Genomic DNA, 55509 nt, shown 5'->3' with positions numbered 1-55509 from the left:
AGCCCGGGCAACAGCCCTATTGGCAGCAACCGGCGCCGAGTTACCCGGGCCCGCAGCCGTATCCCGGTCAGCAGGGCCATGCGGGCCACCAGCAGGGCTATCCGGGCGGGCCGGGTCGTTCCGGTCAGCAGGGTCAGGCGCAGCCGCCGTATCCGCCATATCCCCCGCCGGCCCAGCCCGCCCCGCAGGGTGGCTCGCCCGACCGGCAGGATGACGACGTAAGCCGGTCCAATCCGCCGGCCCACGGCTGAACAGACGGAGGATTCGATGGCACTGCCGGACACCGCGATGTCCCAGATGCGGATCTTCGACCAGGACCGTGCCGAGGCCGCGGTCCGCGAGTTGCTGTACGCGATCGGCGAAGACCCGGACCGGCACGGCCTGCGGGAAACGCCGGCCCGCGTCGCGCGCGCCTACCAGGAGATGTTCGCCGGGCTCTACACCGATCCGGACAGCGTGTTGAACACCATGTTCGACGAGGAGCACGACGAGCTGGTGCTGGTCAAGGAAATCCCGCTGTACTCCACGTGCGAACACCACCTGGTGTCGTTCCACGGGGTGGCCCACGTCGGCTATATCCCGGGCAACGACGGCCGGGTCACCGGACTGTCGAAGATCGCGCGACTGGTCGATCTCTACGCCAAACGACCCCAGGTGCAGGAGCGGCTCACCAGCCAAATCGCCGACGCCCTGGTGAAAAAGCTCAATCCGCGCGGGGTGATCGTCGTGGTCGAGGCGGAGCACCTGTGTATGGCGATGCGCGGTGTCCGCAAGCCCGGAGCTACCACGACGACCTCGGCGGTGCGAGGGTTGTTCAAAACCAACGCCGCTTCTCGAGCCGAAGCGCTCGATCTCATCCTGCGGAAGTGAGCCTGGCGCCTGTGCAGGTAATGGGAGTTCTGAACGTCACTGACGATTCGTTCTCCGACGGCGGCCGATATCTCGACCCCGACGAAGCCGTGGCACAGGGATTGGCGCTGGTGGCCGACGGCGCCGGCATCGTCGATGTCGGGGGAGAATCGACGCGTCCCGGCGCCACGCGCGTCGATCCCCGTGTCGAGACCTCCAGAGTCATACCCGTCGTCAAAGAGCTTGCTTCGCAAGGCATTACGGTGAGCATCGACACCATGCACGCCGATGTCGCGCGGGCGGCGCTGTGCAGCGGCGCGCGGATCGTCAACGACGTGTCCGGCGGCCGGGCCGATCCCGCCATGGCGCCGCTGCTGGCCGAGGCGAAAGTGCCTTGGGTGCTGATGCATTGGCGCTCCGTTTCGGCCGAGCGTCCGCACGCGGCGCCGAACTACCGCGACGTGGTCGCCGAGGTGCGCGCCGAGCTGCTTGCCAGCGTCGACGCCGCGGTGTCCGCCGGCGTCGATCCCGCTCAGCTGATGATCGATCCCGGGCTGGGATTCGCCAAGACGGGACAACACAATTGGGCGCTACTGCATGCGCTGCCACAATTGGTCGCCACGGGCATCCCGGTGCTCCTGGGTGCGTCGCGCAAACGCTTCCTCGGCACGTTGCTGGCCGGGCCCGACGGCTCCCCGCGGCCGCCCGACGGGCGGGAGACGGCGACCGCGGTGATCTCCGCGCTGGCCGCGCTGCACGGGGCCTGGGGGGTGCGGGTGCACGACGTGCGGGCCACGGTCGATGCGCTCAAGGTGGTCGGGGCGTGGTCGAATGGCTGATCGAATCGAGTTGCGCGGGTTGAAGGTTCGCGGACGACATGGTGTTTTCGACCACGAGCGCGCGAACGGGCAGGACTTCGTCGTCGATGTCACGGTGTGGATCGACCTGGCCTCCGCCGCCGCCACTGATGACCTGGCCGACACCTACGACTACGGGGCGCTGGCGCAGCTGGCGGCCGACGTCGTGGCGGGACCCGCGCGCAACCTGATCGAAACCGTCGGCGCCCAGATCGCCGACCGGGTGATGGACGACGAACGCGTGCACGCCGTCGAGGTGGCGGTGCACAAGCCGCAGGCGCCGATCCCGCAGGAGTTCGCCGACGTCTCGGTGGTGGTGCGGCGCTCGCGGCGCGGGGGCCGAGGTTCGGTGGTGCCGTTATGACGCGCGGTGACGACGATGATGCCGGCGTGGCCGGGATCGAGGAGTGGCGCCTATGACGCGCGGTGACGACGATGATCCCGGCGCGGCCGGGATCGAGGAGTGGCGCCTATGACCAGAGTGGTGCTTTCCATCGGCTCCAACCTGGGTGACCGGCTGGCGCGATTGCAGTCGGTCGTCGACGGGCTGGGGGACACGGTGCTCGCCGTGTCGCCGGTGTACGAGACCGACCCGTGGGGCCGGATGGATCAGGCGCCGTTCCTCAACGCGGTGCTGATCGCCGACGACCCGGCCTGCGACGGGCAGGGCTGGCTGGCCCGGGCGCAGGAGTTCGAGCGTGTGGCGGGCCGGGTCCGCGGCGAGCGATGGGGGCCGCGCACCCTCGACGTCGACCTCATCGCCTGCTACGGGCAAACCGAGGTGACCTCCCGGGAGAACAACCTGACGCTGCCGCACCCGCTGGCGCATCTGCGGGCCTTCGTGTTGATCCCGTGGCTGGCCGTCGACCCGGACGCACGACTGACGCTGGCCGGCGGACCGCAACCGGTCGCCGGCCTGCTCGCACAGCTGGAAGAGGCCGACCGCGAGGGTGTGCGGCTGACCGGCCTGACGCTGAGACCGGACGGCAAATCCCCCGTCGATCGGGGGCCCGACGCCTGATGGGACCCACCCGCAAGCGTGACCTCACGGCCGCGATGGTCGGCGCTGCCGTCGTGGGTTACCTACTGGTCAATGGCCTGTATCGGTGGTTTCCCCCGATCACGGTGTGGACCGGCCTGTCGCTGCTGGCGGTGGCCGTCGCCGAGGCGCTGTGGGCGCGTTATGTGCGCGCCAAGATCACCGAAGGCGAAATCGGCTCCGGTGCGGGCCGGTTGCATCCGCTCGCGGTGGCACGCAGCCTGGTAGTCGCCAAGGCGTCGGCATGGGTGGGCGCGTTGATGCTGGGCTGGTGGGTCGGGGTGCTGGTGTACTTCCTGCCGCGACGGTCCTGGCTGCGGGCCGCCGCCGAGGACACCTCCGGAGCGGTGGTGGCGGCCGTCAGCGCGCTGGCATTGGTGGTCGCCGCCCTGTGGCTGCAACATTGCTGCAAGTCCCCTTACGATCCGACCGAGCACGGCGAGGGCGCCGAAACCTAGCCGCCGGCGGATTCGCGGATCAACCCAGGTGAGAATCGCCGGAGTCGGGCGACACGCGGATTGACCTCGCGCAGGTACAGTCAGGCCATGACCGTTCTGTCCCGCGGCGCCCGGGTCCGGCGCGGCGGCCGCAGGCCGGGGTGGGTGCTCTTGACCGCGTTGCTGGTCCTCGCGATAGGTGCCAGTTCCGCATTGGTTTTCACCAATCGGGTGGAACTCCTCAAGCTCGCTGTAATCCTGGCGCTGTGGGCCGCAGTCGCCGGCGCCTTTGTTTCCGTGCTCTATCGCCGGCAAAGCGACGCCGACCAGGCCCGCGTGCGCGACCTCAAGCTGGTCTACGACCTCCAGCTCGACCGGGAGATCTCAGCCCGGCGCGAATACGAACTGACGGTGGAGTCGCAGCTGCGTCGCGAGCTGGCCTCCGAGCTGCGCGCACAGGCCGACGACGATCTGGCCGAGCTGCGCGCGGAACTGAGCGCATTGCGCACCAGCCTGGAAATCCTTTTCGACACCGACCTCGCGCATCGCCCGGCGCTCGGGACGGTCGAGTCCGAGCCGCAAGCGGAGCGCGCGTACAGCGAGTGGGATCGCAACGGGGAAGGCGCCCGCGACAACCCCGTCGATTGGGTGTCCAGCGACCGGGTCACGTCGGTGCCCCAGGACAACGCGCACGGCCGCACCGACGAGACGGCCATCATCGACGTGCCCGAAGAACCCCTGTTGCCGCCGCGTCAGCCGCCGTCACCCCGCCGGGAACGGGCCCGCTACCAGTACGAACCGGCCCAGGAACCCGCGTATCCGGCGCCGGAGCCCGCCTACCCCCCGCCGCCGCAGGCGCGGTTCGAACCGCGTCACCAGCCGCCGCCGCAACCGGAACCCGAGCCGCAGGCCCCGCCCGAGGCCGAGCCGCGACCCCAAACGCAGCCCCAGCCCGATCGGCAACGCCAGGAATGGCAGCCGGCAGCGGCGGAAGGGCAGTGGTTGCCGCCCGGGTCACCGGGCAGCAACTGGGCCGGTGCCGACGCCCCCGGGGAATCGACGGGAGGGCGGCGGCGCGCACGGCATTCGGGCGCCGACGAATCCCGCGACGAATCCCGCGAAGATTCCCCGGACGAAGCCTGGGACGGCCTGCCCGTCGAGCCGCTTCCCCCACCGCCCTACGCCGAGTCCGGCCGTCGGGCACGGTCGCGCCACTCGGCGGAATACCGCGACTACGGGGTCCGCAATTTTGCTCCCGGCGGCGAGCCGCCCGCGGCGCCGCCCACACCGCCCGCGCCCCCGGTGCACCAGGGTGCGCCCGCCGGCGCGCCCCCGCCGCCGCGGCTGGCGCCGCCGCCGGCACCGGAGCACGCGCCCCGGCACGGCGGTGAACCGCAACCGGAGGTCGCCGATTCCGGCGTCGAGACGGCCTCGACGGGCGGCCAGTCGGTGGCCGACCTGCTGGCCCGCCTGCAGGTGCAGCCCTCCGAAGGCGGTCGGCGCCGCAGACGTGAAGGCTGAGCTGGGAGCTTCCTCACATTGGGAAACGCCTGGTAATCGACTACAGTTTTAGTGACCGAACGGTACCCACCAGGTGGGACCGGAACGAACCAAGAAATCTGTGAGGTCGTCTGCGATGGTGCAGTTCGACGGTCTGCGCCCGGCCAGGCTCAAGGTGGGAATCATCTCTGCCGGCCGGGTGGGCACCGCGCTCGGTGTCGCGCTGGAGCGCGCGGACCACGTCGTGGTGGCGTGCAGCGCCATCTCCCATGCTTCGCGGCAGCGGGCCGGGCGCCGGCTGCCCGATACCCCGGTGGCGACCCCGCCGGACGTTGCCGCCGGCGCCGAACTGTTGCTGCTCGCGGTCCCCGACGGCGAACTCGCCGGCCTGGTATCCGGGCTTGCCGCGACGTCGGCCGTCCGGCCCGGAACCATCGTCGTCCACACGTCCGGCGCCAACGGGGTCGGCGTGTTGGCGCCGCTGGCCCACCAGGGCTGCATCCCGTTGGCGATCCATCCGGCCATGACGTTCACCGGCTCCGACGAAGACATCAGCAGGCTGCCGGACACCTGCTTCGGCATCACGGCGGCCGACGAGGTCGGATACGCGATCGGCCAGTCGCTCGTCTTGGAGATGGGCGGAGAACCGTTCTGCGTGGCTGAGGACGCCCGCGTCCTCTACCACGCGGCGCTGGCCCACGCGGGCAACCACATCGTGACCGTGCTCGCCGACGCGCTGGAGGCGCTGCGCGCCGCCCTGCACGGCAGCGAACTGCTCGGCCAACAGTCCGTCGACGACCAGCCCGGCGGCATCGCCGAACGCATCGTCGGTCCGCTGGCCCGGGCGGCGCTGGAGAACACGCTGCAACGCGGGCAAGCCGCGCTTACCGGTCCGGTCGCCCGCGGCGACGCCGCCGCGGTTGCCGGGCATCTGGCGGCGCTGGCACAGGTCGGACCCGAACTGGCGCAGGCGTATCGGACGAACGCGCTGCGGACGGCCCAGCGCGCGCACGCCCCCCAAGACGTCGTCGAGGTGCTGGCGCGATGACCCGCGGCAAGCCCCCGGCCTTCAAGGCGGGCGAACTCAACCTGTACCCGAACCCGCGCGACGTCACCGACGTCAGCCGCGCGCTGCGCCACACCGGACGCCGGGTGATGCTGGTGCCCACCATGGGCGCGCTGCACGACGGCCATCTGGCCTTGGTGCGTGCGGCCAAGCGGGTGCCCGGATCGGTGATCGTGGTCTCGATCTTCGTCAACCCGCTGCAGTTCGGCGCCAACGAGGATCTCGACGCCTATCCCCGGACCATGGACGACGACCTTGCGTTACTGCGCGAAGAGGGCGTCGAAATCGTCTTCGCCCCAACGGCCACGGCGATGTATCCCGATGGCTTGCGCACCACGGTGCAGCCCGGACCGCTGGCCGCCGAACTCGAGGGCAACCACCGGCCCACCCATTTCGCCGGGGTCCTCACCGTCGTGTGCAAGCTGCTGCAGATCGTGCGTCCGGACCGAATTTTCTTCGGCGAGAAGGACTATCAGCAGCTGGTAATGATCCGCCAGATGGTCACCGACCTCAACATCGACGCCCAGGTCGTCGGGGTGCCGACCGTCCGCGAGGCCGACGGCCTGGCGATGTCGTCGCGCAACCGCTACCTGGACCCCACGCAACGCGAACTGGCCGTGACGCTTTCGGCCGCGCTGACCGCCGCCGCCCATGCCGCGCACCACGGCGGTGCGGCCGCGCTGGGCGCGGCGCGCGCGGTGCTCGACGCCGTTCCCGCGCTCACGGTGGACTACCTCGAGTTGCGTGACGGCGGGCTCGGGCCGCCGCCCGCGCACGGCTCGGCGCGGCTGCTGGTTGCGGCCCGGCTGGGCGCCACCAGGCTGCTGGACAACATCGAAATGCAGATCGAAACACCCGCCGGCACCTCTGGGCCGGACGGTAATCACGAATACGCCCAATCACCTTGGAGGAATTGATGCTACGGACGATGCTCAGGTCCAAGATCCACCGGGCCACCGTCACGCAGGCCGACCTGCACTACGTCGGCTCGGTGACCATCGATGCCGATCTGATGGACGCCGCGGACCTGCTCGAGGGCGAACAGGTGACCATCGTCGACATCGACAACGGCGCCCGGCTCGTCACCTACGCCATCACTGGCGAGCGCGGCAGCGGCGTGATCGGGATCAACGGCGCGGCAGCACATCTCGTCCACCCGGGTGATCTGGTGATCCTGATCTCGTACGGGACCATGGAGGAGGCGGAGGCGCGGACCTATCAGCCGCGGATCGTCTTCGTCGACGCCGACAACAAGCCGGTCGACCTCGGCCACGACCCGGCGTTCGTGCCCGAAGACGCGGCCGAGCTGCTGGATCCCCGGATCGTTGCGCGGTAGCCGTGCTGCTGGCGATCGACGTCCGTAACACCCACACCGTCGTCGGGTTGATCTCGGGCGCCAAGGAGCACGCAAACGTCGTGCAGCAGTGGCGGATTCGCACCGAATCAGAGATCACCGCGGACGAGTTGGCGCTGACCATCGACGGATTGATCGGCGACGATTCGGAGCGGCTCACCGGCGCCGCCGCGCTGTCGACCGTCCCCTCGGTGCTGCACGAGGTGCGGCTCATGCTCGACCAGTACTGGCCGTCGGTGCCCCACGTGCTGATCGAGCCCGGGGTGCGCACCGGCATCCCGCTGCTGGTGGACAATCCCAAAGAGGTGGGCGCCGACCGAATCGTCAACTGCCTGGCGGCCTTTCACAAGTTCGGCAAGGCCGCCATCGTCATCGACTTCGGATCCTCGATCTGCGTGGACGTCGTGTCGGCCAAGGGTGAATTCCTCGGCGGCGCGATCGCGCCCGGGCTGCAGGTTTCCTCCGATGCCGCTGCGGCCCGCTCGGCCGCGCTGCGCCGCGTCGAGTTGACCCGGCCCCGTTCGGTGATCGGCAAGAACACCGTCGAATGCATGCAGGCCGGGGCGGTGTTCGGATTCGCCGGGCTGGTCGACGGCCTGGTCGGACGCATCCGTGAGGACGTGGACGGGTTCGCCGGCGACGACGTCGCGATCGTGGCCACCGGACACACGGCGCCCCTGCTGCTGCCCGAGCTGCAAACCGTCACCCACCACGAACAGCACCTGACCCTGCACGGCCTGCGGCTGGTCTTCGAACGCAACCGCGACGCCCAGCGCGGCCGGCTGAAGACGGCCCGGTAGGACGCCCGCCGGTCCAACCGGCCGCGCGAGTTGATTTAAGCTGGCACGTCGTGAGTGCCGACGACCTAGATATTCCCGAGCAGTACCGGATCCGCCGGGACAAGCGCGCTCGGCTGCTCGCCGAGGGGCGCGACCCCTACCCGGTTGCCATCGATCGCACCCACACGCTGGCGCAGGTCCGCGCCGCCCACCCCGACCTGCCGGTCGACACCGCCACCGACGACCTCGTCGGCGTCGCCGGCCGGGTGATCTTCGCCCGCAACTCGGGAAAGCTCTGCTTCGCCACGCTGCAGGAGGGCGACGGCACCACCCTGCAGGTGATGGTCAGCCTCGACAAGGTGGGCCAGGAATCCCTCGACGCGTGGAAGGCCGATGTCGATCTGGGCGACATCGTCTACGTGCACGGCAACGTGATCAGCTCGCGGCGCGGCGAATTGTCCGTGCTGGCCGATTCGTGGCGAATGGCGTCCAAGTCGTTGCGTCCGCTGCCCGTCGCGCACAAGGAGATGAGTGAAGAAGCGCGGGTGCGGCAGCGCTACGTCGACCTGATCGTCCGCCCGCAGGCGCGCGCGGTGGCCAGGCAGCGAATCGCGGTCATCCGCGCCATCCGCAACGCATTGGAACGGCGCGGCTTTCTCGAAGTCGAAACCCCAATGTTGCAGACGCTGGCCGGCGGCGCGGCCGCGCGGCCGTTCATCACACATTCCAATGCGCTGGACATCGATCTCTACCTGAGGATCGCACCGGAACTGTTCCTCAAGCGCTGTGTCGTCGGTGGTTTCGACAGAGTTTTCGAACTAAATCGCGTGTTTCGAAACGAAGGTGCGGATTCCACGCATTCTCCCGAATTTTCCATGCTGGAGACCTACCAGGCGTACGGAACGTATGACGATTCGGCGGTAGTCACGCGCGAGCTTATTCAAGAGGTCGCCGACGAGGCGATCGGAACCAGACAACTACCGCTGCCCGACGGCAGTGTCTACGACATAGACGGAGAATGGGCTTCTATAGAAATGTACCCGTCGCTGTCGGCGGCGCTCGGTGAAGAGATCACGCCGGAGGCGACGGTGGAAACGCTGCTCGGCATCGCTGATCGGCTCGGTGTCGAGATTCCGCGCGACCGCGGCTACGGACACGGAAAGATCGTCGAGGAGTTGTGGGAGCACACGGTGGGCAACTCGCTCGTCGCACCCACGTTCGTGCGGGACTTCCCGGTCGAGACAACACCTTTGACGCGTCAGCACCGCAGCATTGCGGGCGTCACCGAGAAGTGGGATCTGTATGTGCGCGGGGTCGAACTGGCCACCGGTTACTCGGAGTTGAACGATCCGGTCGTGCAGCGCGAGAGGTTCGCCGCCCAGGCGCGTGCGGCGGCCGCCGGCGACGACGAGGCGATGGCGCTCGATGAAGATTTTCTTGCCGCACTCGAGTATGCGATGCCGCCATGTACCGGAACCGGAATGGGTATCGACCGGTTGTTGATGACTTTGACTGGACTGTCAATTCGGGAGACAGTTTTGTTCCCCATTGTTCGGCCGCACTCGTAGTCGAAAAGCTCAACCCTGCAGCGTCCGTACAGATTGAGTATGCTGCGTTGTTATGGCAGATTGGTGACCGGGGAGGTCGTTCGAATCTGCTCAGCAACCGCTCAGGACGAAATGCGAGGGTAAGCCAATGGCAAAAAAAGTGACCGTCACCTTGGTCGATGATTTCGACGGTGCCGGCGCAGCCGACGAAACGGTCGAATTCGGGCTTGACGGGGTGACCTATGAGATTGATCTTTCGTCCAAGAATGCCGCGAAACTTCGCGGAGATCTGAAGCAATGGGTGGAAGCCGGTCGCCGCGTCGGCGGTCGCCGGCGCGGCCGTTCCGGGTCGGGACGGGGCCGCGGCGCCATCGACCGTGAGCAGAGCGCAGCGATCCGCGAATGGGCCCGCCGCAACGGGCACAACGTGTCGACGCGCGGCCGCATCCCGGCCGACGTCATCGACGCATTCCACGCGGCAACCTGACCGTCTTCAAACCGGCGTCCGGGTCCCAGGCCCGGGCGCCGGTTTGTCGTTTCGCTCGGCGCGAAATGATGGTGGGGCGTGCCGGGAAACGAATTGGGACTTCGCAACGTTTCTTGTCCATACGGCGCGTAACGCCGCAGGCGGTGGCAGGTGAGATTGGGGCTTCAAGGACCTAGTTGCGTCCGCAGCGAACGAGGCCGCACAAGGTTAGGCCCGCTGGCAAGCCGACCATTACAGTGGATGGCAGGTACGCGATTCCGGCCACAGGGGACCGGCAGGGTTGCTAGAAGGGCCGCTTACTAGTTTGTACCGATGTTGAGGGAGAGCAGGTAACCCGATGTTTGAAAGATTCACCGACCGTGCACGGCGGGTCGTCGTCCTGGCGCAAGAAGAGGCCCGGATGCTCAACCACAACTACATCGGCACCGAGCACATCCTGCTGGGTTTGATTCACGAGGGCGAAGGCGTCGCGGCGAAGTCGCTGGAGTCGCTGGGCATCTCGCTCGAGGGCGTCCGCAGCCAGGTCGAGGAGATCATCGGCCAGGGCCAGCAGGCGCCGTCGGGCCACATCCCGTTCACCCCGCGCGCCAAGAAGGTTCTCGAGCTGAGCCTGCGCGAGGCGCTGCAGCTCGGCCACAACTACATCGGCACCGAGCACATCCTGCTGGGCCTGATCCGTGAGGGTGAGGGCGTGGCGGCGCAGGTGCTGGTGAAGCTGGGCGCGGAGCTGACCCGGGTGCGCCAGCAGGTCATCCAGCTGCTGAGCGGCTACCAGGGCAAGGAGGCCGCCGAGGCGGGCACCGGTGGCCGTGGCGGCGAGTCCGGCTCACCCTCTACCTCGTTGGTGCTCGACCAGTTCGGCCGCAACCTGACCGCCGCCGCGATGGAAGGCAAGCTGGACCCGGTCATCGGCCGCGAGAAGGAAATCGAGCGGGTGATGCAGGTGCTGAGCCGGCGCACCAAGAACAACCCGGTGCTGATCGGCGAGCCCGGCGTCGGCAAGACCGCCGTCGTCGAGGGCCTGGCCCAAGCCATCGTGCACGGCGAGGTCCCCGAAACGCTCAAGGACAAGCAGCTCTACACCTTGGACCTGGGCTCGCTGGTCGCGGGCTCGCGCTACCGCGGTGATTTCGAGGAGCGCCTGAAGAAGGTGCTCAAGGAGATCAACACCCGCGGCGACATCATCCTGTTCATCGACGAGCTGCACACCCTGGTGGGTGCCGGCGCCGCCGAGGGCGCGATCGATGCCGCGTCGATCCTCAAGCCCAAGCTGGCCCGCGGCGAGCTGCAGACGATCGGCGCCACGACGCTCGACGAGTACCGCAAGTACATCGAGAAGGACGCCGCCCTGGAGCGCCGCTTCCAGCCGGTGCAGGTCGGGGAGCCGACGGTGGAGCACACCATCGAGATCCTCAAGGGTCTGCGCGACCGCTACGAGGCGCACCACCGGGTCTCGATCACCGACCCGGCGCTGGTCGCGGCCGCCACCCTGGCCGACCGCTACATCAACGACCGGTTCCTGCCCGACAAGGCGATCGACCTGATCGACGAGGCGGGTGCCAGGATGCGCATCCGGCGGATGACCGCGCCGCCAGACCTGCGCGAGTTCGACGAGAAGATCGCCGACGCGCGCCGGGAGAAGGAATCGGCGATCGACGCCCAGGACTTCGAGAAGGCGGCCAGCCTGCGCGATCGGGAGAAGCAGCTGGTGGCCCAGCGCGCCGAGCGCGAAAAGCAGTGGCGCTCCGGCGATCTCGACGTGGTCGCTGAGGTGGACGACGAGCAGATCGCCGAGGTGCTGGGCAACTGGACCGGCATCCCGGTGTTCAAGCTCACCGAAGCCGAGACCACCCGGTTGCTGCGCATGGAGGACGAGCTGCACAAGCGGATCATCGGCCAGGAGGACGCCGTCAAGGCCGTCTCCAAGGCGATCCGCCGCACCCGCGCCGGGCTGAAAGATCCTAAGCGCCCGTCGGGTTCGTTCATCTTCGCCGGCCCGTCCGGTGTCGGTAAGACCGAGCTGTCCAAGGCGCTGGCCAACTTCCTGTTCGGCGACGACGACGCGCTCATCCAGATCGACATGGGCGAGTTCCACGACCGGTTCACCGCGTCGCGGTTGTTCGGCGCCCCGCCGGGATACGTCGGCTACGAGGAGGGCGGCCAGCTCACCGAGAAGGTGCGCCGCAAGCCGTTCTCCGTGGTGCTGTTCGACGAGATCGAGAAGGCGCACCAGGAGATCTACAACAGCCTGTTGCAGGTCCTCGAGGACGGCCGGCTCACCGACGGCCAGGGCCGCACGGTGGACTTCAAGAACACCGTGCTGATCTTCACCTCGAACCTCGGCACGTCGGACATCTCCAAGCCGGTCGGCCTGGGCTTCACCCAGGGTGGTGGTGAGAACAACTACGAGCGGATGAAGCAGAAGGTCAACGACGAGCTGAAGAAGCACTTCCGCCCGGAGTTCCTCAACCGCATCGACGACATCATCGTCTTCCACCAGCTGACCCGCGACGAGATCATCCGGATGGTCGACCTCATGATCGCCCGGGTCGCGGGCCAGCTCAAGAGCAAGGACATGGCCCTCGAGCTGACCGACAAGGCCAAGGCATTGCTGGCCAAGCGGGGCTTCGACCCCGTGCTGGGCGCCCGTCCGCTGCGGCGCACCATCCAGCGCGAGATCGAGGACCAGCTGTCGGAGAAGATCCTTTTCGAGGAGGTCGGCCCGGGACAGGTCGTCACGGTCGACGTGGACAACTGGGACGGCGAAAGCGCCGGCGAGGACGCGGCGTTCACCTTCACCGGCACCCGCAAGCCGCCGGCCGAGCCGGACCTGGCCAAGGCGGGGGCGCACGCCGCGCCGCCGGGGCCGGACGCGCAGTAGCGATCAGCAGAAACGGGCGGAACCGTCTCGATCTCGGGACTACCGCCCGTTTTCGCTGCGCCCTACACTGGCCACTGTCCTGACGTGTCACGGAATCTGGTGAAAATCCAGAACGGTCGCGCCACTGTCTAAAGTCAGACCCGAGGCTCGTCATCACCAACGGGGGCGCGTTATCCCCAGAAGGAGTCGATTGTGTCCCACCCGCAGCTAACTGGCGGCCGCACCCGTTCGCTTGACCTGTCGGCCGCGAGCGCCGCGCTGTGGTTGGCCGCGACGGTCTTTCTCGCATTGTTGGCGCTGTACTTCGTCGGCGTCGACCAGGGGGCGGTGTCGCTGTTCGGCAGCGATTCGCATGTGCACGAGTTCGTGCACGACGCGCGCCATCTCCTCGGCTTCCCCTGCCATTAACTCGGTCTCGTGGAAAAGCGCCTGATCGGGGGCGGTCTGCTGGCGGGCGCCATCGGCGCGGTGCTGGCGTTCGTATTCGCCCGCCTGTGTGCCGAGCCCGTCATCGCCCGCGCGATCGCTTTCGAGGACGGTCGCTTCGACGCCGAGAACGCGCACGGCGTGCATGAGCACGGCGCCGAGCTGTTCACCCGCGGCGTGCAGGCCGGCGCCGGGCTGGGATTCGGTGTGCTGATCTTCGGCCTCGCCATGGGCGCGTTGTTCGCTGTGCTGTTCAGCGTCGTCTATGCACGCGAGGAAGACGCGCGGCCGCGGGTGCTTTCGTTGCTGCTGGCCGCCGCGGCGTTCTGGGTGGTCTACGGGGCGCCGTTCCTGAAGTATCCGCCGAACCCGCCGGCGGTCGGCCAGTCCGACACGATCGGCGCGCGCACCGGCTGGTACCTGGTGATGGTGCTGGCGTCCGCGGTCTTGGCGATCGGCGCGGTATGGCTGGCGCGCCGGCTCACCGCCCGGTTCGGCATCGGGAACGCGAGGCTACTGGCGGCCGGGTCCTATCTGGTGGCGATCGTCGTGGTGACGGTGCTGCTGCCGAGCTTCGATGAGACGCCGGGGCCGCTGCGCGACGCATCGGGCACCATCATCTATCCGGGTTTTCCCGCCGACGTCCTCTACGAGTTCAGGCTGGTGTCGCTGGCGACTCAACTGGTGCTGTGGGCGAGCATCGGTCTGGTCTTCTCGATGGTGGCCTCCCGGCTGTTGAGTGAGCGCGCCCCGAGCACCGCGGCGTGACGCCGGTCCTCCGGCTGACGCTCGTATCGCATGCGATGACCGATGCGATGGCGGCCGGGCGGTTTCCGGACGACGAGCCGCTCAACGGAATCGGTCGCCGGCAGGCCGAAGCCGTAGCCGGCGAGATCGCCAGTGGGGCACGACATTTCGTCGGCCCCGAACGGAGGACCCAGGAGACGGCGGAACTGCTGGGCCTGGACCCGGTGACGGACCCGCGCCTGGCGGATCTCGACTGCGGACGGTGGCGCGGCCAAGCGCTCACCGCTCTGAAATCCGGAGAACTCGACGCGTGGCTCAGCGATCCCAGCCGGGCACCGCACGGCGGTGAGACGATCACCGAACTCATCGACCGGGTAGCCGGATGGCTGAGGTCGTTGACCGACAACGCATTACCCGCGGTGGCGGTGACCCACCCCGCGGTGGTCCGAGCGGCGATCCTGGCGGCGCTGGACATCGCGCCGGCCACGTTCTGGCGCATCGACGTCGCGCCGGCCGGCCGCGTCGTCATGCATCTGCGCGCCGGACGCTGGACGCTGCGGTTGTGAGAGCTATTTGGGTGCGATCAACGCGAAGGCCTGCTTGGCGACCTGCAGCATCCAGCCGGTCACGGTCGGCCCGTGATCGCGCGGCCAGGTCAGCTGGAAGCTCACTACCCACGGCTGGCGCGTCTTGTCGACGGCGTACCAACTGAACGTCAAATCGCCCGGCAGGCCACCGGCTTTCGCGCCGATGTAGGGCCACACGTTGCGGTCCAGCTGGATGCCCGCCACCGCGGACAGAATCTCGCGCACCGGTGCGGCCGCGCCGACCGCGTCGGCCTGCAGCGCCGCGTGGACTCGGCAGATGTCCTCTGCGTTGCCGTACCATTCCGCGCCGTACGAGGACGCGGGCGAATGGGCGCGCATCGGATCCGGGTCATACGGCGTGGAATTCGCTTGCGCCAGTAGCTGAGCCCGGTCCTGCGGGGACCCGTGCTCCCACTGGCCGCGCAAATCGGGCCTGCCCCAGCCGACCGAGAAAAGCTCGTACATGGTGGGGAAGGGGGTCATGCTGCCCGGGTCGTGGTGGCCCGCCGTGGAGAGCGCTTCGGAGATGGCCTGGGTGCCCATCTTTCCGATCAGCAGATCGGTGGCCATGTTGTCGCTCGTGGCGATCATCTTCTCGGCGGCCTTGCGAACCGAGACATGGGCGCCGGCGGGCAGCGCCAAACCCGACGAGCCGACGGCCCGGCTCTTGTCGGTGACGGTCAGCTGGTCATCCCAGGACACCGTTCCGCTCTTGATGGCACCGGCGAGGGCGTGCAGCACGTAGAGCTTGAAAATCGATGCCAGCGGCAGGGATTCGCGGGTGTTGGTGCCCGCCACCGGGTTGCAGCGGCCGTCATCGACCCTGGCGACCTGATAGGAGTAGCGCGCGCCGGTCTTGCCCAGCACCGCGTCGACGTCCTGCCACGACTTGACCGTCGGCGCCCGGGTGTCCAGGTCGAACCGGTCCACCCACCCGCCGTCGTCGGTGTGGATCCGGATGTCTTGGCGGGCACCGTAGGACGACGTCAGGTGCAGTGTGGCCACGCTGGCGCCGATGTCCACGCCGTCAAGGCTGAATGGACGGTCCCACCACAGTGCCTCCATGGTGGTTTGCACCGACTCGACCTTGTCGGCGGCGGCCAGCGTGCCGACCCCGACCGGTCCGATGGGCCAATCGGAGTTGAGCATGTCCAACGTCTGCTGGGCCCGAATGCCCGGCGGGGTCCGGGTGTCGATCTGCCGTCCCGGGTTTGCGGCGTTCGCCTGCGGCGAGGGGGAGGGGGCGCAACCGGGCGCCGAGGTCACGATCAGGGCGGTGGCGGCGCTCAGCGCCAGTGCGCGGCGCCAGGCCGACCGCCCGCTAGCCAGCCTGCTTGTTTGCGGCAACGTCCAGCACAACCTCGAATTCCAGCAGGGACGCCCCGGTCGCCACCGGGTTGGCCCGATGGCCGGCGTGGGCCTCGATGGCGGGACCCTTCGCCCACGCCTGGAACGCCTCATCGGACTCCCAGTGCGTCACCACGAAGTAGCGGTCCTCGCCCTGGATCGGGCGCAGCAGCTGGAAGCCGAGGAAGCCGGGCTGATTCTCCACCGCGTGGGCGCGGTGGGCGAACCGCTTCTCCAGTTCTGGGCCGGCGTCGGCGGGAACTTCGATTGCGTTGATCTTCACCACTGGCGGCATGCCGCTTAGGCTACCCCGCCCCCCGTCCCGTTCAACTGGCGCGGTCCACGCAAGATGGTGGCATGCCCGGCGATTTGTTGACCCGTCACGGGGGGCGCGGCGAGCCCTTGGTGCTGGTGCACGGCCTGATGGGGCGCGGGACCACGTGGACGCGTCAGCTGCCGTGGCTGACCCGCATGGGCACCGTCTACAGCTACGACGCGCCGTGGCACCGGGGCCGCGACGTCGACGATCCGCACCCGATCAGCACCGAGCGGTTCGTGGCCGACCTGGGTGACGCGGTGAGCGCGTTGAGCGCCAAGGTCAGGATCGTCGGGCATTCGATGGGTGCCCTGCACGCGTGGTGCCTGGCCGCGCAGCGTCCCGAGCTGGTTTCGGCCCTGGTGCTCGAGGACATGGCGCCGGATTTCCGCGGTCGCACCACCGGCCCGTGGGAGCCGTGGCTGCACGCCCTTCCGGTCGAATTCGATTCCGCCGAACAGGTATTCGCCGAATTCGGGCCCGTCGCCGGGCGGTATTTCCTGGAGGCGTTCGACCGCACCGAAACCGGTTGGCGGCTGCACGGACACACCTCGCGCTGGATCGAGATCGCCGCGGAGTGGGGCACCCGCGACTACTGGGCGCAGTGGCGCGCGGTACGCGCCCCCGCGCTGCTCATCGAGGCCGGCAACTCGGTCACCCCGCCGGGCCAGATGCAACGGATGGCCGAAAGCGCTACCGCGGCAACATATTTGCGCGTTCCGCAAGCGGGCCACCTGATCCACGACGAAGCGCCCGGCCAATACCGCGAAGCCGTGGAGGCTTTCCTGGCCGCTCCGCATTCGCAGGCCTGACGCGCTATTCCTCGCCGGCCAGCGCGAACCGGCCGTCGCGGGTCTGCGTCACCAGGCCGTCGTCCAGCAGCGAATACAGCGCCCGGTCCCGCTGCGCGGTATCGGTCAGCCACGCGACATCCAGTTCGGCCCTGGTGGCCGGGGAATCCTTGCCGCGCAACACATCCAGCAGGCGGCCGCGAACCTGCCGGTCGGTGCCGGCGTAGGTCTGGACGCGCCGCGGCGGGCCTTGCGCGGCGGGAAAGCCCGCGTGCCGCCAGGCACACCGGCCCAGTGGGCACAGGCCGCATCGCGGCGCACGCGCGGTGCACACCGTTGCTCCCAGTTCCATCAGCGCGACCGAGAACTGCGGTGCGGTTTCGTCGTCGGGCAGCAGCGCGGATACGTCGGCGTGGTCGCGGGTCGCCGACGGCGCGCCCGCGTCGGCCAGGCCGTGCACGGCGCGCGCCACCACCCGGCGCACGTTGGTGTCGACCACGGGGACCCGCCGGCGATAGGCGAAGCAGGCGATGGCGCGTGCGGTGTAGCTGCCGACGCCGGGCAGCGTCAGCAGGGTGTCGACGTCGTCGGGAACGACGTCGTCGTGCTCGCGTGCGATCACGGTGGCGCACTCGTGTAAACGCTTGGCCCGCCGCGGATAACCCAGCTTGCCCCAGGCGCGCAACACATCCGCGGCGCTGGCCGCGGCGGTCGCCGACGGGGTCGGCCAGCGCCGCACCCAATCCGACCAGATCGGCAACACGCGGGCCACCGGCGTCTGCTGCAACATGAACTCGCTGACCAGGATCTGCCAGGCGCTCACCCCGGGCTCTCGCCAGGGCAGGTCGCGGCGCGAGCTGTCATACCAGTCGACAAGATTGGTGGCTGATATGAATTCCGGGCCCGTCAGGCCCGTCACCTCCGCTTGCGGCACAATCTCTGCCATGCCTAACACCAGTCCGGTAACCGCTTGGAAGTCACTCAAAGAGGGTAACGAGCGATTCGTCGCCGGTAAGCCGCAACATCCCAGCCAAAGTGTTGAGCATCGAGCCAGCCTGGCGGCCGGCCAGAGTCCCACCGCGGTCGTGTTCGGCTGCTCCGACAGCCGGGTCGCCGCCGAGCTCATCTTCGACCAGGGCCTGGGCGACATGTTCGTGGTGCGCACGGCCGGGCAGGCCATCGACACCGCGGTCCTGGGTTCCATCGAGTTCGCGGTGAGCGTGCTCAACGTGCCGCTCATCGTCGTCCTGGGTCACGACAGCTGTGGCGCGATCAAGGCCGCCCTTGGCGCGATCGAGGAGGGATCCATTCCCGGCGGTTTCGTGCGCGACGTGGTGGAGCGCGTGGCGCCGTCGATCCTGATGGGCCGCCGCGACGGCCTGAGCCGGGTCGAAGAGTTCGTGGAACGGCACGTCCGCGAAACCGTGGCGCAGCTCGTATCGCGGTCCACGGCGATCGCCGAGCGAATCGCCGACGGCACGGTGGCGGTCGCCGGTGTCACCTACCACCTGGCCGACGGGCGGGCGGCGTTGTGCGACCACGTGGGCGACATAGGGCAATAGCCCACGCGTTCGGCCGCCACTAACACGGCGATTGGCCGGCAAACCTAGCGACACGCCGAGGCGGGTCAACCGAATCGGCGTGACCTGGGCCTACGCTGCGAACGTGCTCGATCTGGAACCGCGGGGCCCGCTACCCACCGAGATCTATTGGCGGCGCAGAGGCCTGGCCATTGGTATCGCGGTCGTCGTGATCGGGATCGTGGCCGCCACCGTCATCGCGTTCATGGGGCACAGCTCGGGAGCCAAGCCCGCCAGCACCGACAAGCCGAACTCCGCGCAAAGCAAGCCGGGATCGCCTGCGCCCCAGGCGCCGCCGCCGGCGGGACCCGAAAACCCCGCCCCGGGAGCGCCGCCGGCGCAGGGCCAGAACCCCGAGACGCCCACCCCCACCGCCGCCGTGCAGCCGCCGCCGGTGCTGAAGGAGGGCGACGACTGCCCCGACTCGACGCTGGCGGTCAAGGGCCTGACCAACGCGCCCCAGTACTTCATCGGTGACCAGCCGAAGTTCACCATGGTCGTCACCAACATCGGGCTGGTCGCGTGCAAGCGCGACGTCGGCGCCGCGGTGCTGGCGGCCTACGTCTACTCACTGGACAACAAGCGGCTGTGGTCGAACCTGGACTGCGCACCGTCCAACGAGACGCTGATCAAGACTTTCACGCCGGGCGAGCAGGTGACCACCGCGGTGACGTGGACTGGCATGGGTTCGGCGCCGCACTGCCCGCTGCCTCGGCCTGCGATCGGGCCGGGCACCTACAACCTGGTCGTACAGCTGGGCAATCTGCGCTCGATGCCGGTGCCGTTCGTCATGAACCAGCCGCCACCGCCGCCGGGCCCGGTGCCCGGGCCGGGACAGCCGGGGGCCGTGCCTCAGCCGGAGGCGCCGCCGATGCCCGCGCCGGCCGGCTGAGCCCGACGCACGTCAACGCACGTCAACGCGCGTCAACTCAGAGAGTCCGTGATCGTCGATTCCGCGAGCTGCGACAGCCCCTCCCGCACGTGGCGCGCCCACATCGCCCCGATGCCGTCGACCGATTGCAGGTCGCTGGCGCTGGCCGCCAGCACGTTCTGCAGCGTCCCGAACGAGCGGACCAGTAGGTCGGCGTGGGCGAACTGCAGCCGGGGGATGCCGGCCAGCGCGCGGTAGCCGCGCGGGCTGACCGCCGAATCCTGCGCCTCCGTCGTCGTGGGATAGCCGAAAACCTTTGCCAGAGCGGTGAAGTCGAGCAGCTCGGTATCCGAGAGCGCGTCCAGCTCGTCCAGCGTCGCGGTCATCTGCGCCTCGGACAGCGGTTCCGGGCTGGCGTGGTAGTCCCGCACCATCAACTCCCGCGCGATGTCGTTGCCGCCGAGCAGCTCGTCCAGCTGCAGCCGCAGCTGACGCCCGTCGGTGCCGAGTTCGACCACGTCGTTGTCGATCACCTGGCCGATCCGCCGGACCAGCTCGAGCCGCTGCACCACCGTCAGCACATCGCGCAGGGTGACGAAGTCCTCGATCTCGGCCCGCGACAGTTGCCGGCTGACCTCGTCGAGCCTGATCTTGTACCGCTCCAGGGTGGCGATGGCCTGATTGGCCCGCGACAGGATGGTGGCGGAATCGGCGACCACGTGGCGCTCCCCGCCCACGTAGACGGTCACGATGTTCATCGAGTGGCTCACCGAGATCACCGGGTATCCGGTCTGGATCGCCGCCCGCTCCGCCGACCGGTGCCGGGTCCCCGACTCGTCGGTGGCGATCGAGGGGTCGGGCACCAGTTGCACGTTGGCCCGCACGATGCGGCTGCCGTCGGTGGACAGCACGACGGCGCCGTCCATCTTTGCCAGCTCGCGCAGGCGGGTCGGCGCGTAGCGCACGTCCAGCGCGAAGCCGCCGTCGCAGATGGCTTCGACGTTCTCGTCGTTGCCGAGCACGATCAGCGCTCCGGTACGGCCACGCAGGATGCGTTCCAGGCCGTCGCGCAGCCCGGTCCCGGGTGCCAGGCGGGCAACGGTGTCACGCAACGTCGGACGGGTCACAGCGTGCATTCTGCGGCCCATCGCGTCACGCGTCCAGCCGGTACGGCTTTGCGGGGCCGCCGCGACGGCCGGCGATGTTGATCATGTGCTCGAGTGCCGCGGCGATGGTGGGCGCTCGCAACGCGCGCATCCCGCGCGGCACGATTTCGCGCCGGGGATCGTCGCCGTCCGGGATGAGCGCGACGGTGAAGCCCTGGCGCGCGGCCTCGCTCAGCCGCCGCTCCATGCCGCTGACCCGCCGGAGGTCCCCGGCCAGCCCCACCTCGCCGATCATCACCGCCGTCGTGGGCAGCGGCAGATCGGCCAGCGCGGAGGCCAGCGCGACCGCGACCGCCAGATCCGATGACGGGTCGGTCAGCCGCATGCCGCCGACGGTGGACAGGTAGATGTCGTGGGCGGAGACGGGCAGCTTGGCGTGCTTTTCCAGCACGGCGGTGATCATCGCGGCCCGCGAATGGTCGATGCCGCTGACAGCGCGGCGCGGCGAGCCGCCGGACGGCGAGGCCAGTAGCGCCTGCACCTCGCCGATGAGCGGACGTTTGCCGTCGAGGGTCACCGTGATCGCGGTGCCGGGTACCGGCGCCGGGCGCTGATCCAAAAACAGGTTCGACGGATCGGCGACCCCCTCGATCCCGTTGTCGTGCAACAGGAAACAGCCGACCTCGTCGGCGGCGCCGAATCGGTTCTTGATGCCCCGGACCATCCGCAGGGAGCCGTTTCGGTCCCCCTCGAAGTGCAGGACCACGTCGACGAGGTGCTCGAGCGAACGCGGGCCGGCGATGGCCCCGTCCTTGGTGACGTGCCCGACCAGGATCAGCGCCACCCCGTTGGCTTTGGCCGCGGCGGTCAGCGCCGACGTCACCGCCCGCACCTGCGTGACGCCGCCGGCGACGCCGTCGGCCTCGGTGGTGGACATGGTTTGCACCGAGTCCACGATCACCAGCGCGGGCTTGACCGTGGCGATGTGCTCGAGCACGGTGTGCACGTCGGATTCGGCGGCCAGGTACACCTCGTCGCCGCCGCAGCCGATGCGGTCGGCGCGCAGCCGGATCTGGCCGGCGGACTCCTCGCCGGAGATGTACAGGGCGCGGCGGCCGAATTCCGCGCAGCGGTGGGCGACCTCGAGCAACAGGGTCGACTTGCCCACGCCCGGATCGCCCGCCAGCAGCGTGACCGAACCGGGCACCACGCCGCCGCCCAGCACCCGGTCGAGTTCGTCTACTCCCGTCGTGCGGTGCTGGCTGGCGTTGGGCTCGATGGAAGTGATCGGCACGGCCTGCGACCCCGCGGCCCGGGCGGCGCGGCGCCCGGCGACGGTGCCGAGCACCGGGACCTCGTCAACGGTGCCCCAGGTGCCGCACTCGAGGCAGCGGCCGACCCACTTCGCGGTGACGTGCCGGCATTCCGAGCAGCGGTATTGCGAGCGCGCGGTAGCCACGTGATGACGGTATCGAGCCGCTACGACAAGCCCCCGTCACGACAGGCGGTTACCCCGCGTGATTTTCGTGCGGCGGGGTCAGCCCGGCCGAAATCGGGACCAGCACGGTGGCTTGCCCGGCCTTCTCGAAATTGAAGGTGAAGTTATAGGTGAGGCCGTTCGAGATGGGCTTGGTCAAGGTGACGGTCGCCTTGGCCGCGGAGCTGGAATCGATCGGGCCCGGCGCCACCTTCTGGCCCTCGGGCGTGCCGATGAACAGCATCCCGCCGGCCGGCAACCGGGTGTCGCCGCTGACCGCCACGGTGCCGACGTCGCTGGTGATGCCGACCAGTTTGTCGGGGGCGGTCGGCGACTGGTTGACGGCCACCAGCACCAGGTCCACCGATCGGCCCGGCTGCAGGAAGTCACCCGTCTGCGTGGCCTGGATGTGGATGTTGCGCAACGCCACGTTGTTGAAGGTGACCTTGTTGCCGTTGATGGCGGGCTCCTGCACCGCCATCTGCGAGACCTGGCCGGCTCCGCAACCGCTGAGCAGGGCGGCCGCGACGGCCACCACGCCGGCGACGGCGACCCGTGTCGCGAACGCGGGAAGGCCGAGGCGGATCTTGAAGCGGTTCACTCTCTACAGCCTCCTGCTCGGCCGATTCGACTAATGCAACTATGCACAGTAGTAGGGACGCCGTGCGGGCGGTAGCGCGGGGCGCGGGACCAGCGCAGGAGCGCGGTGCGGGGCTTCGGCGCGCCGCCGAAGCGGGCGTGCAAAGCCGCGTTCCCAGCCGCTTCCGGAGCCGACCGGCGCTATTGGTAATGTGCTCCATTGCACGACTTGCTCCCCATGTCAACCCCTAATCTGCGCGTGTTGTGCCCCTGACCTGCATCGTTGCTTCGCGCGTGGTTAGGCGGCCGTGTTAGGATGAAGTAACGAAAGGGGCTCGAATCAGATGATCTTCAAGGTCGGCGACACCGTTGTTTACCCGCATCACGGTGCTGCGTTAGTCGAGGCGATCGAAACCCGGACGATCAAAGGGGAACAAAAAGAATATCTCGTCTTGAAGGTGGCGCAGGGAGACCTGACCGTTCGAGTTCCCGCGGAGAACGCCGAGTACGTCGGTGTCCGCGATGTCGTCGGACAGGAAGGCCTCGACAAGGTGTTCCAGGTGCTGCGCGCCCCGCACACCGAGGAGCCGACCAACTGGTCGCGCCGCTACAAGGCCAATCTCGAAAAGCTTGCTTCCGGCGACGTCAACAAGGTCGCCGAGGTAGTGCGCGACCTGTGGCGTCGCGACCAGGAGCGTGGCCTGTCGGCCGGCGAGAAGCGCATGCTGGCCAAGGCCCGCCAGATTCTCGTTGGTGAACTGGCGTTGGCGGAGAGTACCGACGACGCCAAGGCGGAGACCATCCTCGACGAGGTTCTGGCCGCCGCTTCCTGAAGGTCCTGACGCTTCGGTGGCCCCGAAGACGGGCACCTCAGGCAACGTAATCGCCGTCGTCCCGGCCGCAGGGTCGGGCGAACGGCTGGCAGCGGGAATTCCCAAGGCATTCTGCGAGGTTGCCGGCCGCACTCTGCTGGAGCGCGCCGTCGCCGGATTGCTGGATTCCGGCGTGGTCGATCACGTCGTGGTGGCCGTCCCTGTCGACCGGATCGATGAGGCCAAGCGGGTCCTCGCCGATCGGGCCACCGTCGTGGCAGGCGGGCCCCACCGCACCCAATCCGTCGACCTGGCCCTGGCGGCCCTTCCCGTGGCCGCCGCGTTCGTGTTGGTGCACGACGCGGCGCGCGCGCTGACCCCCCCAACGCTGATCGCCCGCGTGGTCGACGCCTTGCGGGCCGGCCACGACGCCGTCGTGCCCGCGTTGCGGCTGCACGACACCATCAAGGCCGTGGATGCCAACGGCGTGGTCCTGGGAACGCCGGAGCGCGACGGGCTGCGCGCGGTGCAGACGCCCCAGGGGTTCGCGACCGACCTGCTGCTGCGCGCCTACCGGGCCGGGGCCGGCGCGGCCGGCTTCACCGATGACGCGTCGCTGGTCGAGCACGTCGGCGGGCAGGTCCAGGTCGTCGACGGCGATCCGCTCGCGTTCAAAATCACCACCCAGCTCGATTTGTTGCTGGCCGAAGCGATCGTGCGCCGGTGACCGGGCCCCTTCCCCTGCCCCGGGTCGGCCTGGGCGTCGACGTGCACCCGATCCAACCCGGGCGGCCGTGCTGGCTGCTGGGTCTGCTGTTCGCCGACGCCGACGGCTGCGCCGGTCATTCCGACGGCGACGTGGGGGCGCACGCGCTGTGCGACGCGGTGCTGTCGGCGGCGGGGCTCGGCGACGTCGGCGCCGTGTTCGGCATCGACGATCCACGCTTGGCGGGCATCAGCGGCGCGGACATGCTGCGCCACGTCGCCGCCCTGGCGTCGGGCGAAGGCTTCCGGGTCTCCAACGCCGCCGTGCAGGTCATCGGGAACCGGCCGAAGGTCGGTCCACGCCGCGCCGAGGCACAACGCGTGTTGTCGGAATTGCTGGGGGCACCGGTGTCGGTGTCGGCAACGACGACCGACGGGTTAGGGCTGACCGGACGCGGTGAGGGGCTGGCCGCCATCGCCACCGCGCTCGTGGTCCCCGCGGGCTAAGCCCGCGCAGCGCCGGGCGCCGGGGAACTACCCGGTAAGCTGGCACGTCGTGACCGATCGCGCCCGCTTGCGGCTACACGACACGGCAGCCGGTGCTGTGCGTGATTTCGTTCCGCTGCGCGAGGGTCACGTCTCCATCTACCTGTGCGGGGCCACCGTCCAGGGCCTGCCGCACATCGGCCACGTCCGCAGCGGGGTGGCCTTCGACATCCTGCGCCGCTGGCTGATCGCGCGCGGGTGCGACGTCGCCTTCATCCGCAACGTCACCGACATCGACGACAAGATCCTCAACAAGGCCGCCGCGGCGGGCCGGCCGTGGTGGGAATGGGCGGCCACCTACGAACGCGCCTTTTCCGCCGCCTACGACGCCCTGGACGTGCTGCCGCCGTCGGCCGAGCCGCGGGCCACCGGCCACATCACCCAGATGATCGAGTTGATGGACCGCCTGATCGAAACCGAGCACGCGTATGCCGCCGGCGGCGACGTCTACTTCGACGTGCTCAGCTACCCGGAGTACGGGAAACTTTCCGGCCACAAGATCGACGACGTCCATCAGGGTGAGGGCGCGGCGACCTGTAAACGCGACCAGCGCGACTTCACGCTGTGGAAGGCCGCCAAGCCCGGCGAGCCGTCCTGGCCCACACCGTGGGGCCGCGGCCGGCCGGGCTGGCACCTGGAATGCTCGGCGATGGCCCGCACCTACCTAGGCGCTGAATTCGACATCCATTGCGGCGGAATGGATTTGGTGTTCCCGCACAACGAGAACGAGATCGCCCAGAGCCGCGCCGCCGGCGACGGCTTCGCCCGCTACTGGCTGCACAACGGCTGGGTGACCATGGGCGGCGAGAAGATGAGCAAATCGCTGGGCAACGTGCTGGCCATTCCGGCGATGCTGCAGAAGGTGCGACCGGCCGAGTTGCGCTACTACCTGGGCAGCGCCCACTACCGGTCGATGCTGGAATTCTCCGATACCGCCCTGCAAGACGCGGTGAAAGCCTATGTCGGCGTTGAGGAATTCCTGCACCGGGTGCGGGTGCGGGTCGGCGCCGTCGAGCCCGGCGATCCGACGCCGCGCTTCGCCGAGGCCCTCAACGACGACCTCGCGGTGCCCGCCGCGCTCGCCGAGGTGCACGCGGCCCGGGCCGAAGGCAATCGCGCGCTGGACACCGGCGACCATGAGGGCGCGCTGCGCCAGGCCCGCGCGATCCGGGCGATGATGGGCATCCTGGGCTGCGACCCGCTCGACGAGCGCTGGGAATCCCGCGACGAGACGTCGGCGGCGTTGGCCGCCGTCGACGTGCTGGTGCACGCGGAGCTGGAGAACCGGGAGAAGGCGCGCGAGCAGCGCAACTGGGCGCTCGCCGACGAGATCCGCGACCGGCTCAAGCACGCCGGCATCGAGGTCACCGACACCGCCGACGGGCCGCAGTGGTCGCTGCAGGCCGGCCCGGAACAGTAGGGGCCACGTATATGGCCGGCAATTCGCGTCGCCGCGGCGCAATCCGCAAGGCGGGCACCAAGAAGGGCCCGACCGTGGGTTCGGGTGGCCAGCGCCGCCGCGGACTGGAGGGCCGCGGCCCCACACCGCCCGCGCACATGCGCCCCAACCACCCCGCCGCCAAGCGCGCTCAGTCGTCCTCGCGGCGCCCGGCCAAGCGCACCGACGAGACCGAGACGGTGCTGGGCCGCAACCCGGTGCTGGAGTGCCTGCGCGCCGGCGTGCCGGCGACCGCCCTCTATGTGGCGCTGGGCAGCGAAGCCGACGAGCGGCTCACCGAATCCGTCTCCCGCGCAGCCGATTTGGGTATCGCGATCCTGGAGGTGCCGCGCACCGACCTGGACCGGATGACCAGCAACCATCTGCACCAGGGCATCGCGTTGCAGGTGCCGCCGTACAACTACGCCCACCCCGACGACCTGCTGGCGGCGGCGATGGGTTCACCGCCCGCGCTGCTTGTCGCGCTCGATAACATCTCCGACCCCCGCAACCTGGGCGCCATCGTGCGCTCGGTCGCCGCGTTCGGCGGCCATGGCGTGCTGATCCCGCAGCGGCGCTCGGCCTCGGTGACGGCGGTGGCGTGGCGCACCAGCGCCGGGGCCGCGGCCCGCGTGCCGGTGGCCCGCGCCACCAATCTCACCAGGACGCTGACGGATTGGGCTAATCGCGGCCTGCGGGTGATCGGGCTGGACGCCGGCGGGGACACCGTGCTCGACGACGTGGACGGCACCGACCCGGTGGTGGTCGTCGTCGGGTCGGAAGGCAAGGGGCTGTCGCGGTTGGTGCGGCAGAACTGTGACGAGGTCGTGTCCATCCCGATGGCCGGCAATGCCGAATCGCTGAACGCCTCGGTGGCCGCCGGGGTGGTGCTCGCCGAGATCTCCCGCCAACGCAGGCGTTAGTTGAGCGCCCGCCTCGCTGCTGCACTGCTGCTGTTGTCGGTGCTTCTGTCGTGGCCGGCTGCTGGCCAAACGCCCGACTTCGACCTGCAGGCCCACCGCGGCGGTCGCGGGGAGGCCACCGAGCAGTCGTTGCGCGCGTTCGCCAGGTCGCTCGAATTAGGTGTCAGCACACTCGAATTCGACGTCGTACTCACCCGAGACCGGCAACCGCTGGTGTGGCACGATCCGGCGATTGCGGCCGAGAAATGCGCCGACACCGCGCCAGCGTTCGCCGGTGACCCGCAGTATCCCTACGTCGGCAAAAGTGTGCACGAGCTCACGCTGGCGCAGGTCCGCACCCTGGACTGCGGGCGTCGGTTGGATGACTTCCCGCACGCCGAAGTGGTGCGGGGCAACAAGATCGCCACGCTGCCAGAGGTCTTCGCGCTCGCCGACTCCTACCGTGCCGACGCCGTGCGCTACGACATCGAAACCAAGCTGGAGGCCGACGACCCCGGCGCATCGGCCCAGCCGCAGGAGTTTGTCGACGTGATACTGGCCGCGGTCAGGGCCGCGGGCAAGGTCGAACGAGTGGAAATACAGAGCTTCGACTGGCGCACGCTGCCGCTGGTGCGCCGGGCCGAACCGGCCATTCCGTTGGTGGCGCTCTACGACGAGCGGACACCCGGGGATCCGATGATCGACGCGTTGACGGTGGGCGCCGACGCCGTCTCACCGGACTACCGGCTGGTGACCGGCAAGCCCTACGTCGACCGCGCGCATGCGTTGGGGCTCAAGGTTATTCCGTGGACTGTCGACGACGCCGACGCCATGCGCGAGCAGATCGCGTACGGCGTCGACGGCATCATCACCGACTATCCGACTTCGCTGCGCGGCGTGCTCGCCGAGCTGTCCATGCCGTTGCCACCGGCATACCGTCGGGGCTAGAGGCCCAGCAGGCGCGCTGACGCCCACAGCGCGAGCACCGCGACCACCACCGACACCGGCACGGTGCACACCCCGAGGCGGGTGTATTCGCCGACTCCGGCGTCGACATCGTGCTGGCGAAGCACGCGGCGCCACAACAGGTTCGACAATGAGCCGACGTAGGTCAGGTTAGGGCCGATGTTGACCCCGATCAGCACCGCCAGCACCGCCACCGGCCCGGCGGGTGCGACCAGTGGCAGCAGCACCAGCGTGGCCGGCAGGTTGTTGACGACGTTGGCCAGCACCGTCGCGATCGCGGCGATGGCCAGCAAGGCGGGCAGTCCCGAGCCCGACGGGAGCACCGCCGACATCGCCCGGTCCATCCCGCCCAGCATGACCGCCTGCACCACCACGCCCAGCGCCAGCACGAACACCAGGAACGACACGTTGACCGAGCGCACGATCTCCGCCACCGAGGTGTGCCGACGGCGCAGGCTGCGCGCGGCCAGCGCCGCGGCGCCGCACAGCGCCACCCAGGCCGGCGCCACCCCGACGGACTGCGCGACCGCGAAACCGGCGAGCGTCAACGCGACCACCGCCAACACGAACACCGGCGGGCGCGGTGGCGCGCCGAGTTGCTCCGGGTCCGGCTGCACCCGCAGGTCCCTGGCGAAGAACCACCGAAAGATCACGTAGAGGGTGACCACCGCGCCCAGCCACGGCAGCGTCATCACCAGCGTGAACTTGGTGAACGAGATGTTGGCCGTGTGGAAGGCCAGCAGGTTGGTCAGGTTGGACACCGGCAGCAACAGCGAGGCGCCGTTGGCCAGATGGGCGGTGGCGTAGGCGTAGGGCCGCACCCGGGTGCGCTGCCGCCGCACGGCGGCGAGCACTACCGGGGTCAACAACACCACGGCCGCGTCCAGACTCAGCACGGCGGTGATCACCGAGGCGATCACGAACACCCGTCGCAGCAGGGCGCCCGACCCGACGCGTCCGCGCGCGATCGCGGCGCCGGCGGCCTCGAACAGGCCCTCGTCGTCGCAGAGCTTGGCCAGGACCAGCACCGCGCCCAGGAAGGCGACGACCCCGGACAGGTCGGCGATCTCCTTTGCCGCCTGCTGGACCGAGATCGCGCCGATCCCGATCAGGATCAGTGCCGCCGGGACGGCGGCCAGCGCCTCCGGCCAGCCCCGCGGGCGCGCAACGGCGAACCCCAGGACAGCGGCGAGCAGCACCAGTGCAAGGGTCAGGGCCAAGGTCTAGACCGCTCCACTGAACGGGTCCTCGCGCCGCCACACCGTCGGCAGGTGCAGCGCGACTCCGTCGGCGCCGGCGAGCTCATCGAGGACGCGGATGGAGACGTCCAGGTCGTCGCCCGCATAGGGCAAGGCGCGCAACGGCTTTGTCAGGGGGCGGAAGAAGTCGTCCCAGTGGATGAGGATCACCCGGCGAGCCCCCACCGCGCGGACGGTCTCGGCCCAATAGTCGACCAGATACGACCGAGGCTGCAGCCCCAGCTGCCCGACGGACAGGTAGACGGCATCGGCGCGGTGCCCGGCCAACGCTCCCTTCACGAAACCGGCGCTGCCCTGGATCAGCAGCCGCCGGCCCGTCGGCCGGTGGTGCACCAGCGTCGACCACGACTCCCCGCAGCGGTACGCCGACGCCTTCACCGGGGTGATGAGCGGTTCGTCGATCGTGCCGGGATAGCGGTCGGGCGGGCAGTGGCGGGACTCCACCAGCGTTATCTCGTAGGCGCCCAACTGAATTGGCTGCCCATCGACCGCGGCAACGATCCGATTCTCCGGTAGACCGTAGCCGCGCCCGACGTTGGCCGCGGACTGGCCGCCGATCAGTTGCGCGCCGGTGCGGTCGGCGACCAGCGCGGAGTCCAGCACATGATCGATGTGGGTATGCACCGGAATGACGGCGGCCAGTCGCGACACCTTCGCGCGCGCCAGGCATCCATCGACGCGCGCCAGCGACGGCGCCACCTTGCCGGCCGCTATCTTGGCCAGGCTCGGCCGGGAGAAGTAGCCGTCGGTCATCAGCGCCGACGACCCGTCGTCGATCAGCAGCGTCGCCACTCCCATCCAGGTCACCGAGAGCGCGTCGGGCCCGGCCACGGGGGCGTCGAATCGGCTTGCGTATTCGGCGATGTCGGGGCGCCCGAGTTTGAGCCGCATCAGCAGAAGGCCCGCAGCTCGGTGCCGGCCGCCGTGAGACGATCGCGGACCGCGGCGGCAATCTGCACCGCGCCCGGCGAATCACCATGCACGCAAACCGATTCCACGCTCAGATCGAGCAGACTGCCATCGATGGCCGTGACCGTACCCGCGGTCACCATGGTGGCGACGCGCGCGGCGATCGCCGCCGGATCGCGCAGCACTGCGCCCGGTTCGCGGCGGGAGACCAACCGTCCGTCCGGTCGGTAGGCCCGATCGGCGAACGCCTCGGCCACGGTGCGCAGGCCGCGCCGGGCGGCCTCGTCGAAGAAGGCCGAACCGGCCATGCCCAGCACCGGCAGGCGGTCGTCCACCAGCCGCACCGCCTCGGCGACCGCGGCGGCCTGCTCGCCGTCGGTCACGATCGTGTTGTACAGCGCCCCATGCGGTTTCACGTAGGACACGAAAGAACCGGACGCGTGCGCGATCGCCTGCAGCGCACCGATCTGATACACCACATCGGCGATCAGGTCGTCGGCGGCGACGTCGATGAAGCGCCTGCCGAAGCCGGCGAGGTCGCGGTAGCTCACCTGCGCCCCGATGCGCACCCCGCGCCCGGCGGCCGACCGGCACACGCGCGCCAGGCCGGCGGGATCTCCCGCGTGGAATCCGCACGCCACGTTGGCGCTGGTGACGATGCCGAGCATCGCGTCGTCGTCACCGAGGCGCCAGACGCCGAAGCCCTCGCCCAGATCGGCGTTGAGGTCGATACCGGCCACCCGCCCAGCTTATGGGTGCGGGCTATTGGCGGGCGACCCTGGCCGCGATCTGCTGGGCGAGGTCGGCCGCGGACCCGCCGGGCAAAAAGGAGCCGCAGGTGGCGACGTCGATGACGACGTTGTTGCGCACGGTCAGCGCCCGCTGGCAGGCCCAGCCGTCGCTGGATTCCTGAACTTCCGACGTGCTGAGCGTGCCGCCGAGCTTGTGGGCGTCGCCCACCGTCCACGCGACTTCGGGCTTGCCCGGCCGGTGTTCGACGAACTTGCGGTCGGCGCAGGCGAACCACCGCCGCACCGAGGCGTCGTAGAAGGTGTTGGCCTGGCGCGCGGTGGGATAGGCGATCACGGCCTCGACGGTGGAATCGTTGCGGACCGTCGGATCGTCGAAGTTGTCGTCGAGGCGCCGGCCGCGCATCGCGGTCCAGCCGGTGTCCGCGTAGACGGCTTGTTGGGCGGGCCCGTACATCGCCAGGCAGTTTTTGTCGCTGAAAGTCGGGCTCGCGTCCCACATCGCCTGCACGCTCTCCCGAAGCCGCATCCCCGTCGTGAGCCACGAGTTGATCTCGTCCGCGCCGAGCATCAGGCCATCCAGGGCCGCGGCGGCCACCGGGGTCTGCGGCAGCGGACCGGAGGTGTCCGCGGGCGACGCGCTTCCGCCGACGACGGTGGTGCAGCCGCTCGCCAGGGCTGACACGGCCAGCACCAAGAACGCGATTCGCCGGTGCACCATTGCCTTTCGGATGCGGGTCGATGTGTGGGCCCAGCCTAGGCCGACGCCTCCCGCCGACGCCCCACCAGCCAGCAGACCAGGTAGATCAGAAACGAGATGCTGGCGACGAAGACCGACACCGGCACACCCGGGGCCAGCGACAACACGATCCCGCCCACCGCGGCCACCTCGGCGAACACCACCGACGTCAGCATCGCCGCCGCCGGCGAGGTGACCACCCGGGCCGCCGCGGCCGCCGGCGTGATCAGCAACGACATCACCAGCAGCGCTCCGACGATCTGCACCGCCTGGGCCGCCACCACCCCGACCAGGGCGGCGAACACGATCCCCAGAGCGTGGACCGGCACGCCGCGGGCGGCGGCGACGTCGGGGTCCACGGTGGCGAACAGCAGTGGGCGGTAACACGTTGCCAGCACGGCGATCACGAGAAGACAAACCAGCGCCAGCATCGTCAGCCCGGTGTAGCCGACCCCGACGATCTGGCCGGTCAGCAGGGCGAAACTGGTCGCCGTCCGGCCGGGGTAGAGATGGATGAACAGCACCGCCAGGCCCAGGCCGAACGCCAGCACCACCCCGATCACCGAATCGCGTTCCCGGGCGCGCCGGCCGAGGACGCCGAACAGCGCCGCCGCCAGGGCGCTGCCGATCAGCGCGCCGGCGCCCACCCCGAATCCGACCAGCAGCGCGAAAGCGGCTCCGGTCAAAGACAATTCGCTGGACCCGTGCACGGCGAACGACATCTGCCGCATCACGATGAACGGCCCGATCAGCCCGGCGACCAGCCCCAGCAGCGCGGCCGCCACCAGCGCCTGCTGCACGAAGTCGTGGCCGAGGAGATGCGCGGTGATGTCGAAGGAGAACAGGTGGTGTCCCATGTCGGCGAGCCGATTCTCCATCAGGCGTGCCCGTCGGTGTGCTCGCCGGCCACCACGTAGCCGTCCTTGACCTTGAGCACCTGGATGTCGGATCGGTACAGCGCCGACAGCGTCTGGCTGGTCATCACCTCATCGACGGTGCCGATCCTGAACCGGCCGTCGACCAGGTAGAGCACCCGGTCCACATACGGCAGGATCGGGTTGATCTCGTGGGTGACGACGATGACCGTGGTCCCCGCCTCCCGGCGGCGCCGCTCGATCAGCGCCGACACCAGCTTCGCGTTCGCCGGGTCCAGCGTCAGCAGCGGTTCGTCGCAGAGCAGCAGCGTCGGGTCGCTCACCAGTGCCTGGGCGATGCGCACCCGCTGCAGCTCGCCGCCCGACATCACGCCGACCCGGACGTCGGCCAGGTGTTCGCCGTTGACCCGGCTCAGCGCCTCGGCGACGGCCGCACGCCGCCGGGCCCGGTCGCGCGACCGCAGCGGGACCGCGCCCCAGCGTGCGCCGTCGATGCCCAGCCGGACCAGGTCCCGCCCCCGCAGCATCACGTCGTGATCCAGTGGCCGGTGTTGCGGCACATAGCCGATGCGCCCGCTGCCCGAGGCGATCGGCTTCCCCTCCACCAGTCCGGCGCCGGCGCTCAGCGACAGCTGCCCGAGGAGCACGTTGAGCAACGACGTCTTGCCGCTGCCGTTGGGGCCGAGTACCGCGATGAACTCGCCGCGCGACACCGACAGGTCCAGGTGGTCCCACAACACCCGGTCGCCGAAGGCGAGGCGGGCGCCGCGCAGTGAAACGGTGTCCGCGTGTCGGTCGACGTCCGGCGTCGCTCCGATCCTCACGGCTGGACGGGCCGGCTCGACTGCAGCGCGACCAGCAACCGGTCGACCGTATTGCGTTGCCAGCTCACGTAGTCGGACCCCTCCGGCAGGGTCTCGGCCACCTCGGTAACCGGCACACCCGCGCGTCCCGCGGCGTCGCGCAGGCTGGTGATCGCGGCCGCGGAGGTCTGCGGATTGACCATCAGCGCCGACACCTGACGCCGGTCGATCAGATCGAGGACCGATGCCAGATCGGCCGGCGCCGGGTCGGTCTCGTTCTCGATGGCCGCGGCGAAGGCGGGCGGAGTCCGGTTCAACAGGCCCGTCGCCTTCAGCAGGTAGAAGGCGACGGGTTCGGTCGCCACTACGGGGGCGTGGGGGTAGGTGGCGGCGATGCTGTGTTCGGTGATCGCGATGGCGTCGGTGTCGCGCTCGAAGGCGGCGGCATTGGCCCGGTAGTCCGCGGCGTTGCCCGGGTCGATCGTCGCGAGCCGGTCGGCGATTGTGGCGGCCACCGATTTGGCGACGCCCAGGTTGTAGAAGACGTGCTCGTTACGCGGCTGCCCGTCCTTTTCGAGGAACGAGTAGGCCTCGACCGGCTGGAGGACCGCCTTGGCGCCGGGCTGGCGGGCCAGCACGTCGTCGACCCACCCGTCGTAGCCTCCGCCGTTGAACACGACCAGGGCGGCGTCGGCGATGGCGGCGGCGTCCGACGGGCTGGCCTCATACGAGTGCGGGTCGGTTTCCGCCCCGCTCACGATGGACTTGACCGCCACATGGCGGCCCGCGACGGCCCGCGCGACGCTGCCCCACACGTCGGTCGACGCGACGACGGCGGACGCGTGCGGATGCGCCGGGTGACCGCCGCAACCGGACAGCACCGCCGAGCCGGCCACGGCCAGAACGGCCGCCAGCCGGCGCGTCGCGGGGGCGCGCGTTCGCCCATGCGTCAGTGCCATGCGCACGTCCGATTTCCTCCCGCCCGCCAGCAAGCCGATCCACAATACTAATGAAAATCGTTTCCATTACAAAGCCGCCGACGGGAAGCGCATGGGCGGCGCACCGATCCGCTGTAGCGTCACCGAACGTGAGCCCCACCCCGCGCCGGCGTGCGACCCTGGCGTCGGTCGCGGACGAGCTCAACGTTTCGCGCACGACGATCTCGAACGCGTTCAACCGCCCCGATCAACTCTCCGCGGACTTGCGCGAACGCGTGCTCGCGACGGCCAAGCGACTGGGATACGCAGGCCCCGACCCGGTGGCGCGCTCCTTGCGAACCCGCAAGGCCGGCGCGGTCGGTCTGGTGATGGCCGAACCGCTGACCTATTTCTTCAGTGACCCCGCCGCAAGGGATTTCGTCACCGGGGTGGCGCAGTCGTGCGAGGCGGCCGGGCAGGGGTTGCTGCTAGTGGCCGTGGGGCCCAGCCGCAGCCTGAAAGAGGGAACGGACGCTGTGCTGTCGGCGGGCGTGGACGGTTTCGTCGTGTATTCGGTGTGCGACGACGATCCCTATCTGCAGGTGGTGTTGCAGCGACGGCTGCCGGTCGTCGTGGTCGATCAGCCCAAGGATCTGGCCGGCGCCTCGCGGGTGGGCATCGACGACCGCGCGGCGATGCGCGAGCTCGCCGACTACGTGCTGGGCCTGGGGCATCGCGAGATCGGTCTGCTGACCATGCGACTGGGCCGCGACCGACGCCACGGTCTGGTGGACGCCGAGCGGTTGCGCTCGCCCGCCTTCGACGTGCAACGCGAGCGCATCATCGGCGTGTGGGAGGCGATGGCGGCCGCCGGCATCGACCCGGATTCGCTGACGGTGGTGGAAAGCTACGAGCACCTGGCCGAGTCGGGGGGCACGGCCGCCAAGGTGGCGCTGGAAACCAATCCGCGCATCACCGCGCTGCTGTGCACCGCGGACATCCTTGCGCTGTCCGCCATGGATTACCTACGGGCGCATGGCATTTACGTGCCCGGCCAGCTGACCGTGACCGGATTCGACGGCGTGCCCGAGGCCATCAACCGCGGCCTGACCACAGTGTCGCAGTCGAGTCTGCAGAAGGGCCGCCGCGCGGGCGAGCTGCTGTTGACGCCGCCGCGATCGGGTCTGCCGGTCACGGAAAGTTCAGAAGTCCTGGACACCGAACTGATTCGCGGCCGCACCGCCGGCCCGCCGGCGTGAGCAAGCTACTTGGATTCTGAATCGCCGATCAGCAACCGCACGGCCAGGTCCAGCCGCTTGCTGACGTCGGTCGCCGAGGCGCGGCGGGTGAGCCAGGCGAGCAGGTTCGACAACCACACGTCGGAGATCACCCGGGCGATGTGGTACTGGTCCTCGGTCGGCTCGCCGTCGGCCATCGCGCGCGCGAACATGGAGTCGATGAGCTTTTCGACCTGGTCGACCTCGCTGGCCGCCGACGCGTCGGCGAAGACGTAGGCGCGCGTCATCGCCTCGGTCAGCAGCGGATTGCGTTGCATCGCCCGGTTGAGCTTGCCCACCATGAAGTTGAGCCGCTGAAACGGTGTGCCGCCCGTCATCGCCGAGCGGTCCGTCTTGGCATCGATGCGGCCGAACTCGCGGCCCAGCGCCGAGACCAGCAGGTGCACCTTCGACGGGAAATACCGGTACAGCGTCCCCACCGCCACGTCGGCGCGATCCGCCACCGCGCGCATCTGAACCGCCTCGTAGCCGCCCTTGGAAGCGATGGCCATGGTGGCATCCAGGATGCGCTTGCGGCGCTCCCGCTGCGCCTCCGACCCGAGTTCGGACTCCGCCAGGACCGCCACGTTCAAGACCTCGCGCGGCTGCGAGTCGGAAACGCGGCTCGAACTAGCCTTCGAGTTGGCTGGCATGTGACGGTTTGCTCCTGTTCCGGGCGGTTCGTCTGCAAACGATACGCATTCTGCGTGTGAATTTCCCACCTCCATACCGCCGGGGACAAGCGCATGTGCTGCTGCGATGGCGTTCGACTTGACGGTCGATCACTGGCACTATTAGAACACGTTCTAGTCTTCGGTGAGCGGGTTGCGCGCCAACTCATGGTGGAGACGTCCCCGCTTGCGGAAAGATCGGACAATCAGGACACGGGTGCCGGCCAGCCCCTTGTCACGTCGAGCCAAAGGACGCGGAGGTCCTCTCAGGTGGTAGCGACCGTCACCGACGAGCAGTTTGCCGCGCGCGCCCTGGTGCGCGACTGGGCCCGCAACGCGACGTCGGGCCCGGGCGGCACCGCGGCCATCCGCGACATCGAGCAGGGCAACCCCGACGCGTGGCGGCCGGTGTTTTCCCGGCTCGCCGAACTGGGGATCTTCGGCGTGGCGATCCCGGAGGAATCGGGCGGGGCGGGCGGGTCCATCGAAGACCTGTGCGCGATGGTCGAGGAAGCGGCCAAGGCGCTGATCCCCGGCCCGGTCGCGACCACCGCGCTCGCGACGCTCGTGGTCACCGACCCCGAACTGCTGGAGGCGCTGGCCGCCGGGGAGCGCTTCGCCGGTCTGGGGCTCGAAGGCGACCTGCGGTTCGACGGCGCGACGTCGACGGCGTCGGGGACCGTGCCGTTGGCGCTGGGCGTCGCCGACGGTGGCGTGCTGTTGGCGCCGGCCGATGGGACCTGGGTCCTGATCGACGCCGGCGCCGAGGGCGTGCGGGTCGAGCCGCTACAGGCCGCCGACTTCTCCCGGCCGCTGGCGCGGGTGGTACTCAGCTCCGCCCCGGCCACGCCCGTGTCGGAAAACGGCGAGCGCGTCGAGGAATTGGCCGCGACAATCCTGGCCGCAGAGGCCGCCGGCATCACCCGATGGGCGCTGGAGACCGCCGTCGACTACGCCAAGGTGCGCGAGCAGTTCGGCAAGCCGATCGGCAGCTTCCAGGCCATCAAGCACCTGTGTGCCGAGATGTTGTGCCGCGCCGAGCAGGCCGAAGTGGCCGCGGCCGACGCCGCGCGCGCCACGGCCGACGGCGACCCATCCCAGTTCTCCATCGGGGCGGCCCTGGCCGCGAGCACGTGCATCGCCGCCGTGAAGGCCAACGTCAAGGACTGCATCCAGGTGCTCGGCGGCATCGGCTGCACGTGGGAGCACGACGCGCACCTGTACCTGCGCCGGGCGCACGCCATCGGCCGGTTCCTGGGCGGGCCCGAGCGCTGGCTGCGGCGCATCACCGCGCTCACCCAGGACGGCGTGCGCCGGCGCCTCAGCTTGGACCTTTCTGACCTCGACGAGGTCGAGAGCAGCCGCGCCGAGATCGCCGCGGCCGTCGCCGAGATCGCCGAACTGCCCCCCGAAAAGCGGCAGGTGGGTCTGGCCGAGGCGGGCCTGCAGGCGCCGCACTGGCCGAAGCCGTACGGGCGCGCCGCGTCCCCGGCCGAGCAGCTGCTGATCGATCAGGAACTGGCCGCGGCCGGAGTCGAACGGCCCGACCTGGTGATCGGCTGGTGGGCGGCACCGACCATCCTCGAGCACGGCACTCCCGAGCAGATCGAGCGATTCGTGCCGGGGACGTTGCGCGGTGAATTCCTATGGTGCCAACTGTTTTCCGAGCCCGGCGCGGGCTCGGACCTGGCATCGCTGCGCACCAAGGCGGTGCGTACCGACGGCGGGTGGAACCTGACCGGGCAGAAGGTGTGGACGTCCGCGGCGCACAAGGCGCGCTGGGGCGTATGCCTGGCCCGCACCGACGCCGATGCCCCGAAACACAAAGGCATCACCTACTTTCTGGTCGACATGAAATCGCCCGGCATCGACATCCGGCCGCTGCGCGAGATCACCGGCGACTCACTGTTCAACGAGGTGTTTTTGGACAACGTGTTCGTGCCCGACGAGATGGTGGTCGGTGCGGTCAACGACGGCTGGCGGCTGGCCCGCACCACGCTGGCCAACGAGCGGGTGGCGATGGCCAACGGCACGGCGCTGGGCAACCCGATGGAAGAGCTGTTACAGCTTTTGGCGGCAACCGATCTCGACGTCGCCGAGCAGGACCGACTCGGGCGGCTAATCATCCTGGCGCAGACCGGCGCGCTGCTGGACCAGCGCATCGCCCAATTGGCCGTGGGCGGCCAGGACCCCGGCGCGCAATCCAGTGTGCGCAAGCTGATCGGCGTCCGTTACCGCCAGGCGCTGGCCGAATTCACGATGGACGCCGCCGAGGGCGGCGGCCTCGTCGACCGCCGGGCCGACGACGACCGAGCGGTGTTCGACTTCCTCAACACCCGCTGCCTCACGATCGCGGGCGGCACGGAGCAGATCCTGCTCACGGTCGCGGCCGAGCGCTTGCTCGGTCTGCCCCGCTAGCCGAGATCGGCTGCGGCGGCGTGTAATTCGCGCAGCGCCTCGCACGCCATGGAGCCCAGGTCTCCGTCTTCGTCCGGCTCGCCCCAGCGGGCGTAGGCCGTCTTGAACGCCAGCGCGCCGAGCTCGGCGGCCAATACCGCCGTCGGCTCGGGCACGCCGCGGGCCTGCAGCGCTTCGGCCACCGCCCGCGCCAGCCCAATCTGTTTGAGCGCGTTGCGTTCTTGAAGTTCGGTGCTCGCCGCGATAGCGGCCTTGAGCCGGGGCGCGAGATCCCGGTTGAACGACGTGAACGCCGCCGCGGCCGACCTCAGGCCGGAGCACACGGCGGCCAGCGGCGTCGCGTCGGCGGGCGCCGCGGCGATGCCCTCGCGCAGCAGTTGCGCGATCGCATCCTGGCCGGCCGCAAGCACGTCCCGCTTGTCCGGGAAGTGCCGAAAGAACGTGCTCTTCGTCAGGCCGGCGCGCTCGGCGATCTGCGTCACGGTCGTCTCGTCGTAACCCCGTTCGTTGAACAGGTCGAGTGCCGCGCCGACCAGGCGTTCGCGCGCATCGGGTTCCCACCGAGCCATGGCCCCACCCTAGTGATGCGACCATTGTCCCGTCACGGGTGTACGGTGATGGGACAACTGTCGCATCACATGAAGGGGCTTCTCGTGCGCGTATTCGTCACCGGCGCCAGCGGAGGAATCGGCTCGGCCGTCGTCACAGAACTGCTCGCCGCCGGTCATCAGGTCGTCGGCCTGGCGCGCTCGCACGCGTCGGCCGCGACCATCAGCGGACTCGGCGGCGAGCCGCTGCGTGGCGACATCACCGACCTCGATGCCTTGCGACGGGCGGCCGACAAGGCCGACGGCGTCGCCTACCTGGCTTTTTCGCACGACTTCACCGGTAGCGACGTGATCGGGGACGCGATCGGGGACGAGGCCCGCGCGCTCGCCGCGCTCGGCGACGCGCTGGCCGGCACCGGCAAGCCGCTGGTGGTCGCGAACGGTACCCCGGTAGTGGCCGGGCGCCCGAGCACCGAAGACGACCCGTTCACCGTCGAGGGCCCGGTCGCCGGGCGCGGCCGTACCGGACAAGCCGTCATCGACCTGGCCGAGCGCGGCGTCCGATCGGCCGTAGTGCGGCTGCCGCGGTCGGTCCACGACGCCGGCGGGCGCTACGGCTTCGCGGGCATCCTAATTCAGATCGCGCGGCAACGCGGGGTGTCGGGCTTCGTGGGCGACGGCGCGCAACGCTGGCCCGCCGTGCACCGGGACGACGCGGCGTCCTTGTTCCGGCTGGCCCTCGAGGAGGCCCCGGCCGGGTCGGTGCTGCACGCGGTGGGTGACGAGGGGGACCCGATGCGGGCGATCGCCGAGGTGATCGGCCGTCGGCTCGGCGTGCCCGTGGAATCCGCCGCGGCCGAGGGCTTCGGTCCGCTCGGCGCCGTCTTCGCCGTCGACCAACCATCGTCTGGTGCGCTGACCCGCCGGCGTTTCGGGTGGGAACCCGCGGGCCCCGGCCTGCTCGAGGACCTGGAAACCGGCGACTATCCCGACTAACGCGCTACGAGAAAGTGGTCTGCGCGCAGGTGCTGGGGGACGTGATGTTGACCCCCGAGTAGACGACCTGGATGTGGGTGCAGGCGATGACGTTGTTGTCGGTCTTAGGCTGTCCCGTCTGCCAATCGGTGGAGTCGATGCGCCCGTTGGTCTGGTATTTCTCCGGGGGGCCCTCACCCATGTAGATCGTGGTGATTTCGTCGGAGCCCATCGACTTGTGGACCCGCTCGTACTGGCCGTCGGCGTGCGCGTCGAGGTAGGCCAGCCGGTTCGAGGAGCGGATCTCGGTGGTCTGGCGGGCCCACAGGCCGGGCGGGAAGCCGGTCACCCCGTCGGGCGTGAGCATGTCGGCGCCGGCGGTGAAGTCGCAGTGGCCGTCGGATTTGAAGCAGTTGAGGATCACCCGCGTCTCGAGCTGGTTGGGCCCGTCCAGCGGGAACAGCGTGGTGGCGGTGTTGCTCGCCGCCGCGCACACCCCGGCAGGCAGCAACATCGGCAGCGCCGCGGCGACCGCGAATCCCGATACCAGCCGCATCATCGGCGCTGTCCCTTCCCGTTTGCTGACCCCAAGGGTGAACCTAGCCCCGCGACTACTCGTCGTAGGTCACTTCTACCGAATCAGATTCGGGGTGGGATTGACAGGCCAGGATGAGGCCCTCGTCGAGGTCCTGCTGCTCGAGCACATCGTTGACCTCCATGTTGACCTTGCCGCTGCGCAGGGTGCAGGCGCAGGCGCCGCAGTGACCCTCGCGGCAGGAGAACGGCGCGTCGAGGCCCTTGGCCAGCAGCACGTCGAGCAACTTGGCGTTGCGCGGCCACGACACGGTGTGGGTTTCGCCATCCAGCTCCACCACCGCGGTGGCCGGCGGCTGGTCGCCCTCGGGGGTGTCCTCGATCTTCACCGCCGCGAACGGATCCGATTCCAGCGACTTGAACACTTCGATATGTATTTGCGGTGCAGGAACTTTCAGCGTTTCCAGCGCCTCTTTGGCGGATTCCATGAACGCACCCGGGCCGCAGATGTACACGGGCCGGTCCGTGTAGGGGGCCGCCAGCTTGGACAGCGCGGCGACGCTGGGCAAGCCCTGCAGCGATTCCAGCCAGTGCACGATGGTGAGCCGGTCGGGGTATTTGGCGGACAGCTCGCGCAGCGCCTCGCCGAAGATCACCGAATTCTCGTCGCGGTTGGCGTAGAGCAGCGTGACCTGCCCGCCACCGTCGGCCAGCGCCGACTTGCAGATCGACATGATCGGGGTGATGCCGCTGCCCGCGGCCATCAGCAGGAAGTCGTCGCCCAGCGTTTTCGGCACGAAGTTGCCTGACGGGGCCAGCACGTGGATCCGCATGCCCACCCGGGCGTTGTCGCACAGCCAGTTGGAGGCGTACCCGTCGGCGGTCCGCTTGACCGTGACGGCCAGGGCGTCGTCGGTGAACGGCGAGCTGCACAGCGAATAACAGCGCGCCACCGACCCGGTGCGCTCGCTGGGAACGCGCAGCGTCAAGAACTGGCCCGGCGAGTAGCGCAGCCGCTCGGGCGGGATGTCGGGGTCCCCTTCGTCGTCGGGCACCGCAAACACCAGCGAGCGCGCATCGTCGGTCTCGGCGATGACCTCGGCGATCTGCAGTTCAAGGACGTGGTCACCGAGTGGCTCGTCGGGTACGTGGTCCAGATCAGCCTCGGTCAAGGCCCGTGCCTTCCTGTCGTCGCAACTAGAACATGTTACAGAAAAGTGGATTCGTATCGCTACCAGCCGCAGGAATACCCTGCTCGACACAAATCGGAACGTGTTCTAGTCTCTGGTGTAAGTCCGCTGTGTAAGTCTGGCCCAGGAGGCAAACTTAAGTGACGTCCATTCAACAGCGTGATGCGCAGTCGGTTTTGGCTGGCATCGATGATCTGCTTCCGCAGATTCGGGAACGCGCTCAGGCGACGGAGGATCTGCGGCGGCTGCCCGACGAGACCGTTCGGGATCTGCAGGACGTGGGCTTCTTCACCTTGCTGCAGCCCGAACAGTGGGGCGGCCTGCAGTGCGATCCGACGCTGTTCTACGAGGCGGTCCGGCGGCTGGCCAGCGCCTGCGGCTCCACCGGCTGGGTGAGCTCCATCATCGGCGTGCACAACTGGCATCTGGCGCTGTTCGACCAGCAGGCCCAGGAGGAGGTCTGGGGCGAGGACCCCAAGACGCGGGTGTCCTCGTCGTACGCCCCGATGGGCGCGGGCGTGGTCACCGACGGCGGATACCTGGTCAACGGCGCGTGGAACTGGTCCTCGGGCTGCGACCACGCAACGTGGGCATTCCTGGGTGGCCCGGTGATCAAGGACGGCCGCCCGGTCGACTTCGGCAGCTTCTTGATCCCGCGCAGCGAGTACCGCATCGACGACGTGTGGCATGTCGTCGGTCTGCGCGGCACCGGCAGCAACACCGTCGTCGTCAAGGATGTCTTCGTGCCGCGGCACCGGTTTTTGTCCTACAAGGCGATGAACGACGGCACCGCGGGCGGGTATGAGACCAACAACGCCGCGGTCTACAAGATGCCTTGGGGCACAATGCATCCCACCACTATCTCGGCGCCGATCGTCGGCATGGCCTACGGCGCGTACGACGCGCACGTCGAGCACCAGGGCAAGCGGGTGCGCGCGGCGTTCGCCGGCGAGAAGGCCAAGGACGACCCGTTCGCCAAGGTCCGCATCGCCGAGGCGGCCAGCGACATCGACGCGGCGTGGCGCCAGCTGAGCGGCAACGTCGCCGACGAGTACGCGCTGCTGTCGGCCGGCAAGGAGATCCCGTTCGACCTGCGCGCCCGCGCCCGCCGTGACCAGGTGCGCGCCACCGGCCGTGCGATCGCGTCCATCGACCGGCTGTTCGAGGCGTCCGGCGCCACCGCCCTGGCCAACGACCAACCGGTGCAACGGTTCTGGCGTGACGCGCATGCGGGCCGGGTGCACGCGGCCAACGATCCCGAGCGGGCCTACCAGATCTTCGGGAACAACGAGTTCGGGTTGCCGCCCGGCGACACGATGGTCTGAGCCGTGACGGCGACAACGGGGGAGATCACTTTCGAGTCCACCTCGCGCTTCGACGAGGTGGACGTCGACGGTCCGCTGAAGCTGCACTACCACGAGGCGGGGGTAGGCAACGAACAGACGATCGTGCTGTTGCACGGCGGCGGTCCCGGAGCGGCGAGTTGGACGAACTGGTCGCGCAATATCCCGGTGCTCGCCGAGCGGTTCCACGTGCTCGCCGTCGACCAGCCCGGCTACGGCCATTCCGACAAGCGCGCCGAGCACGGGCAGTTCAACCACTATGCGGCCCGGGCGCTCAAGGGTCTCTTCGACCAGCTCGGGCTGGGACGCGTTCCGCTGGTGGGCAATTCGCTGGGCGGGGGCACCGCGGTGCGGTTCGCCCTGGACTACCCCGAGCTGGCCGGGCGCCTGGTGCTGATGGGTCCCGGTGGGCTCAGCATCAACCTGTTCGCGCCCGACCCCACCGAGGGCGTCAAACGGCTGGGCAAATTCTCGGCCGAGCCCACCCGGGAAAACCTCGAGGCGTTCCTGCGGGTGATGGTCTACGACCAGAAACTGATTACCGACGCACTGATCGACGAGCGCTTCGCGTTGGCCAGCACGCCCGAATCGCTGACGGCGACCCGGGCGATGGGAATGTCGTTCGCGGGCGCCGATTTCGAGCTCGGCATGATGTGGCGCGAGGTGCACCGCCTGCGCCAGCCCGTCCTGCTGATCTGGGGCCGCGAGGACCGCGTCAATCCCCTGGACGGCTCGCTGGTTGCGCTCAAGACCATTGCGCGTGCGCAGCTTCACGTTTTCGGGCAATGTGGGCACTGGGCGCAGGTGGAGAAGTTCGACGAGTTCAACAAGCTCACCATCGATTTCCTGGGAGGTGCGTGATGAGCATCCGTTCGCTGGGCTACCTGCGCATCGAGGCCACCGACATGGCGGCCTGGCGTGAGTACGGCCTGAAGGTACTCGGCATGGTCGAGGGCAGCGGCAACGTCGAGGGCGCGCTGTATCTGCGGATGGACGATTTCCCGGCCCGGCTGGTGATCGTGCCCGGCGAGCGCGACCACCTCATGGAGGCCGGCTGGGAGTGCGCGAACGCCGAAGGCCTGCAAGAGATCCGGAATCGGCTCGACGTGGAGGGCGTCCCCTATAAGGAAGCCACCGCCGCACAATTGGCGGATCGCCGCGTCGTCGAGATGATCCGGTTCTCCGACCCGTCGGGCAACTGTCTGGAGGTCTTTCACGGCGTCGCCCTGGAACACCGCCGGGTGGTCAGCCCCTACGGACACAAGTTCGTCACCGGCGAGCAGGGCCTGGGACACGTCGTGTTGTCTACCCGCGACGACGATGAGGCGTTGCACTTCTATCGCGACGTGCTGGGGTTCAAGCTGCGCGACTCGATGCGGATGCCGCCGCAGGTGGTGGGCCGGCCCGCCGACGGGGCGCCCGCGTGGCTGCGCTTCTTCGGCTGCAACCCGCGCCACCACAGCCTGGCCTTCCTGCCGCTGCCGACCCCCAGCGGCATCGTGCACCTGATGATGGAGGTCGAGAACGCCGACGACGTCGGGCTGTGCCTGGACCGGGCGCTGCGCCGCAAGGTGCCCATGTCGGCCACCCTGGGCCGTCACGTCAACGACCTGATGCTCTCGTTCTACATGAAGACACCCGGCGGGTTCGACGTTGAATTCGGTTGCGAGGGAAGGCAAGTCGAAGACAACGACTGGGTCGCCCGGGAGAGCACGGCGGTCAGTCTGTGGGGCCACGACTTCACGGTCGGCATGCGCGGCTGACCATGGCGGCTCCCATCGATCCGCGAACCTTCCGGCAGGTGCTGGGGCAGTTCTGCACCGGCATCACCATCATCACCACCGTGCACGACGACGTCCCTGTCGGCTTCGCGTGCCAGTCCTTTGCGGCGCTGTCGCTGGATCCGCCGCTGGTGCTGTTCTGCCCGACCAAGGTGTCGCGGTCCTGGAAGGCCATCGAGGCCTCCGGCCGGTTCTGCGTCAACATGCTGACCGAGAGCCAGAAGCACGTCTCGGCCCGGTTCGGCTCCAAGGAACCGGACAAGTTCGCCGGCATCGACTGGCACCCTTCCGATCTCGGTTCGCCGATCATCGACGGGTCGCTGGCCTACATCGACTGCACGGTGGCCTCCGCGCACGACGGGGGCGACCACTTCGTGGTGTTCGGTGCGGTGCAATCGCTTTCGGAGGCGCCCAAGATCAAGCCGCGGCCGCTGCTGTTCTATCGCGGTGAGTACACCGGCATCGAACCCGACAAGACGACGCCGGCGCAGTGGCGCGACGACCTCGAAGCCTTCCTCACCACCACCACGCAGGACACCTGGCTTTAGTCCGGCGACGATGCGCGCCGTGAAGCGGCGTGGGAGGAGTCGGACAATCGAATTTAGTCCGGCGACGATGCGCGCCGTGAAGCGTCCTACCGGTTGCGGCGCTCGGCCGGTATGTCGACCGTGGGGGAGTTGTCCGGTATCGGCTGTTCCTGGCTCCAGGCGGAGTCGCGGTCGGCGGCGGCGTTGTCGCCGGTCTCGGCCTTCGCCTTCGGGTCGAGGCGCTCGGCGTGCTTCCACTGTTCGTCCAACTGTTCGCGTGAGGACGCCGCCTCGGTCTGATGGGTTGACGCCCGATCCTGCAACCGGGCGGCTTCTGCCGCCTTGACCTCGGCTTCGGCCTGTGCGGCACGGGCTTTCGCGGCCGTCTCGGCGGCCAGCGCCTCGCGGCGCTCGACCTTGGCGGTCTCCAACTTGGCTCGTTCGCGGATGCCCTCGGCTTCCCGCTCGCGGCGGCGCATGCGCGCTCTGCGGGCGGCGACGGCGAGGGCGACGATCACGAGGATCGCCACGACTGCGGCGATGACGATCCAAACGGTGTTGCTGTTCATGATGGGCTCCGGTTCGAGGGTGTGTGGCGGCGCTGCAGCCCGTCTCAACCGGGATTCCCCAGATCCGACAGAAATGAAACGAGCCGAGCAGCGCCGCCCTATTGCGCGTAAGTGGTTTCGGTGTTGGCGTCTTGAAACATTTCCGAGACGATGAGCCAGGATCCATCGCCTTGCCGTTGGAGCGCACGCAGCGAAAAATTGTCGCGATCGATCGTCCCGCCGTTGACGAGCCCCTGCCCTTTCACCTGTAAGTGTGCGGAGACCAGCACCACGTCCGGGGTCAGCACCCGGAAGCTCGTTTCCGGCGGTCCGCTGAGTTCGCCCCGGTTGAAGTTGTCGTCGGCGAAGAGCCCACGCAGGTACTCGACGATGTGGTCACGGCCGCGCTTGACGGTCCCGAACGCGTTGACCCAGTCGGCGTCGTCGGCGTACACGTGTCGCAAGGGCTCGGCGTCGCGGTCGTCGAACGCTTTCAACAGGGTCAGCAGCGTCTTGCCGATGGCTTCCTGGTCCGAGGCCGGTAGCTCCGAAAAGTCGGTCATGCGCGGAAATGCTAAACGTTCGGCGAGAATAGCTATATGGCATTGGACCTGACCGGATACTTCGAGCGGGTTGGTTACGACGGCCCCGTGGAACCAACGCTGGACGTTGTGCAAGGACTCATGACCGCGCACACCGGGTCGATCCCGTTCGAAAACCTCGATCCGCTGATGGGGGTGCCGGTCGACGACCTGAGCCCGCAAGCCCTGACCGACAAGCTGGTGTACCGGCGCCGCGGTGGCTACTGCTACGAGCAGAACGGCCTGATGGGTTACGTGCTGGCCGAGATCGGGTTCCGGGTGCGCCGCCTGGCCGGGCGGGTGGTCTGGATGCTGCCGCCCGACGCGCCGCCCAGCGCCCTGACCCACACGGTGCTGGCGGTGACTTTCCCGGGCTCGCAGGGTTCGTATCTGGTCGACGTCGGCTTCGGTGGCCAGACGCTGACGTCGCCCATCCGTTTTGAGACCGGAACCGCCCAGCAGACGACGCACGAGCCCTACCGGCTCAACGACCACGGCGACGGCCTGATGCTGCAGGCCCTGGTCCGCGACGAGTGGAAACCGCTGTACGTGTTCGGCACCCAGACCGTGCCGCAGATCGACCTGAGGGTGGGGAGCTGGTACGTCTCCACGCACCCCGAATCGCATTTCGTGACCGGCCTCATGGTGGCGCTGACCACCGATGACGCCCGCTACAACCTGGCCGGCCGGAACCTGAGCATCCACCGCGCCGGCGGCAGCGAGAAAATCCGCCTCGACGACGCGTCGGCCGTCGTCGAGGTGCTCGGTGAGCGGTTCGGCATCGACGTGGCCGGCATCGGTGAACGCGCCGCGTTCGAGGCGCGCATCGAGCAGGTGCTGGACGCCTAGTCCACCTCGGTTAGCGGGACGAAAGCCACGGGCCGAGCCGCCGCACCGCTTCCTCGATGTCGGCGGTGGGCCCGGCGAAGGACAGCCGGACGAACGAATTGCCGCGGGTGGTGTCGAAGTCGATACCGGGCGCGATGGCAATTCCGGTCTCTTCCAACAGTTTTGAGCAGAACTCGATCGAGTTGTCGGTGAAGTCCGAAACATCGGCGTAGACGTAGAAGGCGCCGTCGGTGGGGGCCAGCCGGTCGATGCCGATGCCGCGCAGCCCGTCGAGTAGCAGCGAGCGGTTGGTCGCGTAGTGGTGCAAATGACCGTCGGCTTCCGCGGTGGCCGCCGGGGTAAAGGCCGCCACCGCGGCGAGTTGCGAGAGGACGGGCGGACAGATGGTGAAGTTTCCGGTGAGGCACTCGACCGCGCGGCGCAACTCCGCCGGCACCAACAGCCAGCCCAGCCGCCAGCCTGTCATCGCGTAGTACTTCGAAAAGCTGTTGACCACCACGGCATTTCGCGATGTCTGCCATGCGCAGCTGGTCGGCGGCGCGCCCTCGTATACCAGCCCGTGGTAGACCTCGTCGCTGATCAGCCGCGCTCCGGACGCATCGCACCAGGAGGCGATCGCGGCCAGCTCCTCCGGAGCGATGACGGTTCCGGTGGGATTGGCTGGGCTCGCCACGATGACGCCCTGCACCGGGGGATCGAGCTCGGCGAGCATCCGCGCGGTGGGTTGAAAGCGGGTCTGCGGCCCGCAGGGGATCTCCACCACCTCGCATCCCAGTGCCGACAGGATGTTTCGGTAGCACGGATAGCCGGGGCTGGCCAGCGCCACGCGGTCGCCGACGTCGAAGCAGGCCAGGAAGGTGAGCAGGAAACCTCCCGAGGAGCCCGTGGTGATCACCACCGCATCGGGTTCGACGTCCAGGCCGTGCTGGCGTCGGTAATCCGCGGCGATCGCGGCTCGCAGCTCCGGAATGCCCAGCGACACCGAATAACCCAGCTCGTTGGAATGCACGGCCGCCGCGGCGGCGGCCCGCACCGGTTCGGGTGCTCCCACGCTGGGTTGGCCCGCCGAAAGGTTGACCAGATCGCCGTGGCTGCGCTGTCGTTCGGCGGCCGCCAACCAGACATCCATCACATAGAAGGGTGGGATGCCCGCGCGCAGCGAGACACGATCGGTCACGACGTCTTGAGTACCTCGGATTCCAGCCGGTTAAGCAAGCGCTGTGGCGAATCCAGCAGGTGCGTGCTGCCGTGGGCGCGTTTGAAGTACAGGTGCATGTCGTGTTCCCAGGTGATGGCGATGCCGCCGTGCAGCTGGATGCCTTCGGCGGCCACGGTGTTCAGGGCCTCGGTGGCGGCCAGCCGGGCGGCGGCGGCGTTGGTGGGGGTGGGGTCGTCACACGCGTCGGACACGACGGCCTTGGCCGCGGCGACCGTGACATACAGGTCGGCCATCCGATGCTTGAGCGCCTGGAAGCTGCCGATCGGCCGGCCGAATTGCACTCGGTCCTTGGCGTATTCGACGGTCAGCTCCAGGCAGCGTTCGGCGGCGCCGATCTGCTCGGCGGCCAGCAGCACGGCGGCTTTGTCCGCCAGGCCCGGGTCCGTGCCGATTGCCTCGGATTCCTCCGGTTGCACCCGCGCCAGGCGCCGGGTCGGGTCCATGGTGGTGACGGGCTGCGCGCTGAACCGGGTCCACCTGCTCAGCCGGCCGTCCTCGGCGGCGACGACGACGTCGGCGACGTCGCCGTTGACCACGTAGTCGGGATCGAGCACCAGCGCGCCGATCGCGGTGCCCTCGGCCAGGGCCTCCAGCGTCGCGGTATCCGGCTCGGCGGCGCTGAGCACCGCCAGCTCGGCCAGGGTGGTGCCCAGCAGCGGGGAGGGCACCAGCGCGCGGCCCAGCTCCTGCAAAACCGCTGCGGCATCGGCCAATTCACCGCCGGCGCCACCCAGCCCCTCGGGTATCACCAGCGCCGCGGCGCCGACCTGCTCGCACAGCAGCTGCCAGAGCGATTCGTCGTAGCCGCGCTCGGATTCCATGGCGGCGCGTACCGCCGCCGGGCCGGCGTGCTTGGCCACCAGGGCGGCGACAGTCTCACGGAGCAGCTCGCGTTCTTCAGTGGTCGTCACAACGCCTCCAGCACTCGCCGTCGATGTTCTTCCGGTGTGCCCCAGGCCGAGCGCAGCGCCTGCACCCGCAGCAGCAACAGCGACAGGTCGTGTTCCTGGGTGAACCCGATCGCGCCGTGGGTCTGCAGCGCCGACCGCGCGGCCAGCAGTCCCGCCTCGGAGGCCGCCGCCTTGGCCGCGCTCACGTCGCGGGGGTCCAGCGTCAGCGCCGCACCGTGTACCAGCGGCCGGGCCAGTTCGATGGCGATGTGCACATCGGCGAGCTTGTGTTTGATCGCCTGATACGAGCCGATCACCCGGCCGAACTGGGTGCGTTGTTTGGCGTAGTCGACGGCGGCGTCGCGCAGCGCCTCGGCGGCACCGACCAGGTGCGCCGCGGTAGCCAGAGCGCCGAACTCGTAGGCGCGCTTGACATCCGCGTCCCACGACGACCCGGTCGGGGTCACGTCATACAGGCGGCGGCTGGGGTCGACGGACTCGTGCCGGTCACCCGCGGTGGCCTCGGTGGTCCCGTCGTCACCGGCCAGCAGCACCAAACCGGCCACGTCGGCGTCGACGGCGCGCGGTACCCGCGGCGGCAGCGCGACCGTGGCGATGAGCTCGCCAGACGCGAGCCCCGCGCACCGCTCGGCATGTTCGTCGGAGGCGAGCAATATCGGTGCCACAGCGATGGATTCGACCACCGGGCCTGGCACACACCAGCGCCCGAGGCGCTCGAGCGCGACGACCAGGTCGATCGGGTCCGCCCCGATGCCGTCGAACTTCTCGGGTACGGCCAGTGCGGTGACACCCAGGTTGGCCAGTTGCTCCCACACCTTGCGGCCGGGCGCGGTGTCGCCCGCGGCCCACGCGCGCACGGCACCGGGCAGGTCCGCCGCGCCGAGCGCGGCGTCGATGCTGGCCGCGAAGTCACGCTGCTGTTCGTCTAGCGCAAATTTCACTTCTTGCCCCCGGACTTCTCGCGCGGTAGGCCCAGCAACCGCTCGGAGATGATGTTGCGCTGAATTTCGTTGGTGCCGGCGTAGATCGGGCCACCGAGCGCGAACAGAAGACCTTCGGTCCACGGGCTGGCGAGTTCCCCGTCCGCGGCCAGGATGTCGAGCGCGATCTGGTGCAGTTCGACGTCGAGGTCGGACCAGAACACCTTGGTCACCGAAGATTCGGCACCCAGCTCGCCGCCGAGGGCGAGCCTGGTCACCGTCCCGAAGGTCTGCAGCCGGTAGGCCTGCGCCTTGATCCAGCCGTCGGCGACCCGGTCGGCGAACGCCGCCGGTGACCCGGCCTCCTTCCACAGCTGCACCAAACGTTCGGCCGTCGCCAGGAAGCGCGCCGGGCTGCGCAGCGACATGCCGCGTTCGTTGCTCGACGTGCTCATGGCGGCCCGCCAGCCTTCGTGCGGCGTGCCGATCACGTCCTCGTCGGGAACGAAGACGTCGTCGAGGAAGATCTCGCCGAATCCGGTGTCACCGCCCAGCTGGACGATCGGGCGCACCGTGACGCCCTTGGCCTTCAGGTCGAACATGAAGTAGGTCAGCCCGTTGTGGCGCTCGGCGCCGGGGTCGGACCGGAACAGCCCGAATCCCCGCTCGGCGAACGGCGCCCGTGAGCTCCAGATCTTCTGGCCGTTGAGCAGCCAGCCGCCGTCGGTCGCCGTAGCGGTGGACCGCAGCGACGCCAGGTCGCTGCCGGACTCGGGCTCCGACCACGCCTGCGCCCAGATCTCCTCGCCGCTGGCCATTTTCGGCAGGATCCGGTCCTGCTGCTCTTCGGTGCCGTGCGCGAACAACGTCGGGGCCAGCATTGAGGTGCCGTTGGCGCTGGCCCGGCCGGGCGCCCCGGCCCGGAAGTACTCCTCTTCGAACACCACCCAGTGCAGCAGCGGTGCGTCGCGGCCGCCGTAGCGCTTCGGCCAGGTGATCACCGAAAGTCCGGCATCGAACAGCACCCGGTCCCAATTCCGGTGCTGGGCAAAGCCTTCGGCGTTGTCGTATGACTTCGTCGGGATCGACTCGGCGTTGGCCGACAAGAATTCCCGGACTTCGGCTTGGAAGGTCAAGGTGTCGTCGTCTAGATCCAGATCCATCAGCCCAGCTCTCGCAGTTGTGGTTTGACCACCTTGCCGCCCGCATTGCGCGGCAACGCGTCGACGAACCGCACCGACCTCGGTGCCTTGAAGTTCGCCAAATACTCACGGGTGTAAGCGATCACAAATTGTTCGTCGAGTTCGGCGCCGGGCCGGGTCACCAGGAACGCTCGGCCGACTTCGCCGAGACGCTCGTCGGGAACGCCGATCACCGCGACGTCGGCCACACCGTCGAGCCGGGCCAGCACCTGCTCGATCTCCGCTGGGTACACGTTGAATCCGCCGCAGATGTACATATCTTTGAGCCGGTCGGTGATGCGTAGGTTTCCGGCCGCGTCGAGCACACCGATATCACCGGTGTGCAGCCAACCGTCGGCGTCGATGGCGGCCGCGGTGGCCGCCGCGTCGTCGAGGTAGCCCAGCATCACATTGGGCCCGCGCAGCAACACCTCTCCCGATTCGCCGGATTCGCCCGCGTCGATGCGCAATTCGAAGTCCGCGAACGGGCGCCCGCAGGTGGTGGCGACGGTGACCGCGTCGTCCTCGGCGCGGCACATGGTCCCCATGCCGTTGGCCTCGGTGAGCCCGTAGGCGGTCAGCACGATGTCGATGTCGAGTTCGGACTGCATGCGCTCGACCAGCACGACCGGCACGGTGGCCGCGCCGGTCACCGCGAAGCGCAGCGAGCTCAGGTCGTAGTCGCCACGAGCCGGATGATCGAGCAGGGTCTGGTAAATCGTTGGCGGGCCGGGCAATACGGTGATGCGGTGTTGCTCGATCGCCTGCAGGGCGCGCAGCGGGTCGAAGGTGAGGTGGGGGATCAGCGTCGCGCCGGTCTGCAGGCAGGCCAGGATGCCGGCCTTGTAGCCGAAGTTGTGAAAGAACGGGTTGATGCACAGGTAGCGATCGTCGCCGGTGATCTTGCCGTTGGCCGCCCACGACGCCGAGGCCGACAGTGACTGCCGGTGCGCGCACAGCACGCCTTTGCTGCGCCCGGTGGTGCCGGACGTGAACAGGATGTCGCTGACGTCGTCGGGCGTGACCGCCGCGGCGCGGGCGGCCACCGCGTCGAGGTCCGTGCCGCCCGCGATGAAGTCCTCCCAGGTGCCATCCGTCGCGTCGATCGGTATCCGCACGATGTGCCGCAGCGCGGGCAGGGCCGCCCGATCCAGATCCGCGACGCGGTCGTTGCCCAGGAACTCGCCCATGCCGAACAGCACTGGCGCCTCGACGCGGGCCAGGATGTCACCGGCCTCCGCGGCCGTGTAGCGGGTGTTCAGCGGAACCATTGCCGCGCCGGCGTGGTGGATAGCCAGGCAGGCCACCACCCAATGCCAGGTGTTGGGCGACCAGATCGCCACCCGGTCGCCGGCCTGCACGCCCAGCGCTATCAACGCGGCCGCCGCCCGGTGCACCTCATCGCGCAGGGTCGCGAAGGTGAACGACCGTTCCTCGGTGACCAACGCGTCGTGATCGGGGAGCTGGCGCGCGAAACGATCCAGCGCCGCGGGCACGGTGCGGGGATCGTTGGTCATCGGCGCTTCTCCTACGGCGGCCTAACAAAGCAAGTGCTTGGTAGGTTAGCCTACAAGGCATGCAGGACGTCGAGGAGTTCCGGGCAGAGGTCCGCTCTTGGCTCGCCGACAATCTGGTCGGTGAATTCGCAGCTCTCAAGGGCCTCGGCGGTCCCGGCCGTGAGCACGAGGCCTTCGAGGAACGCCGGGCCTGGAACCAACATCTGGCCAAGGCCGGACTGACCTGCCTGGGCTGGCCCGTCGAGCACGGCGGCCGCGGCCTTTCCACCGCGCACCGGGTGGCGTTCTACGAGGAGTACGCCCGCGCCGACGCCCCGGACAAGGTCAATCACTTCGGCGAGGAGTTGCTGGGGCCGACCCTGATCGCGTTCGGGACGCCCGAGCAGCAGCAGCGTTTCCTGCCCAAGATCCTCGACGTGACCGAGCTGTGGTGCCAGGGCTATTCGGAGCCCGGCGCCGGCAGCGACCTGGCCAACGTGGCGACCACCGCCGAACTCGACGGCGACGAGTGGGTGATCAACGGCCAGAAGGTGTGGACGTCGCTGGCGCACTGGGCGCAGTGGTGCTTCGTGGTGGCGCGCACCGAGAAGGGCTCCAAGCGCCACGCCGGGCTGTCGTATCTGCTGGTGCCGCTGGATCAGCCGGGTGTACAGATCCGCCCGATCATCCAGCTGACCGGCGACTCGGAATTCAACGAAGTGTTCTTCGACGACGCCCGCACCGAGGCCTCCCTGGTGGTCGGCGAGCCCGGTGACGGCTGGCGCGTCGCCATGGGCACCCTGACCTTCGAGCGCGGCGTCTCGACGCTCGGACAGCAAATCCGTTACGCCCGTGAGCTTTCCAACCTGGCCGAGCTCGCCCAGCGGACCGGCGCGGCCGACGATCCGTTCATCCGCGAGCGGCTGACCCGGGCGTGGACCGGGCTGCGGGCCATGCGTTCGTACGCGCTGGCCACGATGGACGTCGAAGGAGGCGGCCAGGCCGCCGGGAAAGATAACGTGTCGAAGCTGTTGTGGGCCAACTGGCATCGCGACCTGGGTGAGCTGGCGATGGACGTCGTCGGCAAGCCGGGTCTGACGCTGTCCGACGGCGAGTTCGACGAGTGGCAGCGGCTGTTCCTGTTCACTCGCGCCGACACCATCTACGGCGGGTCCAACGAGATCCAGCGCAACATCATCGCCGAGCGGGTGCTCGGCCTACCCCGAGAGGCCAAGGGATGAGTCTGTCCGAAGCTCCCAAAGAGATTGCCGGACACGGACTTCTGCAGGGCAAGGTGGTGGTGGTGACCGCCGCCGCCGGCACCGGCATCGGCGCGGCGACCGCGCGTCGGGCGCTGGCCGAGGGGGCCGACGTGGTGGTCTCCGACCACCACGAGCGACGCCTGGGGGAGACGGCCGAGCAGCTCGCCGCGCTCGGGCAGGGCCGCGTCGAGAGCGTGCTGTGCGACGTGACGTCCAGCGCCCAGATCGACGCGCTGTTCGCGTCGGCCACTGCGCGGTTGGGGCGCATCGACGTCCTGGTCAACAACGCCGGGCTGGGCGGGCAGACGCCGGTGGTCGACATGACCGACGAGGAATGGGACCGCGTCCTGGACGTGACGCTGTCGTCGGTGTTCCGGGCCACCCGAGCGGCGCTGCGTTACTTCCGAGAGGCGCCGCATGGCGGCGTGATCGTCAACAACGCCAGCGTTCTGGGCTGGCGGGCCCAGCACTCGCAGGCGCACTACGCCGCCGCAAAGGCGGGCGTGATGGCGCTGACCCGCTGCAGCGCAATCGAAGCCGCGGAGTACGACGTGCGGATCAACGCGGTGTCACCGAGCATCGCGCGGCACAAGTTCCTGGAGAAGACGTCGTCGTCGGAGTTGCTCGACCGCCTCTCGGCCGGCGAGGCGTTCGGCCGGGCCGCCGAGCCCTGGGAGATCGCGGCCACCATCGCCTTCCTCGCCAGCGACTACTCGAGCTACCTGACCGGCGAGGTCATCTCGGTATCCAGTCAGCACCCGTGAGCGCCGCCCGCTAGCCAAGCAAGCGCTTGGTTGATACTCTGGTCGGGTGGACCGAGTGACCGGTCAGGCGAACAGCCGGCGAGACGAGCTGCTGGACCTCGCCGCGACCATGTTCGCCGAGCGGGGCCTGCGCGCCACCACCGTGCGCGACATCGCCGACGGCGCCGGCATCCTGTCCGGCAGTCTCTACCACCACTTCTCCTCGAAAGAGGAGATCGTCGACGAGCTCCTGCGCAGCTTCCTGGACTGGCTGTTCGCCCGCTACCGCGAG

60 protein-coding genes and 1 pseudogene (2 of these 61 running past the window's edge) are annotated in these 55509 nt (G+C 69.1%); 37 read left to right on the top strand and 24 right to left on the bottom strand.

Annotation, left to right across the window (positions count from 1 at the left end; all coding sequences use genetic code 11):
• The 17 genes and pseudogenes from ftsH to ACZ50Z_RS18070 form a co-directional block, all read left to right on the top strand.
• Positions 1-251, top strand: partial view of an ATP-dependent zinc metalloprotease FtsH gene (gene ftsH, locus ACZ50Z_RS18150; RefSeq protein ID WP_464484788.1) — the 3' portion only. The gene continues 2176 nt to the left of window position 1, outside the view; 251 of the gene's 2427 nt are visible here — the last part of the coding sequence; the start codon falls outside the window, past its left edge; the stop codon is at positions 249-251.
• 16 nt (positions 252-267) lie between these two features.
• On the top strand, positions 268-870 hold the full coding sequence (folE, locus tag ACZ50Z_RS18145) for a GTP cyclohydrolase I FolE (protein ID WP_464484787.1): 603 nt from the start codon (positions 268-270) through the stop codon (positions 868-870).
• Positions 867-1707 (top strand): annotated as a pseudogene (gene folP, locus ACZ50Z_RS18140) (dihydropteroate synthase); the annotation flags it as partial. The gene folE and the pseudogene folP, both read left to right, overlap by 4 nt.
• Positions 1699-2070: a dihydroneopterin aldolase gene (gene folB, locus ACZ50Z_RS18135; protein ID WP_464486295.1), complete on the top strand. Its 372-nt coding sequence runs from the start codon at positions 1699-1701 to the stop codon at positions 2068-2070. The pseudogene folP and the gene folB, both read left to right, overlap by 9 nt.
• Before the next feature lie 108 nt (positions 2071-2178).
• Positions 2179-2727: a 2-amino-4-hydroxy-6-hydroxymethyldihydropteridine diphosphokinase gene (folK, locus tag ACZ50Z_RS18130; RefSeq protein ID WP_464484786.1), complete on the top strand. Its 549-nt coding sequence runs from the start codon at positions 2179-2181 to the stop codon at positions 2725-2727.
• Complete coding sequence (locus ACZ50Z_RS18125; protein WP_464484785.1) at positions 2727-3203, top strand: DUF3180 domain-containing protein; 477 nt, start codon at positions 2727-2729, stop codon at positions 3201-3203. The genes folK and ACZ50Z_RS18125 overlap by 1 nt, the downstream gene beginning before the upstream one ends.
• An 87-nt stretch (positions 3204-3290) precedes the next feature.
• On the top strand, positions 3291-4703 hold the full coding sequence (locus ACZ50Z_RS18120) for a DUF6779 domain-containing protein (RefSeq protein WP_464484784.1): 1413 nt from the start codon (positions 3291-3293) through the stop codon (positions 4701-4703).
• A gap of 115 nt (positions 4704-4818) precedes the next feature.
• Complete coding sequence (locus ACZ50Z_RS18115; protein WP_464484783.1) at positions 4819-5730, top strand: Rossmann-like and DUF2520 domain-containing protein; 912 nt, start codon at positions 4819-4821, stop codon at positions 5728-5730.
• Positions 5727-6665, top strand: a complete 939-nt coding sequence (panC, locus tag ACZ50Z_RS18110) for a pantoate--beta-alanine ligase (protein WP_464484782.1) — start codon at positions 5727-5729, stop codon at positions 6663-6665. Before ACZ50Z_RS18115 ends, panC begins: the two co-directional genes overlap by 4 nt.
• Complete coding sequence (panD, locus tag ACZ50Z_RS18105) at positions 6665-7084, top strand: aspartate 1-decarboxylase (RefSeq protein ID WP_464484781.1); 420 nt, start codon at positions 6665-6667, stop codon at positions 7082-7084. Before panC ends, panD begins: the two co-directional genes overlap by 1 nt.
• Positions 7085-7086: 2 nt before the next feature.
• Positions 7087-7902: a type III pantothenate kinase gene (locus tag ACZ50Z_RS18100; protein ID WP_464484780.1), complete on the top strand. Its 816-nt coding sequence runs from the start codon at positions 7087-7089 to the stop codon at positions 7900-7902.
• Between the two features lie 50 nt (positions 7903-7952).
• Positions 7953-9449 (top strand): lysine--tRNA ligase, encoded by a 1497-nt coding sequence (gene lysS, locus ACZ50Z_RS18095; RefSeq protein WP_464484779.1) that lies wholly within the window; start codon positions 7953-7955, stop codon positions 9447-9449.
• Positions 9450-9576: 127 nt separating this feature from the next.
• On the top strand, positions 9577-9915 hold the full coding sequence (gene lsr2, locus ACZ50Z_RS18090; RefSeq protein WP_008263502.1) for a histone-like nucleoid-structuring protein Lsr2: 339 nt from the start codon (positions 9577-9579) through the stop codon (positions 9913-9915).
• A gap of 337 nt (positions 9916-10252) precedes the next feature.
• Positions 10253-12796: an ATP-dependent protease ATP-binding subunit ClpC gene (clpC1, locus tag ACZ50Z_RS18085; RefSeq protein ID WP_464484778.1), complete on the top strand. Its 2544-nt coding sequence runs from the start codon at positions 10253-10255 to the stop codon at positions 12794-12796.
• Between the two features lie 192 nt (positions 12797-12988).
• Positions 12989-13204 carry a CbtB domain-containing protein gene (locus tag ACZ50Z_RS18080; protein ID WP_464484777.1) on the top strand — a complete coding sequence of 72 codons (216 nt, stop codon included), beginning with the start codon at positions 12989-12991 and terminating at the stop codon, positions 13202-13204.
• 9 nt (positions 13205-13213) lie between these two features.
• Entirely contained in the window at positions 13214-13990 is a 777-nt protein-coding gene (locus ACZ50Z_RS18075) for a CbtA family protein (protein WP_464484776.1), read from the top strand.
• Positions 13987-14535 (top strand): histidine phosphatase family protein, encoded by a 549-nt coding sequence (locus ACZ50Z_RS18070; RefSeq protein ID WP_464484775.1) that lies wholly within the window; start codon positions 13987-13989, stop codon positions 14533-14535. Before ACZ50Z_RS18075 ends, ACZ50Z_RS18070 begins: the two co-directional genes overlap by 4 nt.
• Positions 14536-14538: 3 nt before the next feature.
• Here the strand turns inward: ACZ50Z_RS18070 and ACZ50Z_RS18065 are convergent, their stop codons facing one another.
• Entirely contained in the window at positions 14539-15903 is a 1365-nt protein-coding gene (locus ACZ50Z_RS18065; protein WP_464484774.1) for a serine hydrolase, read from the bottom strand.
• Complete coding sequence (gene mhuD / locus ACZ50Z_RS18060; RefSeq protein ID WP_293046727.1) at positions 15878-16198, bottom strand: mycobilin-forming heme oxygenase MhuD; 321 nt, start codon at positions 16196-16198, stop codon at positions 15878-15880. Before mhuD ends, ACZ50Z_RS18065 begins: the two co-directional genes overlap by 26 nt.
• 62 nt (positions 16199-16260) lie before the next feature.
• On the opposite strand from mhuD, the gene ACZ50Z_RS18055 reads away from it, so the two are divergent.
• Positions 16261-17031 (top strand): alpha/beta fold hydrolase, encoded by a 771-nt coding sequence (locus ACZ50Z_RS18055; protein WP_464484773.1) that lies wholly within the window; start codon positions 16261-16263, stop codon positions 17029-17031.
• A gap of 4 nt (positions 17032-17035) precedes the next feature.
• On the opposite strand, the gene ACZ50Z_RS18050 is transcribed toward ACZ50Z_RS18055, so the two are convergent.
• The gene (locus ACZ50Z_RS18050; protein ID WP_464484772.1) at positions 17036-17956 is read right to left on the bottom strand and encodes an HhH-GPD family protein; all 921 of its coding nucleotides are present in this window, start codon (positions 17954-17956) and stop codon (positions 17036-17038) included.
• Between ACZ50Z_RS18050 and ACZ50Z_RS18045 the strand changes: the two genes are divergently transcribed.
• Positions 17955-18572, top strand: coding sequence for a carbonic anhydrase (locus ACZ50Z_RS18045; protein ID WP_464484771.1), 618 nt, complete (start codon positions 17955-17957; stop codon positions 18570-18572). The genes ACZ50Z_RS18050 and ACZ50Z_RS18045 overlap by 2 nt on opposite strands.
• 103 nt (positions 18573-18675) lie before the next feature.
• The gene (locus ACZ50Z_RS18040; RefSeq protein WP_464484770.1) at positions 18676-19482 is read left to right on the top strand and encodes a hypothetical protein; all 807 of its coding nucleotides are present in this window, start codon (positions 18676-18678) and stop codon (positions 19480-19482) included.
• Between the two features lie 32 nt (positions 19483-19514).
• Here ACZ50Z_RS18040 and disA read toward each other — a convergent pair whose 3' ends face one another.
• The 3 genes from disA to ACZ50Z_RS18025 are packed head-to-tail and all read right to left on the bottom strand — an operon-like array spanning position 19515 to position 22645.
• A complete protein-coding gene (gene disA, locus ACZ50Z_RS18035; RefSeq protein WP_464484769.1) occupies positions 19515-20597 on the bottom strand; it encodes a DNA integrity scanning diadenylate cyclase DisA in 1083 nt (360 codons plus the stop codon).
• 16 nt (positions 20598-20613) lie between these two features.
• Positions 20614-22026, bottom strand: a complete 1413-nt coding sequence (gene radA, locus ACZ50Z_RS18030; protein WP_464484768.1) for a DNA repair protein RadA — start codon at positions 22024-22026, stop codon at positions 20614-20616.
• A 49-nt stretch (positions 22027-22075) separates the two neighbouring features.
• A complete protein-coding gene (locus ACZ50Z_RS18025) occupies positions 22076-22645 on the bottom strand; it encodes a copper chaperone PCu(A)C domain-containing protein (RefSeq protein WP_464484767.1) in 570 nt (189 codons plus the stop codon).
• 322 nt (positions 22646-22967) lie between these two features.
• Here ACZ50Z_RS18025 and carD point away from each other — a divergent pair, with 322 nt between their 5' ends.
• Genes carD through ACZ50Z_RS17995 form a run of 6 tightly spaced genes read left to right on the top strand, consistent with a single transcriptional unit; the run spans position 22968 to position 27974 of the window.
• Positions 22968-23456 carry an RNA polymerase-binding transcription factor CarD gene (carD, locus tag ACZ50Z_RS18020; protein WP_003419482.1) on the top strand — a complete coding sequence of 163 codons (489 nt, stop codon included), beginning with the start codon at positions 22968-22970 and terminating at the stop codon, positions 23454-23456.
• 16 nt (positions 23457-23472) lie between these two features.
• On the top strand, positions 23473-24162 hold the full coding sequence (gene ispD, locus ACZ50Z_RS18015; protein WP_464484766.1) for a 2-C-methyl-D-erythritol 4-phosphate cytidylyltransferase: 690 nt from the start codon (positions 23473-23475) through the stop codon (positions 24160-24162).
• Complete coding sequence (ispF, locus tag ACZ50Z_RS18010) at positions 24159-24647, top strand: 2-C-methyl-D-erythritol 2,4-cyclodiphosphate synthase (protein ID WP_464484765.1); 489 nt, start codon at positions 24159-24161, stop codon at positions 24645-24647. The genes ispD and ispF overlap by 4 nt, the downstream gene beginning before the upstream one ends.
• A gap of 49 nt (positions 24648-24696) precedes the next feature.
• Positions 24697-26106: a cysteine--tRNA ligase gene (gene cysS, locus ACZ50Z_RS18005; RefSeq protein ID WP_464484764.1), complete on the top strand. Its 1410-nt coding sequence runs from the start codon at positions 24697-24699 to the stop codon at positions 26104-26106.
• Positions 26107-26117: 11 nt separating this feature from the next.
• A complete protein-coding gene (rlmB, locus tag ACZ50Z_RS18000) occupies positions 26118-27047 on the top strand; it encodes a 23S rRNA (guanosine(2251)-2'-O)-methyltransferase RlmB (RefSeq protein WP_464484763.1) in 930 nt (309 codons plus the stop codon).
• On the top strand, positions 27048-27974 hold the full coding sequence (locus ACZ50Z_RS17995; protein WP_464484762.1) for a glycerophosphodiester phosphodiesterase: 927 nt from the start codon (positions 27048-27050) through the stop codon (positions 27972-27974).
• Here the strand turns inward: ACZ50Z_RS17995 and ACZ50Z_RS17990 are convergent.
• From ACZ50Z_RS17990 to ACZ50Z_RS17960, 7 genes are read right to left on the bottom strand one after another with little or no spacing between them, the layout of a single operon-like run.
• Entirely contained in the window at positions 27971-29212 is a 1242-nt protein-coding gene (locus ACZ50Z_RS17990) for an SLC13 family permease (RefSeq protein WP_464484761.1), read from the bottom strand. The genes ACZ50Z_RS17995 and ACZ50Z_RS17990 overlap by 4 nt on opposite strands.
• Before the next feature lie 3 nt (positions 29213-29215).
• Positions 29216-30142 (bottom strand): MBL fold metallo-hydrolase, encoded by a 927-nt coding sequence (locus ACZ50Z_RS17985; RefSeq protein WP_464484760.1) that lies wholly within the window; start codon positions 30140-30142, stop codon positions 29216-29218.
• Positions 30142-30900 (bottom strand): LamB/YcsF family protein, encoded by a 759-nt coding sequence (locus ACZ50Z_RS17980; protein WP_464484759.1) that lies wholly within the window; start codon positions 30898-30900, stop codon positions 30142-30144. Before ACZ50Z_RS17980 ends, ACZ50Z_RS17985 begins: the two co-directional genes overlap by 1 nt.
• Before the next feature lie 22 nt (positions 30901-30922).
• The gene (locus tag ACZ50Z_RS17975) at positions 30923-31630 is read right to left on the bottom strand and encodes a sensor domain-containing protein (RefSeq protein ID WP_464484758.1); all 708 of its coding nucleotides are present in this window, start codon (positions 31628-31630) and stop codon (positions 30923-30925) included.
• 35 nt (positions 31631-31665) lie between these two features.
• Entirely contained in the window at positions 31666-32526 is an 861-nt protein-coding gene (locus tag ACZ50Z_RS17970) for a metal ABC transporter permease (RefSeq protein WP_464484757.1), read from the bottom strand.
• On the bottom strand, positions 32526-33347 hold the full coding sequence (locus ACZ50Z_RS17965) for a metal ABC transporter ATP-binding protein (protein WP_464484756.1): 822 nt from the start codon (positions 33345-33347) through the stop codon (positions 32526-32528). Before ACZ50Z_RS17965 ends, ACZ50Z_RS17970 begins: the two co-directional genes overlap by 1 nt.
• Positions 33344-34285: a metal ABC transporter solute-binding protein, Zn/Mn family gene (locus ACZ50Z_RS17960; protein WP_464484755.1), complete on the bottom strand. Its 942-nt coding sequence runs from the start codon at positions 34283-34285 to the stop codon at positions 33344-33346. Before ACZ50Z_RS17960 ends, ACZ50Z_RS17965 begins: the two co-directional genes overlap by 4 nt.
• 128 nt (positions 34286-34413) lie before the next feature.
• Between ACZ50Z_RS17960 and ACZ50Z_RS17955 the strand changes: the two genes are divergently transcribed.
• A complete protein-coding gene (locus ACZ50Z_RS17955) occupies positions 34414-35502 on the top strand; it encodes a LacI family DNA-binding transcriptional regulator (RefSeq protein WP_464484754.1) in 1089 nt (362 codons plus the stop codon).
• Positions 35503-35507: 5 nt separating this feature from the next.
• On the opposite strand, the gene kstR is transcribed toward ACZ50Z_RS17955, so the two are convergent.
• Positions 35508-36107, bottom strand: a complete 600-nt coding sequence (gene kstR, locus ACZ50Z_RS17950) for a cholesterol catabolism transcriptional regulator KstR (RefSeq protein ID WP_464484753.1) — start codon at positions 36105-36107, stop codon at positions 35508-35510.
• A gap of 354 nt (positions 36108-36461) precedes the next feature.
• On the opposite strand from kstR, the gene ACZ50Z_RS17945 reads away from it, so the two are divergent.
• Complete coding sequence (locus ACZ50Z_RS17945) at positions 36462-38609, top strand: acyl-CoA dehydrogenase family protein (protein WP_464484752.1); 2148 nt, start codon at positions 36462-36464, stop codon at positions 38607-38609.
• Here the strand turns inward: ACZ50Z_RS17945 and ACZ50Z_RS17940 are convergent.
• Positions 38606-39178, bottom strand: a complete 573-nt coding sequence (locus ACZ50Z_RS17940) for a TetR/AcrR family transcriptional regulator (RefSeq protein WP_464484751.1) — start codon at positions 39176-39178, stop codon at positions 38606-38608. The two genes, ACZ50Z_RS17945 and ACZ50Z_RS17940, sit on opposite strands and share 4 nt — an antisense overlap.
• Positions 39179-39262: 84 nt before the next feature.
• On the opposite strand from ACZ50Z_RS17940, the gene ACZ50Z_RS17935 reads away from it, so the two are divergent.
• Positions 39263-40153, top strand: a complete 891-nt coding sequence (locus ACZ50Z_RS17935) for an SDR family oxidoreductase (protein ID WP_464486294.1) — start codon at positions 39263-39265, stop codon at positions 40151-40153.
• 4 nt (positions 40154-40157) lie between these two features.
• Here ACZ50Z_RS17935 and ACZ50Z_RS17930 read toward each other — a convergent pair whose 3' ends face one another.
• Together ACZ50Z_RS17930 and ACZ50Z_RS17925 are read right to left on the bottom strand one after the other, a co-directional pair.
• On the bottom strand, positions 40158-40691 hold the full coding sequence (locus tag ACZ50Z_RS17930) for a hypothetical protein (RefSeq protein ID WP_464484750.1): 534 nt from the start codon (positions 40689-40691) through the stop codon (positions 40158-40160).
• 52 nt (positions 40692-40743) lie between these two features.
• The gene (locus tag ACZ50Z_RS17925; RefSeq protein ID WP_464486293.1) at positions 40744-41823 is read right to left on the bottom strand and encodes a 2Fe-2S iron-sulfur cluster-binding protein; all 1080 of its coding nucleotides are present in this window, start codon (positions 41821-41823) and stop codon (positions 40744-40746) included.
• A gap of 173 nt (positions 41824-41996) precedes the next feature.
• Between ACZ50Z_RS17925 and hsaA the strand changes: the two genes are divergently transcribed.
• Genes hsaA through hsaB form a run of 4 tightly spaced genes read left to right on the top strand, consistent with a single transcriptional unit; the run spans position 41997 to position 45528 of the window.
• Positions 41997-43181, top strand: a complete 1185-nt coding sequence (gene hsaA, locus ACZ50Z_RS17920; protein WP_464484749.1) for a 3-hydroxy-9,10-secoandrosta-1,3,5(10)-triene-9,17-dione monooxygenase oxygenase subunit — start codon at positions 41997-41999, stop codon at positions 43179-43181.
• A 3-nt stretch (positions 43182-43184) separates the two neighbouring features.
• Positions 43185-44060 carry a 4,5:9,10-diseco-3-hydroxy-5,9,17-trioxoandrosta-1(10),2-diene-4-oate hydrolase gene (gene hsaD / locus ACZ50Z_RS17915; protein ID WP_464484748.1) on the top strand — a complete coding sequence of 292 codons (876 nt, stop codon included), beginning with the start codon at positions 43185-43187 and terminating at the stop codon, positions 44058-44060.
• Positions 44060-44962: an iron-dependent extradiol dioxygenase HsaC gene (gene hsaC / locus ACZ50Z_RS17910; RefSeq protein ID WP_464484747.1), complete on the top strand. Its 903-nt coding sequence runs from the start codon at positions 44060-44062 to the stop codon at positions 44960-44962. Before hsaD ends, hsaC begins: the two co-directional genes overlap by 1 nt.
• A 2-nt stretch (positions 44963-44964) precedes the next feature.
• Entirely contained in the window at positions 44965-45528 is a 564-nt protein-coding gene (gene hsaB, locus ACZ50Z_RS17905) for a 3-hydroxy-9,10-secoandrosta-1,3,5(10)-triene-9,17-dione monooxygenase reductase subunit (protein WP_464484746.1), read from the top strand.
• A gap of 86 nt (positions 45529-45614) precedes the next feature.
• Here hsaB and ACZ50Z_RS17900 read toward each other — a convergent pair whose 3' ends face one another.
• Both ACZ50Z_RS17900 and ACZ50Z_RS17895 read right to left on the bottom strand, forming a co-directional pair.
• A complete protein-coding gene (locus ACZ50Z_RS17900; RefSeq protein WP_464484745.1) occupies positions 45615-46076 on the bottom strand; it encodes a hypothetical protein in 462 nt (153 codons plus the stop codon).
• Positions 46077-46174: 98 nt separating this feature from the next.
• Positions 46175-46618, bottom strand: coding sequence for a YybH family protein (locus tag ACZ50Z_RS17895; RefSeq protein ID WP_464484744.1), 444 nt, complete (start codon positions 46616-46618; stop codon positions 46175-46177).
• A 36-nt stretch (positions 46619-46654) separates the two neighbouring features.
• Here ACZ50Z_RS17895 and ACZ50Z_RS17890 point away from each other — a divergent pair, with 36 nt between their 5' ends.
• A complete protein-coding gene (locus ACZ50Z_RS17890) occupies positions 46655-47485 on the top strand; it encodes an arylamine N-acetyltransferase family protein (protein WP_464484743.1) in 831 nt (276 codons plus the stop codon).
• 10 nt (positions 47486-47495) lie between these two features.
• On the opposite strand, the gene ACZ50Z_RS17885 is transcribed toward ACZ50Z_RS17890, so the two are convergent.
• Genes ACZ50Z_RS17885 through fadD3 form a run of 5 tightly spaced genes read right to left on the bottom strand, consistent with a single transcriptional unit; the run spans position 47496 to position 53233 of the window.
• A complete protein-coding gene (locus ACZ50Z_RS17885) occupies positions 47496-48662 on the bottom strand; it encodes a pyridoxal phosphate-dependent aminotransferase (protein WP_464484742.1) in 1167 nt (388 codons plus the stop codon).
• Complete coding sequence (gene ipdE2 / locus ACZ50Z_RS17880) at positions 48659-49615, bottom strand: acyl-CoA dehydrogenase IpdE2 (RefSeq protein WP_464484741.1); 957 nt, start codon at positions 49613-49615, stop codon at positions 48659-48661. Before ipdE2 ends, ACZ50Z_RS17885 begins: the two co-directional genes overlap by 4 nt.
• Entirely contained in the window at positions 49612-50556 is a 945-nt protein-coding gene (locus ACZ50Z_RS17875; RefSeq protein ID WP_464484740.1) for an acyl-CoA dehydrogenase family protein, read from the bottom strand. Before ACZ50Z_RS17875 ends, ipdE2 begins: the two co-directional genes overlap by 4 nt.
• Positions 50553-51698 carry an acyl-CoA dehydrogenase family protein gene (locus tag ACZ50Z_RS17870; RefSeq protein ID WP_464484739.1) on the bottom strand — a complete coding sequence of 382 codons (1146 nt, stop codon included), beginning with the start codon at positions 51696-51698 and terminating at the stop codon, positions 50553-50555. The genes ACZ50Z_RS17875 and ACZ50Z_RS17870 overlap by 4 nt, the downstream gene beginning before the upstream one ends.
• Positions 51698-53233: a 3-((3aS,4S,7aS)-7a-methyl-1,5-dioxo-octahydro-1H-inden-4-yl)propanoate--CoA ligase FadD3 gene (gene fadD3 / locus ACZ50Z_RS17865; RefSeq protein ID WP_464484738.1), complete on the bottom strand. Its 1536-nt coding sequence runs from the start codon at positions 53231-53233 to the stop codon at positions 51698-51700. Before fadD3 ends, ACZ50Z_RS17870 begins: the two co-directional genes overlap by 1 nt.
• Before the next feature lie 59 nt (positions 53234-53292).
• Between fadD3 and ipdE1 the strand changes: the two genes are divergently transcribed.
• The 3 genes in view from ipdE1 to kstR2 are tightly spaced (at most 46 nt apart) and all read left to right on the top strand, a layout consistent with a single transcriptional unit that may run on beyond the window.
• Positions 53293-54453 (top strand): acyl-CoA dehydrogenase IpdE1, encoded by a 1161-nt coding sequence (ipdE1, locus tag ACZ50Z_RS17860; RefSeq protein ID WP_464484737.1) that lies wholly within the window; start codon positions 53293-53295, stop codon positions 54451-54453.
• Positions 54450-55238, top strand: coding sequence for a (5R,7aS)-5-hydroxy-7a-methyl-1-oxo-2,3,5,6,7,7a-hexahydro-1H-indene-carboxyl-CoA reductase (ipdF, locus tag ACZ50Z_RS17855; RefSeq protein WP_464484736.1), 789 nt, complete (start codon positions 54450-54452; stop codon positions 55236-55238). The genes ipdE1 and ipdF overlap by 4 nt, the downstream gene beginning before the upstream one ends.
• Before the next feature lie 46 nt (positions 55239-55284).
• Positions 55285-55509, top strand: the start of a protein-coding gene (kstR2, locus tag ACZ50Z_RS17850; RefSeq protein WP_464484735.1) for a TetR family transcriptional regulator KstR2. Its footprint extends 378 nt past the window's final position; only the first 225 of its 603 coding nucleotides appear in the window; the start codon lies at positions 55285-55287; its stop codon lies beyond the right edge, outside the window.

Source organism: Mycobacterium sp. NTMscope_MAC_269 (genome assembly GCF_976985695.1).
Note: the sequence above shows the minus strand (reverse complement) of the source record. Positions and strands in the feature narration are given on the sequence as shown.

What these genes read in the sequence shown, in the direction of transcription:
- ACZ50Z_RS17985 (WP_464484760.1), bottom strand. Translation starts at nt 30,142, where the DNA reads ATGCGGCTCAAACTCGGGCGCCCCGACATCGCCGAATACGCAAGCCGA.
- lsr2 (WP_008263502.1), top strand. Translation starts at nt 9,577, where the DNA reads ATGGCAAAAAAAGTGACCGTCACCTTGGTCGATGATTTCGACGGTGCC.
- hsaC (WP_464484747.1), top strand. Translation starts at nt 44,060, where the DNA reads ATGAGCATCCGTTCGCTGGGCTACCTGCGCATCGAGGCCACCGACATG.
- panD (WP_464484781.1), top strand. Translation starts at nt 6,665, where the DNA reads ATGCTACGGACGATGCTCAGGTCCAAGATCCACCGGGCCACCGTCACG.
- ACZ50Z_RS17870 (WP_464484739.1), bottom strand. Translation starts at nt 51,698, where the DNA reads ATGGATCTGGATCTAGACGACGACACCTTGACCTTCCAAGCCGAAGTC.
- ACZ50Z_RS18045 (WP_464484771.1), top strand. Translation starts at nt 17,955, where the DNA reads ATGCCTAACACCAGTCCGGTAACCGCTTGGAAGTCACTCAAAGAGGGT.
- ACZ50Z_RS17890 (WP_464484743.1), top strand. Translation starts at nt 46,655, where the DNA reads ATGGCATTGGACCTGACCGGATACTTCGAGCGGGTTGGTTACGACGGC.
- ACZ50Z_RS17960 (WP_464484755.1), bottom strand. Translation starts at nt 34,285, where the DNA reads ATGGCACTGACGCATGGGCGAACGCGCGCCCCCGCGACGCGCCGGCTG.
- folK (WP_464484786.1), top strand. Translation starts at nt 2,179, where the DNA reads ATGACCAGAGTGGTGCTTTCCATCGGCTCCAACCTGGGTGACCGGCTG.
- ipdE1 (WP_464484737.1), top strand. Translation starts at nt 53,293, where the DNA reads ATGCAGGACGTCGAGGAGTTCCGGGCAGAGGTCCGCTCTTGGCTCGCC.
- folE (WP_464484787.1), top strand. Translation starts at nt 268, where the DNA reads ATGGCACTGCCGGACACCGCGATGTCCCAGATGCGGATCTTCGACCAG.
- carD (WP_003419482.1), top strand. Translation starts at nt 22,968, where the DNA reads ATGATCTTCAAGGTCGGCGACACCGTTGTTTACCCGCATCACGGTGCT.
- clpC1 (WP_464484778.1), top strand. Translation starts at nt 10,253, where the DNA reads ATGTTTGAAAGATTCACCGACCGTGCACGGCGGGTCGTCGTCCTGGCG.
- ACZ50Z_RS18120 (WP_464484784.1), top strand. Translation starts at nt 3,291, where the DNA reads ATGACCGTTCTGTCCCGCGGCGCCCGGGTCCGGCGCGGCGGCCGCAGG.
- ipdF (WP_464484736.1), top strand. Translation starts at nt 54,450, where the DNA reads ATGAGTCTGTCCGAAGCTCCCAAAGAGATTGCCGGACACGGACTTCTG.
- ACZ50Z_RS17900 (WP_464484745.1), bottom strand. Translation starts at nt 46,076, where the DNA reads ATGAACAGCAACACCGTTTGGATCGTCATCGCCGCAGTCGTGGCGATC.
- hsaB (WP_464484746.1), top strand. Translation starts at nt 44,965, where the DNA reads ATGGCGGCTCCCATCGATCCGCGAACCTTCCGGCAGGTGCTGGGGCAG.
- mhuD (WP_293046727.1), bottom strand. Translation starts at nt 16,198, where the DNA reads ATGCCGCCAGTGGTGAAGATCAACGCAATCGAAGTTCCCGCCGACGCC.
- panC (WP_464484782.1), top strand. Translation starts at nt 5,727, where the DNA reads ATGACCCGCGGCAAGCCCCCGGCCTTCAAGGCGGGCGAACTCAACCTG.
- rlmB (WP_464484763.1), top strand. Translation starts at nt 26,118, where the DNA reads ATGGCCGGCAATTCGCGTCGCCGCGGCGCAATCCGCAAGGCGGGCACC.
- ACZ50Z_RS17895 (WP_464484744.1), bottom strand. Translation starts at nt 46,618, where the DNA reads ATGACCGACTTTTCGGAGCTACCGGCCTCGGACCAGGAAGCCATCGGC.
- ACZ50Z_RS18125 (WP_464484785.1), top strand. Translation starts at nt 2,727, where the DNA reads ATGGGACCCACCCGCAAGCGTGACCTCACGGCCGCGATGGTCGGCGCT.
- disA (WP_464484769.1), bottom strand. Translation starts at nt 20,597, where the DNA reads ATGCACGCTGTGACCCGTCCGACGTTGCGTGACACCGTTGCCCGCCTG.
- ACZ50Z_RS18115 (WP_464484783.1), top strand. Translation starts at nt 4,819, where the DNA reads ATGGTGCAGTTCGACGGTCTGCGCCCGGCCAGGCTCAAGGTGGGAATC.
- ACZ50Z_RS18050 (WP_464484772.1), bottom strand. Translation starts at nt 17,956, where the DNA reads ATGGCAGAGATTGTGCCGCAAGCGGAGGTGACGGGCCTGACGGGCCCG.
- ACZ50Z_RS17930 (WP_464484750.1), bottom strand. Translation starts at nt 40,691, where the DNA reads ATGATGCGGCTGGTATCGGGATTCGCGGTCGCCGCGGCGCTGCCGATG.
- fadD3 (WP_464484738.1), bottom strand. Translation starts at nt 53,233, where the DNA reads ATGACCAACGATCCCCGCACCGTGCCCGCGGCGCTGGATCGTTTCGCG.
- ACZ50Z_RS17975 (WP_464484758.1), bottom strand. Translation starts at nt 31,630, where the DNA reads ATGGTGCACCGGCGAATCGCGTTCTTGGTGCTGGCCGTGTCAGCCCTG.
- ACZ50Z_RS17970 (WP_464484757.1), bottom strand. Translation starts at nt 32,526, where the DNA reads ATGGAGAATCGGCTCGCCGACATGGGACACCACCTGTTCTCCTTCGAC.
- ACZ50Z_RS17940 (WP_464484751.1), bottom strand. Translation starts at nt 39,178, where the DNA reads ATGGCTCGGTGGGAACCCGATGCGCGCGAACGCCTGGTCGGCGCGGCA.
- ACZ50Z_RS18055 (WP_464484773.1), top strand. Translation starts at nt 16,261, where the DNA reads ATGCCCGGCGATTTGTTGACCCGTCACGGGGGGCGCGGCGAGCCCTTG.